The 46,345-nt window shown below is 33.1% G+C and carries 45 protein-coding genes; 17 read left to right on the top strand and 28 right to left on the bottom strand.

The window, feature by feature from the left end:
- The 10 genes from DW269_RS03150 to DW269_RS03200 form a co-directional block, all read right to left on the bottom strand.
- On the bottom strand, window positions 1-632 hold a 632-nt coding region (locus tag DW269_RS03150; RefSeq protein ID WP_147321676.1), incomplete at its 3' end, for an RNA-guided endonuclease TnpB family protein.
- 627 nt (window positions 633-1,259) lie between these two features.
- Window positions 1,260-1,787, bottom strand: coding sequence for a hypothetical protein (locus DW269_RS03160; protein ID WP_117458520.1), 528 nt, complete (start codon window positions 1,785-1,787; stop codon window positions 1,260-1,262).
- Window positions 1,788-1,891: 104 nt separating this feature from the next.
- Window positions 1,892-2,758 (bottom strand): Ltp family lipoprotein, encoded by an 867-nt coding sequence (locus DW269_RS03165; RefSeq protein ID WP_199409887.1) that lies wholly within the window; start codon window positions 2,756-2,758, stop codon window positions 1,892-1,894.
- A gap of 129 nt (window positions 2,759-2,887) precedes the next feature.
- Entirely contained in the window at window positions 2,888-4,570 is a 1,683-nt protein-coding gene (locus DW269_RS03170) for an ATP-binding protein (RefSeq protein WP_117458521.1), read from the bottom strand.
- Complete coding sequence (locus tag DW269_RS03175) at window positions 4,570-5,247, bottom strand: response regulator transcription factor (protein WP_117458522.1); 678 nt, start codon at window positions 5,245-5,247, stop codon at window positions 4,570-4,572. The genes DW269_RS03170 and DW269_RS03175 overlap by 1 nt, the downstream gene beginning before the upstream one ends.
- A 14-nt stretch (window positions 5,248-5,261) precedes the next feature.
- A complete protein-coding gene (gene phoU, locus DW269_RS03180) occupies window positions 5,262-5,918 on the bottom strand; it encodes a phosphate signaling complex protein PhoU (protein ID WP_022425337.1) in 657 nt (218 codons plus the stop codon).
- Between the two features lie 46 nt (window positions 5,919-5,964).
- Window positions 5,965-6,717, bottom strand: a complete 753-nt coding sequence (gene pstB, locus DW269_RS03185) for a phosphate ABC transporter ATP-binding protein PstB (RefSeq protein WP_117458524.1) — start codon at window positions 6,715-6,717, stop codon at window positions 5,965-5,967.
- Between the two features lie 14 nt (window positions 6,718-6,731).
- The gene (pstA, locus tag DW269_RS03190; protein WP_233502411.1) at window positions 6,732-7,655 is read right to left on the bottom strand and encodes a phosphate ABC transporter permease PstA; all 924 of its coding nucleotides are present in this window, start codon (window positions 7,653-7,655) and stop codon (window positions 6,732-6,734) included.
- Window positions 7,648-8,565: a phosphate ABC transporter permease subunit PstC gene (gene pstC, locus DW269_RS03195; protein WP_117458525.1), complete on the bottom strand. Its 918-nt coding sequence runs from the start codon at window positions 8,563-8,565 to the stop codon at window positions 7,648-7,650. Before pstC ends, pstA begins: the two co-directional genes overlap by 8 nt.
- Complete coding sequence (locus tag DW269_RS03200; protein WP_117458526.1) at window positions 8,555-9,391, bottom strand: phosphate ABC transporter substrate-binding protein; 837 nt, start codon at window positions 9,389-9,391, stop codon at window positions 8,555-8,557. Before DW269_RS03200 ends, pstC begins: the two co-directional genes overlap by 11 nt.
- 195 nt (window positions 9,392-9,586) lie before the next feature.
- Here DW269_RS03200 and DW269_RS03205 point away from each other — a divergent pair, with 195 nt between their 5' ends.
- Entirely contained in the window at window positions 9,587-10,468 is an 882-nt protein-coding gene (locus DW269_RS03205; protein WP_117458527.1) for a YitT family protein, read from the top strand.
- A gap of 837 nt (window positions 10,469-11,305) precedes the next feature.
- On the opposite strand, the gene DW269_RS03210 is transcribed toward DW269_RS03205, so the two are convergent.
- The 3 genes from DW269_RS03210 to serC all read right to left on the bottom strand — a co-directional run bounded on the left by DW269_RS03210 (window position 11,306) and on the right by serC (window position 15,042).
- Entirely contained in the window at window positions 11,306-12,706 is a 1,401-nt protein-coding gene (locus tag DW269_RS03210) for a PTS sugar transporter subunit IIC (RefSeq protein ID WP_233502412.1), read from the bottom strand.
- 82 nt (window positions 12,707-12,788) lie between these two features.
- Window positions 12,789-13,955 carry a phosphoglycerate dehydrogenase gene (locus DW269_RS03215; RefSeq protein WP_117458529.1) on the bottom strand — a complete coding sequence of 389 codons (1,167 nt, stop codon included), beginning with the start codon at window positions 13,953-13,955 and terminating at the stop codon, window positions 12,789-12,791.
- 4 nt (window positions 13,956-13,959) lie between these two features.
- Entirely contained in the window at window positions 13,960-15,042 is a 1,083-nt protein-coding gene (gene serC, locus DW269_RS03220) for a 3-phosphoserine/phosphohydroxythreonine transaminase (protein WP_117458530.1), read from the bottom strand.
- A gap of 186 nt (window positions 15,043-15,228) precedes the next feature.
- On the opposite strand from serC, the gene DW269_RS03225 reads away from it, so the two are divergent.
- Window positions 15,229-17,334, top strand: coding sequence for a SulP family inorganic anion transporter (locus DW269_RS03225; RefSeq protein ID WP_117458531.1), 2,106 nt, complete (start codon window positions 15,229-15,231; stop codon window positions 17,332-17,334).
- A gap of 52 nt (window positions 17,335-17,386) precedes the next feature.
- On the opposite strand, the gene DW269_RS03230 is transcribed toward DW269_RS03225, so the two are convergent.
- Both DW269_RS03230 and DW269_RS03235 read right to left on the bottom strand, forming a co-directional pair.
- Entirely contained in the window at window positions 17,387-17,683 is a 297-nt protein-coding gene (locus DW269_RS03230; protein ID WP_022424927.1) for a PTS sugar transporter subunit IIB, read from the bottom strand.
- Between the two features lie 397 nt (window positions 17,684-18,080).
- A complete protein-coding gene (locus DW269_RS03235; RefSeq protein ID WP_117458532.1) occupies window positions 18,081-18,872 on the bottom strand; it encodes a histidinol-phosphatase HisJ family protein in 792 nt (263 codons plus the stop codon).
- Between the two features lie 83 nt (window positions 18,873-18,955).
- Here DW269_RS03235 and DW269_RS03240 point away from each other — a divergent pair, with 83 nt between their 5' ends.
- The 8 genes from DW269_RS03240 to DW269_RS03275 all read left to right on the top strand — a co-directional run bounded on the left by DW269_RS03240 (window position 18,956) and on the right by DW269_RS03275 (window position 25,947).
- The gene (locus DW269_RS03240; RefSeq protein WP_117458533.1) at window positions 18,956-19,804 is read left to right on the top strand and encodes a MurR/RpiR family transcriptional regulator; all 849 of its coding nucleotides are present in this window, start codon (window positions 18,956-18,958) and stop codon (window positions 19,802-19,804) included.
- Window positions 19,805-19,806: 2 nt separating this feature from the next.
- Window positions 19,807-20,610, top strand: coding sequence for an HAD family hydrolase (locus DW269_RS03245; protein ID WP_117458534.1), 804 nt, complete (start codon window positions 19,807-19,809; stop codon window positions 20,608-20,610).
- A gap of 75 nt (window positions 20,611-20,685) precedes the next feature.
- Window positions 20,686-21,813 carry a GTP-binding protein gene (locus DW269_RS03250; protein ID WP_117458535.1) on the top strand — a complete coding sequence of 376 codons (1,128 nt, stop codon included), beginning with the start codon at window positions 20,686-20,688 and terminating at the stop codon, window positions 21,811-21,813.
- Between the two features lie 3 nt (window positions 21,814-21,816).
- Complete coding sequence (locus DW269_RS03255; RefSeq protein WP_117458536.1) at window positions 21,817-22,767, top strand: GTP-binding protein; 951 nt, start codon at window positions 21,817-21,819, stop codon at window positions 22,765-22,767.
- Window positions 22,768-22,869: 102 nt separating this feature from the next.
- A complete protein-coding gene (locus tag DW269_RS03260; protein WP_117548108.1) occupies window positions 22,870-23,067 on the top strand; it encodes a hypothetical protein in 198 nt (65 codons plus the stop codon).
- Between the two features lie 87 nt (window positions 23,068-23,154).
- Window positions 23,155-24,288: a tRNA guanosine(34) transglycosylase Tgt gene (tgt, locus tag DW269_RS03265; RefSeq protein ID WP_117458538.1), complete on the top strand. Its 1,134-nt coding sequence runs from the start codon at window positions 23,155-23,157 to the stop codon at window positions 24,286-24,288.
- A 4-nt stretch (window positions 24,289-24,292) separates the two neighbouring features.
- Window positions 24,293-25,318 carry a tRNA preQ1(34) S-adenosylmethionine ribosyltransferase-isomerase QueA gene (gene queA, locus DW269_RS03270; RefSeq protein ID WP_117458568.1) on the top strand — a complete coding sequence of 342 codons (1,026 nt, stop codon included), beginning with the start codon at window positions 24,293-24,295 and terminating at the stop codon, window positions 25,316-25,318.
- Complete coding sequence (locus tag DW269_RS03275) at window positions 25,318-25,947, top strand: epoxyqueuosine reductase QueH (RefSeq protein ID WP_117458539.1); 630 nt, start codon at window positions 25,318-25,320, stop codon at window positions 25,945-25,947. Before queA ends, DW269_RS03275 begins: the two co-directional genes overlap by 1 nt.
- Here the strand turns inward: DW269_RS03275 and DW269_RS03280 are convergent.
- Window positions 25,944-27,122, bottom strand: a complete 1,179-nt coding sequence (locus DW269_RS03280) for an aminotransferase class I/II-fold pyridoxal phosphate-dependent enzyme (RefSeq protein WP_117458540.1) — start codon at window positions 27,120-27,122, stop codon at window positions 25,944-25,946. The genes DW269_RS03275 and DW269_RS03280 overlap by 4 nt on opposite strands.
- A 1-nt stretch (window position 27,123) precedes the next feature.
- Entirely contained in the window at window positions 27,124-27,615 is a 492-nt protein-coding gene (locus tag DW269_RS03285; RefSeq protein WP_006506908.1) for an Lrp/AsnC family transcriptional regulator, read from the bottom strand.
- A 127-nt stretch (window positions 27,616-27,742) separates the two neighbouring features.
- Between DW269_RS03285 and DW269_RS03290 the strand changes: the two genes are divergently transcribed.
- Both DW269_RS03290 and DW269_RS03295 read left to right on the top strand, forming a co-directional pair.
- Complete coding sequence (locus tag DW269_RS03290) at window positions 27,743-28,777, top strand: lactonase family protein (protein WP_117458541.1); 1,035 nt, start codon at window positions 27,743-27,745, stop codon at window positions 28,775-28,777.
- 76 nt (window positions 28,778-28,853) lie between these two features.
- Complete coding sequence (locus tag DW269_RS03295; RefSeq protein WP_117458542.1) at window positions 28,854-29,036, top strand: hypothetical protein; 183 nt, start codon at window positions 28,854-28,856, stop codon at window positions 29,034-29,036.
- 3 nt (window positions 29,037-29,039) lie between these two features.
- On the opposite strand, the gene noc is transcribed toward DW269_RS03295, so the two are convergent.
- The 3 genes from noc to mnmG are packed head-to-tail and all read right to left on the bottom strand — an operon-like array spanning window position 29,040 to window position 32,386.
- Window positions 29,040-29,849, bottom strand: a complete 810-nt coding sequence (gene noc / locus DW269_RS03300; protein WP_117458543.1) for a nucleoid occlusion protein — start codon at window positions 29,847-29,849, stop codon at window positions 29,040-29,042.
- Complete coding sequence (rsmG, locus tag DW269_RS03305) at window positions 29,821-30,525, bottom strand: 16S rRNA (guanine(527)-N(7))-methyltransferase RsmG (RefSeq protein ID WP_006505089.1); 705 nt, start codon at window positions 30,523-30,525, stop codon at window positions 29,821-29,823. The genes noc and rsmG overlap by 29 nt, the downstream gene beginning before the upstream one ends.
- Before the next feature lies 1 nt (window position 30,526).
- Window positions 30,527-32,386, bottom strand: a complete 1,860-nt coding sequence (mnmG, locus tag DW269_RS03310) for a tRNA uridine-5-carboxymethylaminomethyl(34) synthesis enzyme MnmG (RefSeq protein ID WP_117458544.1) — start codon at window positions 32,384-32,386, stop codon at window positions 30,527-30,529.
- A gap of 145 nt (window positions 32,387-32,531) precedes the next feature.
- Here mnmG and DW269_RS03315 point away from each other — a divergent pair, with 145 nt between their 5' ends.
- The gene (locus tag DW269_RS03315) at window positions 32,532-32,912 is read left to right on the top strand and encodes a CoA-binding protein (protein WP_117458545.1); all 381 of its coding nucleotides are present in this window, start codon (window positions 32,532-32,534) and stop codon (window positions 32,910-32,912) included.
- Here DW269_RS03315 and DW269_RS03320 read toward each other — a convergent pair.
- Entirely contained in the window at window positions 32,892-33,521 is a 630-nt protein-coding gene (locus DW269_RS03320; RefSeq protein WP_117458546.1) for a hypothetical protein, read from the bottom strand. The genes DW269_RS03315 and DW269_RS03320 overlap by 21 nt on opposite strands.
- Before the next feature lie 104 nt (window positions 33,522-33,625).
- On the opposite strand from DW269_RS03320, the gene DW269_RS03325 reads away from it, so the two are divergent.
- From DW269_RS03325 to DW269_RS03340, 4 genes are all read left to right on the top strand, one after another.
- On the top strand, window positions 33,626-34,327 hold the full coding sequence (locus tag DW269_RS03325; protein ID WP_117458547.1) for an ABC transporter ATP-binding protein: 702 nt from the start codon (window positions 33,626-33,628) through the stop codon (window positions 34,325-34,327).
- A 1-nt stretch (window position 34,328) separates the two neighbouring features.
- Window positions 34,329-36,623: an ABC transporter permease gene (locus tag DW269_RS03330; protein WP_117458548.1), complete on the top strand. Its 2,295-nt coding sequence runs from the start codon at window positions 34,329-34,331 to the stop codon at window positions 36,621-36,623.
- A gap of 11 nt (window positions 36,624-36,634) precedes the next feature.
- Window positions 36,635-37,993, top strand: coding sequence for a hypothetical protein (locus DW269_RS03335; protein WP_117458549.1), 1,359 nt, complete (start codon window positions 36,635-36,637; stop codon window positions 37,991-37,993).
- Between the two features lie 136 nt (window positions 37,994-38,129).
- A complete protein-coding gene (locus DW269_RS03340) occupies window positions 38,130-39,530 on the top strand; it encodes an ROK family protein (RefSeq protein ID WP_158546297.1) in 1,401 nt (466 codons plus the stop codon).
- On the opposite strand, the gene DW269_RS03345 is transcribed toward DW269_RS03340, so the two are convergent.
- From DW269_RS03345 to DW269_RS03375, 7 genes are all read right to left on the bottom strand, one after another.
- On the bottom strand, window positions 39,527-40,366 hold the full coding sequence (locus DW269_RS03345) for a MurR/RpiR family transcriptional regulator (protein ID WP_117458551.1): 840 nt from the start codon (window positions 40,364-40,366) through the stop codon (window positions 39,527-39,529). The two genes, DW269_RS03340 and DW269_RS03345, sit on opposite strands and share 4 nt — an antisense overlap.
- Window positions 40,367-40,407: 41 nt before the next feature.
- Window positions 40,408-41,169: a TatD family hydrolase gene (locus tag DW269_RS03350; protein WP_117458552.1), complete on the bottom strand. Its 762-nt coding sequence runs from the start codon at window positions 41,167-41,169 to the stop codon at window positions 40,408-40,410.
- A 148-nt stretch (window positions 41,170-41,317) separates the two neighbouring features.
- A complete protein-coding gene (locus tag DW269_RS03355; protein WP_117458553.1) occupies window positions 41,318-41,848 on the bottom strand; it encodes a YcxB family protein in 531 nt (176 codons plus the stop codon).
- Window positions 41,849-42,073: 225 nt separating this feature from the next.
- Window positions 42,074-42,580, bottom strand: a complete 507-nt coding sequence (locus tag DW269_RS03360) for a hypothetical protein (protein ID WP_117458554.1) — start codon at window positions 42,578-42,580, stop codon at window positions 42,074-42,076.
- 56 nt (window positions 42,581-42,636) lie between these two features.
- Complete coding sequence (locus DW269_RS03365) at window positions 42,637-44,913, bottom strand: glycoside hydrolase domain-containing protein (RefSeq protein ID WP_117458555.1); 2,277 nt, start codon at window positions 44,911-44,913, stop codon at window positions 42,637-42,639.
- A 112-nt stretch (window positions 44,914-45,025) separates the two neighbouring features.
- Window positions 45,026-45,868, bottom strand: coding sequence for a GH25 family lysozyme (locus DW269_RS03370; protein ID WP_117458556.1), 843 nt, complete (start codon window positions 45,866-45,868; stop codon window positions 45,026-45,028).
- Complete coding sequence (locus tag DW269_RS03375) at window positions 45,861-46,313, bottom strand: phage holin family protein (protein WP_117458557.1); 453 nt, start codon at window positions 46,311-46,313, stop codon at window positions 45,861-45,863. The genes DW269_RS03370 and DW269_RS03375 overlap by 8 nt, the downstream gene beginning before the upstream one ends.
- Window positions 46,314-46,345: the final 32 nt, after the last annotated feature.

Here is a 46,345-nt window from a genome sequence, read left to right on the forward strand (position 1 = left end):
TTCTTATAAGTCTTGCCATTAGAAACAATCGCAAAATCCTTTAATCCAAGGTCAATGCCGATTCCTTCACTAGAATTACTGACTATCCTTTTATCTGGGATTTCTATAAGAACTGAAACATAGTATCTATCAGCCTTTATTGAGACATGACCGCTCTTGATTACATATTCATCTTTTGTTGTGGGAATATATCCTTTTTCTTTGATGCGGACCCAGCCAAGTGACGGAATCTTGATTCTGTGTCTTTCACAGAGGCAATCTTTTGGATTATTCCTTACAAAGTACATTTTCACATTAGATTTGCCTTTCTTCTTAAATTTTGGAAAGGCGCTCTTGTGATTAAAGAATTTTTCAAATGCGATCTGTCCGTTATTTACTGCCTGTGTTACCGATTTTGAATAAGCTTCCTTGATCCAGGAATATTCTGGATGGCTCGGAAGAAACTCATTGTTGAGCCATACTCTAAATTGACTGCTGCTCATAAACTTTTTGCCACTTTCATGAAGCTCCTTATTATGAGCAAGATAAAAGTTATAGATAAATCTGCAAGTACCTATTGTTTTACGAATCTTGACTTTCTGCTCCTCTGTCGGATTTATTTCCGTTTTGAAGCTCTTCAGCAATGTCCTCATCCCTTTCTATCTGTTTTTTATACTTACGAAGCCCATACAGCCTGCATGAGAACACATGGAATATTGAAATAATATCCTGCATGAGTACTCCATCTGATTTCTAATCTAATTATAGAATAGATGGAAAATTTATGCATCAAATTCAGCTTCATGAACACCGTTAATTAGGCGTTAAAAAATATTCTTTTTCACTAACCTGTGGTCTGAGGGTATTCAAATTATGGTTTTGATTTTTTGTTCCATTACTTCATCTAATAAATCGTTACGCGGTTTCCATAATCTCCAATACACTGGTCTACAATAGTTCTTTCGCATTACAAAAATATCTTAAAAATGCAACTTGATCTAGTAAATGATGATTATAAGTATAATAATGCCTATTTGTTTGGGTTCGGTTTGCCTTCAAAGTTCCTTCTCTATCTCAACGTTATAATATCTTAACAGATACGCCTAAAAGTCAATAAAATCCGTTGGTTTAAAATTTGTGATATTTAATATATTCATTTTAAAACTCCCTTTATGTGCATATTTAAACACATTCAAACACAATGGTCGATATATTCAGTTACTTATAGTTTCCTCCTTTCGCTCTTATATATATTATACACAAAAAGCCTAGATTTTACTCTAGACTTGTGAGTCAAAACGATATTTAAATTCTTTATAAGTTTTCTCAGTTTTTGTATCCTTCACTACAGCATAACAATAATGATTATCCTGGTTTACATCTATACTTATCGCAACCTTTCGCTTATCTGAAAAAGTAAATGTAGACTTTTCTACACGTGGACTATTTAAATCATTATTAGGAACTGAAATAGTAAGAAAATACTTAAGAGAAGCATTCTCTCCTGTCTTCATATTTCCATGATAACAACGCATAATCTTATTATCCTTCTTCATTGTATAAGCAATATCTAAATTCTTATTTACTACATAAGAATCAATATCCCTAAATTCCTTCTTATGTAGGTTCTTATTCATTTCTTTAAAGAAAGCTGTCTTATAATCTCTATCTTCACATGTAATAGAAATCTCTTCTCCATTCAACATACCTGAATAGAATGTTCTTACTTCCTGTGCTATATAATTTGAATTGGCACGTGTTGAACATCCACTTGTCAACAAAAGTGCGATTAACCAGAGTATCTTCATGCTTTATCACCTGTAAGCATTATACATATTTATTATGGAATAACTGTGTATTTTCAAAAAATGAAGCACTTATTTGTGCTTCATTCATACTTTTATTAAAAGAGTTACTGTGGTAGGTGATCAACTGCATATTGTGCTTCTTCAGCAGTGAATCTTTCTCCATAGCTTGAAGTTAACTGTTCATAGATAGCTGAACGAGACATATTCATACTTGTCTGATAATCCTTAGCTTTTTCTAATGCATTTGCCTTATAATCAGCTACTAAATGATCCACTGCATACTGTGCTGATTCTGCAGGAAAACCTTCCCCATAAGATGAAGTCAACTGATCATAGATAGCCGCCTTAGACATATGCATCATAGATGAGTAAGATTCTGCTTTTGCGAGCGCATTCTTATCTTCCATAGTAGGTTCTTTACCCTTTGAATAATGAACAGTGACAGTACTTCCCTTTTCTAATTGTGTACCTGCCTGAGGTGATTGACTAATGAATCCTCCCTGTGCAATACTATCAGAAAAATCTTCTTCTTTACTTAACTGGAATCCATTTTGATCACACCAAGCCTGTGCATCTGTTTGACTCAAATCAACAACTTCTACTTTCTTTTTCTTCTTAACTTCTTTTGTAGTAGATACTTCAGGTGAAGATTCAATTGGTTCTGGATCACTGATACTACCTGCATATGCAAAAACCAAGAAACCTGCAAGAATCATACATAATGCTTTTTTCTTAGGCTGTTTCTTAAACAAGCAATATACAAGATAACCGATGCCTAATACAAAAGCGATAAAGCCAAGCATCATAAATGCATCCACTGATACACAGCGAATCACAAACAATACAAAGAAAACAAGTGAAGCCAGTAATGTCTTTTTCGCCTTATCATTTGGTTCATTGTTTTTCTTTGATTTAAGGAAATACACAATGCCTAGTACAAGTAAAACTAAGAATAATAGAAATAAAATCATATCAACATCCCCTTCCTTGGATATATATATTGTAGTACTATCCATCAAAAGATGTATTGAGTAAGCGCTGGAGAACGCCTATTAATAGGTGTCTAGAAAAAATAATTAAAAAAGCTGTACGATGACAGCTTATGATTTGTTAGGAAGAGTAATCGTAATACAAGTACCCTCTCCTAATTGACTATGTAATTTCACTGTTCCTTTATTATAAGAAACAATATGCTTAACGATGGCAAGACCTAAACCTGTACCACCTTTGATTCTACTACGTCCCTTATCAACACGGTAGAATCTTTCAAATACACGGCCTTGGTCTGCAAGAGGTATACCAATACCTGTATCCTTGACTTCAATGATCATGTTATCTTTCTTACTATAAATATGAACATATACATGACCATCTTCTTTGTTGTACTTAATAGCGTTACTTACAAGATTAGAAATCAATGTTTCTATTTGAGATCCATTTCCAATATAAGTAATAGGTTCTACATCTGTATGAAGCTCTACATTATATTTCAATAATAAACCTTCATAATCTTCTGATATATCCTTCATTAATGCCTGCATTTTTACAGGAACCTTTTCTACAATGAGATCATCACTATCTAATCTAGATAACATCAAGATATCATTAATCAAAGAAGACATATTAGTCACTTCTGTTTGAATCTTAGAAAGCATCATCTTCTTCTGATTTTCATCATTGATGAATCCTTGTGATAATAATTCACTATAACCTCTAATAGCTGTAATAGGTGTTTTTAATTCATGAGATACACTAGAGAAGAATTCTTCTCTCATCTTCTGTGAGTTCTTCATTGCAGTAATATCCACAAAGAAGAGTGCTGTACCAAATGGAAGGCGGGAGATTGCACATTGGTAATCAAAATCATGAATCTTTAATTCTATACGCTGTTTCTTAGGTGCGCTATTTAACGCATTTATAAGATTAGGATAAGTAATATGATCTATTAAGTTGTCCTTTTCTTTTAAAGGTCCTAGAATCTTTATAGCACTATCATTGACACTTAAGATCATGCCATTCTCATCAAGTAAGATAAAGCCTTCCTCCATCTTTCTTAATATCGCATTGATCTTATCTTGTTCAAATCTTGTTTCTCTCATAGATTTTCTTAATCGATGAGAAAGATTTTCTATTGTATCAATAATAGGTGTGAATTCTTCATAATCTGTTGTTGGAAGTTCAAAACGATAGTCTTCTGTCATGTTATTAAGAGACTCACTGATTTCTGTCAAAGGCTTTGTGACTCTCTTAGAGAGTTTACGTGCAACTATGTATGAAAATAATATACTGATCAGTATAGAAATTGAAAATGCAGGAGCAAGTTCAGGGAAATAACCCCATACCCCTGAATAAGGGATGGACAATCTTATAATGTGGTTATCTTTATAATATGCAGCATAGAGAAGTGGCTGATTGGTTGTCTCAGAACGTCTCATTGCATACCCTTCATGATTTGAAGAATGAAGTGCCTGTTGCACTTCTTCTCTTTTCAAATGATTAGAAGAGATGTCATTCTTATATGTATCTGCAAGAACTTTACCTTTTTCATCTATAACAGATATTCTTGTATCATCAGAGAAAGCAAGTGGATTAAGTGTTTCTATCTGTGTATTGAGATCCTTGGAGTAGTCTAGATTATATTCTATAAGTTTTACAGAATACATCATTTCTCTTTCAGAATCCTCTTTCATTGAACCAGAAATAATAAATATACTCGTTGCACTACAGATACATAGAGATACTAATAAAAGTGAGATAAAATATCTCAATATAGATTGTCTCATTATTGACCATCCTCAATAAAACGATAACCTACACTTCTGATTGTCTTAATATAATGATGTCCATCATCACCTAGTTTAGATCTTAAAGAACGAATATGAACATCTAAGGCTCTTGATTCGCCTACAAAATCATAACCCCAGATATTGTTTAAAAGTTCTTCTCTTTCTACAACACGTTCTTTATTTTCTACTAAATAGAGTAATAACTGATACTCTTTATGAGTTAATTCAAGTTTTTCACCCTGCTTTAAAATAATATGCTTAGATTTATCAATTTCTAAAGATGTTGTCTTAATAACCTTTGAATGATGCTGACTTCTTCTAAGTAATGAGCGAACACGTGCAGCAAGTTCCAGCACTCCAAATGGTTTCGTCATATAATCATCACAGCCTGAATCTAAACCTCTTACTTTATCTATTTCACGATCCTTTGCAGAAAGAATTAAGATAGGTAAAGTAGTATTAGTCTTTCTAATCTGTTTAATGGCTGAAATACCGTCTAATTCAGGTAACATGACATCAAATATTGCAAGATCAGGTGTATCTTCATGAATTGCGACAATTGCATCTATCGCATTATTAAAGAGGGTAATTTGATACCCACTTGATTCTAGAGACAACTTGATAATCTCCTGAATATTCTCATCATCTTCTATTACATATATACGTTCGCTCATTGGTTATATCCCCCTTAAATAATACGCTGCTGGTTGATAGATCCTGTTTCCATGAAGTCTAACCATTCACAGATATTAGATGCATGATCACCAATTCTTTCAAGATATTTAGCAATCATGAAGTAATCTAAACAATCATCTGCATTTTCACTATTTTCTTTCATAATCTGGATGATTTCATTCTTAATATCTAAGAATAATGCATCAATATCATCATCCATTCTAGAAATGTTATGGGCTTTATCTACATCACCTTCTACAAAGGCTTCAATAGACTTATGCACCATTTCTTTTGCAGTCTTTAACATTTCTGGAATATGTTCTACTGTTCTATAAATATGATCACCAGATAAATCCAAGATAATTTCACAAATATCAGAACACTGATCACCAATTCTTTCTAGATCAGTCACAATCTTTAATGCAGTAGTTACAATACGTAAATCTCTTGCCACTGGCTGCTGTCTTAACATTAACTTAAAACAAATAGATTCAATAGAACGTTCCATATCATTGATCATACGATCATTTTCCATAACTTCTTTCGCAAGCTTAGTGTTCTTGTTTTTAAATGCAGCAATAGTATTTTCTAACGCATTTTCTACAAGACCACTCATCTTTTGAAGATCTACATTAAGCGTATCTAGTTCTCTATCAAAACGACTTCTCATAATATTTACCCCTTCATTATAATATATTGATTGTGATTATGAAATATTAACCGAATCTACCAGTGATATAATCTTCTGTTCTCTTATCTTGAGGGAATGAGAAGATCTTTTCTGTATCACCAGTTTCGATAATTTCACCCTGTAAGAAGAATGCTGTATTGTCTGCAATACGTGAAGCCTGCTGCATGTTATGAGTTACAATCACAATCGTATAATCTTTTTTAAGATCCATTAATAAGTCTTCAATCTTAGATGTAGAGATTGGGTCTAAGGCACTTGTAGGTTCATCTAATAAGATAACATCTGGGTTAACAGCTAAGCATCTCGCAATACATAATCTCTGCTGCTGACCACCAGATAAACCTAATGCACTCGTATCTAGACGATCTGCAATTTCATCATATAAAGCAGCCTGCTTTAATGATCTAATCACAATCTTTTCTAATTCAGCATGATTCTTAATACCATGAATTCTAGGTCCATAGGCAATGTTATCAAAGATACTCATTGGGAATGGATTTGGCTGCTGGAATACCATACCTACTTTCTTTCTCAATAAAGTTGTATCTACTCTAGGATCAAAGATGTCTTCACCATCCAGTGTCACCTGACCAGTAATCTTTACCCCTTTTACATAATCCTGCATACGGTTTAATGTTTTAAGGAATGTAGATTTACCACATCCAGAAGGACCGATGAACGCTGTGATCTTATGTTCTGGGATATCTAGACTTGTATCCTTTAAGGCATGCTTTTCACCATACCATAAGTTTAAATTCTTAATTTCCATTTTATTCATATATATTTACCTCATTATTTTGCTTTTTCTACATTAAACTTACTTGATAGCCATTTAGCGATAAAGTTCATAATTAATACAAGAATAATCAAAATCATCGCAATCACAAAGGCTTGTCCATATTCTGCGTTACTCATTGCCATATAAAGCTGGATAGTAAGTGTTCCACCACTTTCCATTAAGTGAGTGAAGAATCCTCTTGGCATAAAGTAACCACTACCTGCTGTAAATAATAAGGCAGCTGATTCAGCCACAATACGACCCATACCAAGAATCACACCTGTTAAGATACCAGGCATAGCACTTGGAAGGATTACAGTACGAATCATATACCACTTAGTTGAACCAATACCTAATGCTGCTTCACGATATGAAGAAGAAACTGATTCTAAGGCAACCTGAGTGTTTCTAATAATAATTGGCAAGATAAGAATAGTTAATGTAAAGCAGCCATTTAAGACTGAATAACCAAGTCCTAACATTTCACCAAAGAAGATCATACCAAATAGTCCAAAGATAATAGATGGAATACCTGATAATACTTCTGTTGTAAATGAGACAGCTGCAACGAACTTCTTATTCTTTGCATATTCATTTAAGTAAATAGCAGCACCAATACCAATTGGGCAGGCAAATAATAATGTACCTACGACAATATAAAGAGTATTGATGATGTTACCTAATAAACCTTCAGGGTTCATTAACTGACTCATTGGTTCAATTAAATTCTTGAAATGGAAATGTGGGATGGCTTTAGAGAATACATAACCAATAATGACAAGAATTAAGATACTAGAGAAACCAGCACATAGGTAAATAAGTCCACGTAGTATAGTGTCTCCAATTCTTTTCTTTTTATGATATAACGTTCTATCCACAGCGTTCACTTCCTTTAACGGGGACGTAGCTGATACTTCTTTAGAATCTGCTTTATCCATTTTCTTCACCCTTCTTTAGAATCTTCATTAAAACAATATTGATTACCATAATGAAGATGAATAATACTAAACCGATTGTAAATAATACTTGTCTATGTACACCACTTGAGTAGGACATTTCAGATACGATTGCTGTTGTTAAGAAACGTACTGAATTGAATGGTGCTGGTAAATTAACTGCATTTCCAGCAACAAGTAAGATAGCCATTGCTTCACCAATAGCACGTCCAACACCTAATACAATGGCACTCATGATTCCATTCTTAGCAGCTGGAATAACTACTTTAAAGATTGTCTGAATCTTAGTTGAACCAAGTGCATAAGAACTTAATCTCAAATGATTTGGAACAGTTTCTAGAGCTGTTTCTGATACATTGATTAATGTTGGTAAAATCATGATCACTAATACAATAATTGCGGCAATGAGGTTTGCCCCACCAGTAAACTGATGTGAATGAGACGTATGATAGAAAAACTTTTCTAACTTATACATCTGTGGGTTGATGATCAAGATACCAAGTAACCCATAAACAACGGATGGAATACCAGCTAATAATTCAATAGCTGCTTTCATAATCTTCTTTGGAGTACCAGTAACCATTTCACTTAATGCGGCTGCGGTAAATAAACCAACAGGGATTGCAATTAAGACTGCAAGTAAAGTACCAACAATAGAAGTTAAGATAATGTAAAGAATACCGAACTTTCCTTGAGAAGGAACCCATTCTGTTTTAAATAAGATATTTCCGATACCAACCTTAGCAAGTGCAGGTGTGCCGCTATAGATCATGTAGGCAGTAATAGCGACGACTGCAACTATTGAAAAAGCAGCACATACACTAACGATTAATGCGGCTGCCTTTTCTGATGCTTGTCTACTTTTATTGGTACCGACAATGCTATTTAGCACTGATTAAACCTACTTTTTTAATGATAGCCTGCCCTTCATCACTATCAATGTAATCGAATAATGCCTGAACTAATTTAGACTGCTTTTCAATTTTACCTTTAGTAGCCATTACGAATGGTCTCTGTAAACCATATTTACCAGCTTTGATGTTCTTAACTGTACAATCAACACCGTCTAACTGTAATGTGTTGATTGATTTATCAACAGCGTCTAGTGATACATAACCAATAGCACCTTCAATAGAAGCACATTTCGCAACAACTGCACCAGTATTATCTAATTCCTGTGCATACTGACATTTATCTTTTACTTCTAATAATTCTTCAAATGCACCTCTCGTACCAGAAGCAGCTTCTCTACCAATAACAACGATCTTTTCGTCTTTACCACCAAGTTCTTTCCAGTTAGTGATTTCACCAGTATAGATCTTAGTTAACTGTTCTTTAGTTACATTCTTAACAGTATTATTTTTGTTAACTGCAACTGCGATACCATCAATAGCAACGATGTTTTCTTCAAGACCCTGGCTCTTTTCTTCATCAGTTAATGCTCTTGAAGAATCACCGATATCAGCCTTACCACTTAATACTGAAGCAATACCAGCAGATGAACCTGTGAACTGAGATTCAACTGTAACATTAGGATTCTTTTCTTTGAAAGATTCGCCTAAGGCAGTTACAAATTTTTCCATTGATGTAGAACCATCAAGTGAGATCTTTCCTGATAGATCTCCTGAACCAGCAGTTGAAGAATCTTTAGATCCTCCACAACCAGCAAGTGAGAATGCAAGTACACATGTAAGTACAAGCGTTAATATTTTTTTCATATTTACTTTTTTCCTCCCGTCTTCTTAAGACACCTACATCATAAATTTTTCTCCTTAACAAAAAAATCATATTTGTGTATGTATTATCTTAAGATTATGTAAATGTGTTTTTTCACTTTTTACATAATTACGGTTGTTTTGTTGTATAAACAATAGTACAATTTGGTCGAAATTTCGGAGGTGAATGTTAAATTTATGTTATATGAAAAGGAAATACAACAAAAAAGATCAATAAAAGCCCTCAAATCATTCGCATGCGTTATTCTTGCATCATGTTTAATGGCCTTTAATATTAAGACATTTGTACGTGCTGGTGAATTAGTCCCTGGTGGTATTACTGGTATGACTCTATTAATACAGAGAATAATGTTAAAGTATGCTAACATTACTGTTCCTTATTCTGTGCTTAATATTTCATTAAATGCGATACCAGCTGTTATTGGTTTTAAACTTATTTCAAAACGTTTTACTGGTTATAGTGTATTAATGATTGTTTTAAACTCATTCTTAGTTGATTTGATTCCTTCTTATAAGGTGACAACTGATCCATTACTCATTGCTTTATTTGGTGGTTTATTAAATGGTTTGGCTATTTCTATTGCTTTATATGGTAAAGCAAGTTCTGGTGGAACAGACTTTATTGCAGTCTATATTCATCGTAAGTGGAATATTTCTTCTTGGAATATCATTCTAGGTTTTAATATTATTCTATTATTAATTTCTGGAATGTTATTTGGATTTGAAGCATCTCTTTATTCTATTGTCTTCCAGTTCGTATCTACTCAGGCAATAGACACTTTCCATAAATCTGATCAGCAGATGACATTATTCATCATATCTAATAAAGCAGATGAATTAGAAAGAGAATTATTAGTTAAGACACATCATGGTATGACTCGTTTTACTGGTGAAGGATCTCATACACACGAAGATCGTGTTATGCTTTATACAGTTGTCAGTGCTGCAGAAGTAAATGATGTTTATGAAATTATTAAAAGTATTGATAACCAGGCTTTCGTTAATATAGTCAAGACAAGTGCTGTTAAAGGAAGGTTCTATCAGGAACCTATTGATTAACCTGGATTTTAATTCCAGGTTTTTTAATGCAAAAAAATAAGTAGGTCTCCCTACTTATTAATACATTGAGATATCAGATCGTGAACAATGTTTTCTTTGCCTGCAACTAAATTTGTGATTAGATGTCCACGATAATCACATAGTATACCGCCAGCTGCTTCTAATATAACTTCCTCTCTGTGCACAAATATAGCACCTTATATAATAAGTATGGTTATCATCGAGTGAAGAGTATATTAATAATTGGTAAAAAAAAGAATCCTCCATAAGGAGGATCATGCACTACATAAATATTCTTTTGGCTTGATATGGATGAAATATGAATGCAGTGGCTGTTTTTCAATCAATGCCCTAATGATTAAAAGGATCAGCGTTCCTAGGAAAATCAAAGTTATAATGAGTTAAAAGTATGAGGGTTTCATTAATTACTCACTTTATATCCATGTTCAATAAGGGATTTAATTATTAGCATATTCTTACGAGCAGTGATCATTCTTATCCTCGCACCCGAATAAGAATGTACAGGAGATGCAGATATATCTGCACAAGATCATGAGGTCCCTACACCCCACGATATGTATAACTAGATTTTCCTATCTTAAGACCTTAATCTTAAGATGATAATATATTATCATCTTATCGGTATTTTATCAATGATAATAATAAAAAAATGTCATGAGCTGGACGTCTCATGACGATTTAGGAAGCAAAAATTTATTTTCTTTTTGCATCTTTATAATAATCTAACAAAATGATTAAACAAGTATTCTTAAGGATATTGTATAGTTGTTACAAAAAAAGCGAATTTATATGCATAAATCCACTCTTTTTGTAACTTTAATAGATATATTCTTCTTTCCTCTGTTTCTTCTCATATATGAATATAAAAGGTGCATATACGAGAAATGAAAGACCGGTACATAATAATTGAGATAATGCACCATAGATATTCCCTCCCGTAACTAAGAAGCCATGTAATACAGGTGGCATAACCCAAGGTACCTCCATAATCACACGTGGGCAGAATCCTATTTGAATAAGGAAATATCCGACTGTAAGAGAGATAAGTGGTGCAAGAATAAATGGAATGTCTAATAGTGGATTAAGTACTATAGGCATACCAAAGATCACTGTTTCGTTGATATTCACTAAACTTGGGAATAAAGAAATATTTGCTACTAGACGATTATCATGTCTTTGAGAAAAAACAAGTATATATATCACAAGCCCTAATGTACATCCTGAACCGCCAATATCTCCAAACATCTGAAACATCGATGAATTGAATACATATGGTATATCTTTTCCTCTTAACCCCGCATTAAATGCTCCCATATTAATATAGAGTAATGGTCTATAAAACGATTCAATGACAGACGACATAAGGTTCTTCCCATGGAAGCCAACAATCCAGAACAATGAGATAATAAGATACAAAACAAGAACCGCAATTAAATTATCCCCTGCCATCAGCTGTAACGGAAGCTGTATAAGATTATATATATTTGTATTAAGTGTATGACCTGTGCTTAGGATACAAAGATAAGAGATAGAACTCATAATTAAGCATGTCAAGAACGTAGGAACGATATTCATGAATGATAATACTTGATTTGTAGAAACCTGACTAGGAAGCTTTATTAAGAGACAATCGCAGTTTCTTAATAAATGATAGAGTTCTGTCGCAAGTATAGCGACAAACATTGCAGTAAAGAGTCCTGATGAATATGTATAAGTGACACTTATTCCCTCTGTCGCAAAGTTTTTAAGCGTGATTCCTATATAATTCGGAATATGGACAAAAGCAGATAGTTTTGTATGTACAATAGCACCACTATCTGTGTGTAATAGCAGATTGATATGTAAACCATCTATTGTATGTGGTGTGACAATCAGCCAGCTTAAAAAACTGACAATCACGGGATAAATATCATGATCCCCATTTGCCTGGGCAATTTCACTAGATAATAATAATACAATTACAATAGAGATACATGAAATAGCTGCATAATTCAATGCTTCAAAGATTGGATTAAAAATTTTTAAATCCATAATAAGTGGAAAAATAGTACCTAATCCCCCATGATCATTAACTAATACATTTGTCCAAAGCATTCCAACAGCACCTGTAAGAGATATTGGCATATAATTCTGGAATGCATTTTTAATCGCATTTAAGTATTTATTCTGAGTACATCTCATAGCCACCCAGGATAAAGCATCAACTAATTTATTCATCCCATCACCCCTTCGCACTCCCATCTTACATTTTTCAATAGAAAAAGTCCATCACTAAGATGGACTATTCAAAAAGAAGGATTTAGAAAACAATCTGCGCAATAATTCTAGCTTTAATAACACCTTCATGATTTTCAATCACTTTAGTGATATCTTCTGATAAATCATTTGTATCAATGACAGTATATGCATATTCACCACGTGCTTTATTAACCATGTTTTCAATGTTCATGCTCTTTTTCGCAAATGCGTTCGCAAAGACCGCTAACATGTTAGGAATATTCTTATGAATAATACATACACGATATGTTGTAGTACGTGGTTCTACAACTGTAGGTAAGTTAACAGAGTTCTGGATATTACCATTTTCTAAGTAATCAATCATTTCTTTTACAGCCATAGTTGCACAGTTATCTTCTGATTCTGGAGTAGAAGCACCTAAGTGTGGCATTACAACTGTATTTTCAGTTTCTACAAGTTCTTTAGAACCAAAGTCTGTAATATAACGTGCCACTTTACCTGACTTTAATGCTTTAATGATATCTTCAGTATTTACTAATGTATCACGTGCAAAGTTCAAGATACGTACACCGTCTTTCATCATTGCAAGTGACTTCTTATTGATCATGTTCTTTGTATCAGGAGTTGCTGGTACATGGATAGTAATATAGTCACATTCCTTGAATAATTCTTCTACAGTAGCTGCTTTATGAACCCATTTAGATAGTTTCCATGCTGCATTGACACTGATAAATGGATCATAACCATAAACTTCCATACCTAATTTAACAGCTGCATTGGCTACATTCACACCAATTGCCCCTAAACCAATAACACCAAGCTTCTTACCATCAATTTCAGGACCAACAAACTGGCTCTTACCTTTTTCTACAGCCTTTCCAAAATCATCAGCTGGTAATGTCTTTACCCATTCAATACCAGGAATCACCTGTCTTGAACTTAAGATTAAAGCGCATAATACTAATTCTTTAACCGCATTCGCATTAGCTCCTGGTGTATTAAATACGCAGATTCCTTTTTCAGTACATGTATCTACAGGAATATTGTTGACACCTGCACCTGCTCTTGCGATAGCCTTTAATTCAGCTGGGAAATCATAGTCATGTAATTTAGCTGATCTGACTAAGATCCCATCTTCATGTTCTAAGTCGTCACCGACTTCATAATTATCATCAAAGATTTCTAAGCCCTGTTCAGAAATCTTATTTAAAGTTTTAATCTTATACATATTACTAATGTTTCTCCTCGAATTCTTTCATGAAATTAACTAAGTATTCTACACCTTCATATGGCATTGCATTGTAGATAGATGCTCTAATACCACCTACACTACGATGTCCTTTTAAGTTTGTCATACCTGCTGCAATAGATTCCTTTACAAATTCAGCATCTAATTCTTTAGATGGTGTTGTGAAAGTCACATTCATATTAGAACGTGCATCTTTCTTTGCATGTGGTTTATAGAAGTCAGACTGATCTAAGTAGTCATAAAGAAGTTTAGCTTTCTTTTCATTCTTTTCCTTCATTACTTCTAGTCCACCCTGTTCATCAATCCATTTCACTACGAGACCTAACATATAAATAGCCCAACATGGTGGTGTGTTATACATAGAATCCTTTTCTAACATAGTATCTAATTCTGAAAGAACTGGAATATTAGCTGGATGTGGTTTTACTAGATCTTCTCTAATAATAACTACACCAAGTCCGGCAATACCCATATTCTTTTGTGCACCGGCATAAATAACACCATATTTAGAAACATCTACAGGTCTTGATAAGATATCTGAAGACATATCTACTACAAGTGGTGCGCCCTTTGTATCTGGCACATAGTTCCACTCTGTACCATAGATAGTGTTGTTGTTACAAAGATGTACATAATCAACACCTTCACGAATATCTAGCTGATCCTGTGTAGGAATTTCTGTAAAATCGTTTTCCTTACCGTTATAGGCAATATGAACATCCCCAAACTTAGCCGCTTCTTTTGCAGCTTTGCCAGAGAAGCTTCCTGTAACGATATAATCTGATTTACCATTTACCATAAGGTTTAAGGCAATGTTTGTGAATTCCTGTGTTGCCCCACCTTGTAATAATAAAATCTTATAGTTATCTGGAATATTTAAAACTTTCTTTAAAGTTGCTTTTGTATCATCAAAAATCTTTTGGTATGTTGAGGAACGATGACTCATCTCCATTACGCTCATGCCTGAGCCTTTATAATTCAGCATCTGATCTGCTGCTTCCTTTAATACCTCTACAGGTAACTGAGATGGTCCTGCAGAAAAATTATAAACCCTCTTATCTGTCATTTTCGATTTCCTCCTTGTTAATTTATATGCATTATATTAGATAAATACAAATTTGTCCACTGATATTATCAAAATATACAAATAATTTGATAATTATTCTAGATTGTATACAATATAGGCGTATTTTGATAGAGATAGACTCATCTTAATAAATCATTATAATTAGAATTAAGAAAGAGGTGGCTTATGAAGAAATTTAAGAATGCGACAATGAATGATATTTTTGCAGGTATTATTGTTGCTTTTATATCTATTCCTATATCCATGGGTTATGCCCAGGTAGCAGGTCTACCAATGGTCTATGGTTTATATGGTTCTTTAGTTCCTATTCTCGTATTTAGTTTATTTACTACGAGTCATGATTTTGTATTTGGTGTAGATGCAGCTCCTGCAGCTCTTACTGGAAGTGCATTGGCTACTCTTGGTATTACTGCGGGAACTAAAGAAGCAATGCAGGCGGTCCCTGTTATTGCACTCATGGTTGCTTTATGGTTGATCTTCTTTTCAATCATTAAAGCAGGACGTGCAGTTAAGTATATTTCTACACCTGTCATGGGTGGATTCGTAACAGGTATCTGTTTATCTATTATTATGATGCTTGTTCCTAAACTCTTTGGTGGGACAACAGGAACAGGTGAAATATTCGAATTAGTCAATCATATTATTAAAGAATTACCACTCTTTAATGGTTTATCTTTTGTATTAGGTATGAGTACCCTTGTCATTATTCTTGTTGTAAAGAGAATAAATAAGAAGATTCCTATGCCTATTCTTATGATGTTTATAGGGGCTTTATTGACTGCCATATTCCCTTTAGAAAAATATGGAGTAAAACTATTGCCTCATGTTGATCCAGGTTTACCAAAGCTTGTGATTCCTTCTATTGCCCATGTAGATATTTCTGCTTTATTCTTTACTACATTATCTATTGCGATAGTTGTACTTGCACAGACTTTATTATCTGCACAGGGTAATGCAATGAAAGATGGCTACAAATTAGATGGAAATAAAGAAATATTTGCCTATGGTATGGCTGAACTGGCTACTTCACTTGTAGGATGCTGTCCAACGAATGGTTCTGTTTCTAGAACTGGACTTGCAAGACAGTATGGATGTAAAACTCAGGTGATGAGCTTATCAGCTGCTGCAACTATGGCACTTCTTCTATTATTTGGTACAGGATTTATTGAATATCTTCCTGTTCCTATTTTAACTGCTATCGTTATTACCGCCTTACTTGGTGCCTGTCACTTTGCGTTAGGTAAACGTTTATTTAAAGAAAGTAGAAATGAATTTTATATCTTTATGGCAGCATGTTGTGGAGTACTCATCTTTGGAACTATTTATGGTGTAGTGATCGGTATTGTCTTATCATTCCTCGCTGTAGTTATTAAAGCAGTCACTCCCCCAGCCCATTTCTTAGGTGTTATTCCCGGACAGACAGGTTTCTTTAACCTAGAGAAGAATGCGAATGCAAGACCAATTAGACATACTATTATTTATCGTTTCCCAGGAAATCTATTTTTTGCGAATATTGATAAGTTCCAGGAAGATATAGAAAAAGCGATTAAAGAAGATACTGAGCAAGTTATTGTAGATGCTTCTGGTATTAGTAATATTGATTTTACTGCTATTGATCGTTTGATTATCTTCTATAATGATCTACAGAAAAGAAATATAGATTTCTATCTAACACGTCATATGGATCATCTTAATCAAGCATTAAGAGAAAATGGTGGTATAGATATAATTACAAGTGGTCATGTAAGACGTACAATGCAGCAGGCATTATTAGATTGTGGGCTTGTCCCTCCTTATCCATTAGAAGATTTAAAAACATCTCATATCTCATTTATACAGCCTGAATTAGAATGGGCCTTTGGAAATGAGGCTGAAAAGTATAAACAGAAGATGACTCAGGAAATGTTGGATAAGATTCATTCTAAAACTGACTTATCTCCTGAACTATTAAAAGATATTGAAAATCATACAGGCTTTGGTGAACTAGGTTTAATTGAAGCGGATGAATTCTTATCAAGACTAGAAATGCATATTCCAGAAATCATGGAAAAGATTCATGAAAATGAACAGTATGTAGAAGAACGACTCGAACAATATCGTGATCGTATTGAAGAAAAGTTACATGACATGAATCCTGAAACATTACGTGTATTAAAACAGTACCGTAGTAAATATGAAAAGAAGCTACAGGAATTAAATCCTCATGCTTTTAATCATTATAAAGAGCTCCATCAGAAACATTTAGAAAAACTGGAGAAAAACAAAAAGTGAAGATGAACCCATCTTCACTTTTTACATTAAGGAGTAATACAATTATCAAATATTATCCGAGGATTTTCAAAGCAGCATCTAATACCTTTTCACCGTTCATCATACCATAATCACGCATATTGATGACTTCAATTGGTGTAGATGTTAATTCTCTTAATCTCTTTTCCATATGACGAACTTGTGGACCTAACATAATGACATCCCAGTCATTGAGTTCTTTTTCTGCATCTGTTACTGGGAGAGCCTTCACTTCCATTTCAATGCCTTTATCTTGTGCTGCCTTTTCCATCTTCAATACAAGCATACTTGTTGACATACCAGCATTACATACAAGCAAGATCTTCTTCATAAGTTTCTCTCCTTCCTTTAAATTTATTATATATTTATTAAATTCTGTTGAGCTATTCAATACAAATTAAGGTATAAAATTATCAATATTTATATTTTATTGAAGTACTTTTATGATAGAAATATATCAAAAAAGTGAAGATGACCCAGTCTTCACTTTCGTTGTTAAGGAGTTTGACAATTGTATATTTTTCAATGATTTTCAAAGTAGCATCAAGTACTTTTTCATCATTCATCAAACCTGATGACTTTAATTGGTTAAGCTATTCTCCTTTCCTATGTGTTTCATTATAAATTTCTCTCCATTTATTTCTACAAAATCACGTGAACTAGAAGAATACTTATCAAACTCAATCATCATATTTCCGTTTGTATGAAAAAAATTTGTCAATCTTCTCTTACTTCATTGTTTTTTCCCAGACATCCGCTATATTACGACCTACATCTTCTGGATGATGCGCATCACTTGCAGTAATCATCTGAACATGATGTTTTTTCAAAGTCTGTAATAACTGGTCTGATAAGCCAATATCAGGTGTATGATAACGATAGTAACATCCTACATTGTTTTCTGCTTTCATATGATGTTCATTTAATAATTCAGCCAATTCATCATATGTAGGCTGTAAGTCATAAGTAGGATAATGGCCAAACATCTTAATCGTATCTGGATGTGCAAGCTGTGTAAATAAATCAGATTTTACAAGTGAGAAGACACATTCATAGTATCTTTTATAGATATCATTAATAGGATACTTGTTCCATAAGATTTCTTCTGACCATTTCATATCATAGAGTTTACCGTCGATAGAATGAATGGCTCCTACTAAGAAATCAAAATGATAAGGTTTTAATATTTCTCGAATTGTTTCTTCATATTCAGGTACATAACATACCTCTAAACCAAAAGACACCTTAATAGGTAAATCCATTGCCTTGATTTCTTTAATTAAAGCACAATATTCATCTAAAGTACTATGAAACTTCATTTCTTTATTGTTTAACCATTCTTCTTGATAAGGAGATGCTTTTCTTACACCTTCATAAACAGGTCTGAATTCTTTAAAACGATGTGTATGATCAAGAATCTGTATTTCATCCATACCATTCTTTACTGCACTTTCCACAAATTGTAGTACATATTCTTTTGAGAGATTCCCATATTCTAGATGCATATGTCCATCTATCATAAATATCACCTTCTTTTTTTTGGATTATAACACATGCATATACATAGTTATAGAAATATAATAAATATTTTAGGAGGTTTTCTATGAACATCTATACATTACTACAAACAAAGACAGACTTTACAACAAGCGAAAAGATGATTGCGAAATACATTTTAGAGAATCCTGAGAAAGTAATTCATATGTCTGCTCAGGAAATAAGTGAATCATGTTTTGTTTCTGTGACTTCTATTTATCGCTTAGCGACTAAATGTGGCACATCAGGATTATCTGATTTAAAAGTAAAACTATCATCTTCATTATCTGAATACAAAAAGATGGATGAGACATTTGATTTTGATTATCCAATCAAGAAATATCAGACACATCATGAAATGATTGAATTATTAAAAGAAGACTATAATCAAACAGTATTAGAAACAAGTCACCTTTTTGATTTAGATACATTACAGGGTATTGTACAGTTAATGGATTCTTCTCAACAGATTGATATTTATACTTCAGCAGGTCATTTATTCTTTGCGAAGAATTTTAGTTTTCAAATGTTGGAGATTGGAAAACAGGTTAATGTTCCTTCAGAAGAATATCAATCACAATTACTTGCTGCATCAAGTGATTCTTCTCACCTTGCAATAGTCATTACCTTTAATGGACGTGGGATATTATCAGAAAAGATTCCTTCTATTTTGCATAAGAATCATGTCCCTACTGTACTGATTTCTTCTACTGAATATCATCCTGAAATCAAGTATTATGATTATCAGTTATTCTTGAGTTCAAAGGAAAATCACTATAAGAAAATGTCTTCCTATAGTACCAGATTAAGTCTATTATTTGTATTAGATACTCTTTATACAGCATATTTCAAAAGACATTACGAAGAGAATATTGAAAAGAAAACAGAGTACTACAAAAGAATGACGGAAGAATAAATATGGATATACGAGCTATTGTATGTGATGTTGATGGAACATTACTGACTAGTAAACAGGTTGTAGATGAAAGAACTGTTTCATCTATTAAGAAAGCAAGAAGTAAAGGAATATTATTTGGAATATGTACAGGTAGAGATGCAGATAGTGTAAGAAATCACATGAAATCATGGGGTATTGAAGGATGTATTGATTTTGTAGTGGGTTCTGGAGGTTCTGAGATTGATGATTATATTCTTGATATATATCAGGAGAATCATACTTTGAGTCCTGAATTGATTAAAGAAATCATGAATCATTATAAAGATATGGATTGTAACTTCACTATATGTCATGAAGGTATTCTATATGCACCTAAGGATGATGATTATATTAGAGATATGGCTGAGGGTGATGGTATTGAATATAGGGTTGTTGATTTTGATACGTTCTTAACACGTCCTTATCGTAAGTTGATGATTATTTGTGATCCAAACTATATGCCTCAGATTGTGGAACGTTCTAAATCATTTAAGAATAAAGACTATAAAGCGTCTGCCTTAGTAACTACCAGTTTCTTATATGAATATATGGATCCTCATGTGTCTAAGTCTAATGGTTTAAAAGAGGCTTTAGCTCTTCATGATATTTCTATATCTCAATGTATGGCTTTTGGTGATGAAGATAATGATATAGATATGTTGGAAGAAGCAGGTATTGGTGTTGTGATGGAAAATGGTTCTATTCGTGCATTGGCTGCAGCTGACTATGTCACAAAGGATAAAGATTCTAATGGAATTGGTGTATTTATTGAAAAGTTTGTATAAGCTTTTTTATCATTTTATGAGCGTTTTTTAAGAAAAATGATATAATGTGAAATGGTTAAGAAAGGAGTCAATAAAATGGCAAAAGTTGATATTATTTCTGGATTTTTAGGTGCTGGTAAAACAACACTTATTAAAAAATTATTAAATGAATCTTTAAAAGATGAAAAGTTAGTACTCATTGAAAATGAGTTTGGTGAAATTGGAATTGATGGTGGTTTTATGCGTGATGCAGGTATTACTGTCAATGAATTAAGTCAGGGTTGTATTTGTTGCAGTCTTGCAGGTGATTTTGAAACAGCTTTAAAGGAAGTTGTAGATACATATCATCCTGATCGTATTATTATTGAACCAACAGGTGTTGGTAAGTTATCTGATATTATTGCGGCTGTGCAGAAGGTACATGGTGCTGATTTAACACTTGATCGTTTCTTTACTGTAGTAGATGCAAAGAAATGTAAGATGTATCATAAGAACTTTGGTGAGTTCTTTAATAACCAGATTGGTGCAGCAAGCTGTGTAATCTTAAGCCGTTCACAGGATGTGTCTGAAGAAAAGATTGCGGAATGTTTAGATATTATTAGAGAATTAAATCCTCATGCACCAGTCGTTACTACTCCATGGGATCAGATTACAGGTGATATGATTCTTGAAGCAAGTAATCATAAGGATGCTTTAGAAAAGGCATTGATTGCGGCTGAAAAGGAACATCAGGAAAGTGTTCATGGACATCATCATGAACATCATCACCACCATGATCATGACCATGAATGTGAATGTGGTCACCATCATGATCATGACCACGAATGTGAACATCACCATGACCATGATCATGAATGTGAATGTGGTCATCATCACGATCATGAACAACATCATCACCATGATGGAGAAAGTACATTATACTTTGATGAAGAAGATATGCATGATGCTGATGAAGTATTCAATAGTATTGGTATTGAAACAGCACATCCATTTACTAAAGAAGAACTTGATGATAAGTTAAAGACTTTAGGTACTGATGAATCTTTAGGTCATATTCTTCGTTCTAAAGGTATTGTGAAGGGTACTGATGGTAAGTGGTTTGAGTTTGACTTTGTAAGTGGTGATTATGAAATCCGTGAATGTACACCAGATGTTGGTGGAAGAATGTGTGTGATTGGTGAAAAGCTTGATGCACATAAAATCTATAATTTAATGAAAGGTTAATGTATGGATAATTTAGAAACAAGAATTTATCTATTTACTGGCTTTTTAGAAAGTGGTAAAACAACATTTATCAACGATACTATTATTAATACTGACTTCTGTGATTATGAGACATCTGTGCTTATTGTGACAGAAGAAGGTGAAGTAGAATATAATGAAGCTGCTATTAAGGAACATAACTGTGAAATCGTTTATGTAGAGAATGAAGAAGACTTGACTGCCGATTTCTTTAAGGATTTAAAGGAGAAATATCATCCTACACAGGTTCTTGTAGAATTTAATGGTATGTGGAATGTAGATCAGTTTGTAGAATCACCATTCCCTGAAAACTGGGATGTTGTACAGATTCTAACTACTATCAATGCCTCTACTTTCCAGCTTTATGTGAATAACATGCGTGCACTTTTATTCCAACATTGTGCTAAGAGTGATTTAGTCATCTTTAACCGTATTGAAGATGGTATGAAGAAGTCTACTTTAAGAAACAACATCAAGGCAATGAATCCTGTATGTCAGATCATCTATGAAAATAAAGATGGTTCTGTAAATACTATGCAGGATGATGAATTACCATACGATTATACACAAGATCATTTAGAAGTTGCTGATCATGATTTTGGTATCTTCTGTTATGATGCGATGGAACATCCAGAACGTTATGATCAAAAGACAATTAAAATAAAAGGTAAATTCATAGGTCGTGATAAAGTGATTCCTAATGGTTTTATTCTTGGTCGTTATGCAATGGTATGCTGTGAACAGGATACTTCATTAATTGGTATGCTTTGCGTAAGTGAATATGCGTCTAAATTCATACCTAATGAATGGCTTCTATTAGAAGGTCATACACATATTGAATATGATCCATCTATGAATGCGAATATCTGTGTTCTTGATGTAGATCATGTTGAAGGGGCTAAACCTTTAGATAACGAATATGTCACATTTGATTAATCCAGGATTATTTTCCTGGATTTTTTTATTATGCTTCTTTTAGGGGGGGATAATGGTAAAATATATATGAAAGAAATAACACTTCAGTTTGGAGGAACATATATGAAGAACAATACTGTAGTAAAATTTTTTATTTGGTTTATTGCATCACTTTTCGCTTTAGTTTGTGTTAAACAAATAGTCTATATTATATCACCTTATGATACAGATATTAGAGCCTATGGCTTAATGATCATTGGACTGATTATTATCTTTGGTCTTCTAATCCTTAAAAAACTGGATGACTTAAAACACAAATAATATTCTTAAGAAAGGGGAGCTTTCCCCTTTTTTATTGATTTAATGCGTATTTTTTCGTATAATATCCAAGGTTATCGAGGTGATATAATGAAAGATTTTTGGTATGAATGTAAACACGTATGTAAACAGACAGGCGCAAGATATGGGATTCTTCATACACCACATGGTGATGTAGAAACACCTATGTTCATGCCTGTAGGAACACTGGCAACAGTAAAAGGTATTTCTCCTGAACAGCTTAAAGAAATGGGCTCTCAGGTTGTACTTGCGAATACTTATCATTTATGGTTAAGACCAGGAAGTGATATTGTAAGAGATGCAGGCGGGCTTCATCAGTTCATGAACTATGATGGACCTATTCTAACAGACTCTGGAGGATTCCAGGTATTCTCATTAGGTAAGACACGTAAGATTGAAGAAGAAGGTGTTACCTTCAAGAGTATTGTGGATGGTTCTAAGCTATTCTTATCTCCTGAAAAGTCTATCGCAATTCAGGAAGATTTAGGTGCTGATATTATTATGAGTTTTGATGAATGTGCACCTTATCCATGTACTCATGATTATATGAAGAACTCTGTAGAAAGAACATTAAGATGGGCTAAGAGAGGTCAGGAAGCACATAAGAGAGAAGACCAGGCTTTATTTGGTATTGTCCAGGGTGGTGAGTTTGCGGATTTACGTGAACTAAGTGCTAAGACTTTAGTTGATATGGATTTCCCTGGTTATTCTATTGGTGGTACTTCTGTAGGTGAACCTAAACCAATCATGTATAAAATGATTGAAGATAGTGTTAAGTGGTTACCTGAAAATAAGCCTAGATATTTAATGGGTGTAGGTAATCCTATTGATTTAATTGAAGGTGCTATTAGAGGTATTGATATGTTTGACTGTGTACTTCCTACACGTGTCGCAAGACATGGTGCACTTATGACACATCATGGACGTATGAATATCAATAATGAAAAGTATAAACGTGACTTTACTCCTATTGATGATAAGTGTCATTGTTATGCATGTAGAAATTATACAAGAGCTTATTTAAGACATCTTCACAAGTGTGATGAAATCTTTGGTAAGTCTTTATTATCTATTCACAATGTTGCATTCTTATTAGATCTTGCAGCAGATATTAGAAAAGCAATTCAAGAAGACCGTTTAGCTGATTTTAAGGAAGAATTCTTAGAACAGTACGGTCGTGATGTTTATGAAAGGGCGTTTTAGTTTTATGGATATTGAATTATTTGATTATGATCTTCCAGAAGAATTAATTGCACAGACACCATTAAAGAAACGTGATACTTCACGTTTAATGGTTCTAGATAAAGAAACAGGAGATGTTGAACATAAACATTTCTATGATATTCTCGATTATCTAAAGCCTGGTGATGTGCTTGTAAGAAATAATACAAAGGTTATTCCAGCACGTCTTTATGGTCTTAAGGAAGAAACGGGTGGACATGTAGAAGTTCTTTTATTAGAGGATCTTCATGATGATTTATGGGAATGTTTAGTAGGTAATGCGAAGATTGTAAAGCTCGGTACTGTGATTACTTTTGGTGATGGTCGTTTAAAGGCTCAGTGTACTGAAATCAGAGAAGAAGGTATTCGTATCTTCAAGATGATTTATGATGGAATCTTCTATGAAATTCTAGATCAGTTAGGTATTATGCCTTTACCACCATATATTAAAGAAAAGTTAAATGATCCTGATCGTTATCAGACAGTCTATGCAAAGGTAGAAGGTAGTGCTGCTGCCCCTACTGCAGGCTTACATTTTACTGAAGAATTACTTCAGAAAGTAAGAGAAAAAGGGGTTGAAATCCTAGATGTAACCTTACATGTTGGTTTAGGTACATTTAGACCTGTTAAGGTAGAAAATGTATTAGAACATCATATGCATAGTGAATATTATGAAATTAGTGAAGAAGTAGCTGAAAAATTAAATCAGGCTCAAAAAGAAGGTAGACGTATTATTGCGGTGGGTACTACTTCTTGTCGTACATTAGAAGCCAACCATTCTAAATATGGATGCTTCAAAGCAGCTCATGAAAATACAAATATCTTTATTTATCCTGGTTATACATTTACTGGTATTGATGCATTGATCACAAACTTCCATCTTCCTAAGTCTACATTAGTGATGCTTGTAAGTGCTCTTGCAGGTAGAGAACATATCTTAAATGCCTATAAGATTGCAGTAAATGAGAAGTATCGTTTCTTCTCATTTGGTGATGCAATGTTCATCCACTAATGAAACAGAATTATCGTTTAGTGATGTTGGAGACTCTTAAACATTTAGAAGGACGTCCAAAGTTATTGCTTCATGCATGCTGTGGTCCTTGTTCTTCTAATGTGATTAAAGAGTTATGTCAGTACTTTGATATTACTATTTATTATACAAATAGTAATATCTACCCTGCTGATGAGTATCATCGTCGTGAATCTGAGTTAGAAAGATTTGTGAAAGAGTTCAATGATAAAGAGAACCAGAATGTACAAGTGGTAGAAGATACCTATGATCCTGAAGAATATTTAACGCATATTGCGCCATATAAGGATACAGGAGAAAAGGGCTACCGCTGTTATGTGTGTTATAAAGTAAGAATGGAGAAGGCAAGAGATTATGCTAGAATGCATGGTTTTGATTATTGGACAACTGTGTTGTCTGTTTCTCCTCATAAGAATAGCCAATGGATCAATGAGATTGGTGATGATTTAGATCTAGAAACACCAAAATTCCTTCATAGTGATTTTAAGAAAGATAATGGTTATTTAAAATCAACACGTATGAGTGATGAATATCATATGTATAGACAGAACTACTGTGGCTGTGTTTATAGCTATCAGGAGATGCTAGAAAGAGAAAAAACAGACCTCTAATGAGATCTGTTTTTTAAGTTATCTAAGAATAGTTTAATCTTCTCAGTCGCAATTTTTAATTCTTCTAGTGAGTATGCATAAGAGACACGAATAAATCCTTCTCCAGCATCACCAAAGGCTGTACCTGGTACACAGGCTACCTTCTGATCATTTAATAGTTCTTCACAGAATTCTTCAGATGTAAGACCTGTAGAACGAATACATGGGAATACATAGAAAGCACCCATTGGGTTAAATGTATGAAGTCCCATATCATTAAATGTTTTTACAAGGAAGTTTCTACGTGAGAGATAAGAGGCTCTCATTTCTTCTACTTCTTTATCACAATGTCTCAGTCCATCTATTGCACCATATTGTGCACCAGTAGGTGCTGACATGATAATATACTGATGAATCTTACACATTGCCTTAGAGAATACTGGGTTTGCAAGAACATAACCAAGTCTCCATCCTGTCATGGCATAGGCCTTAGAGAAACCATTGATGACAATAATCTGATCTCTGATTTCTGGGAATGAAGCCAATGTACAGAATGGTTCTTCATAGCTTAATTCTGCATAGATTTCATCCGATATAACAATAATACCTGATTCCTTAATAATCGGTACAAGTTTCTCATAGTCTTCTCTTGTCATTGCCCCACCTGTTGGGTTTGAAGGGAAGTTGATCAACATGACCTTTGTCTTTGGTGTAATAGCTGCTTTAAGTTTTTCAGGTGTTAATTTGAATTCATCTTTTTCTTCTAGGTGAATTCTTACAGGTACTCCTCCTGAAAGAATAACACTTGGTTCATAAGCAACATATCCTGGGTCTAAGATAATCATTTCATCACCTGGATTCATTAAGGCTCTTACTGCGATATCGATACCTTCTGAACCACCTACAGTCACAATAATTTCATTTTCAGGATCATAATGTACACCAAAACGACGATAATAATAATTACTAATTTCCTGACGTAATTCTAATAAACCTCTGTTTGCGGTATAGAAAGTACGTCCTTTTTCAATTGAATAGATTGCAGCTTCTCTAATCTTCCAAGGTGTCGCAAAATCAGGTTCCCCTACACCTAATGAAATAACACCTTCCATCTGGTTTGCAAGATCAAAGAACTTACGAATACCACTTGGTTTAATAGTTTGTGCTGCAGTACTTAATTTCTTCTCATAATCCATTTTATGGAGTCACCACCAGTCGCGTATTTTTACCATCTTCATCATCTACTAGGACATGTCCATCTGTCTTATATGGCTTTAACACAAATGTTGTTTTTGTTCCTGTAACACCAGGAATACATGCCAATTTAGATGCAACAAAGTGCGCGACTTCCTGCATAGTACGACCCTTTACAATGCACATAAAATCATAATCACCAGATAATAAATACATTGTTTCAATTTCTTCGTACTTATAAATGTGTGATGCAATACGATCATAACCATATTCTCTTTCAGGAATAGCATTAATCTCAATCATCGCAGTCACAAGTTCAGTATTTGTCTTGTCCCAGTTGACAATAGTATGGTAACCACAAATAATCTTCTCTTTTTCTAGTCTATTTAATCTTTCTACAATGCTGTCTTTAGATTCTGCTAGCGCGGCGGCTAGGTCAGAAACCTTATATCTCGCATTTTTCTGTAATAATTGAATTAAAAGACCATCACTCATAGATAAAAGTTCCTTATTATCCAACCTCTTGTCCTCCTTTGACTATTGTACAATCATTTTATAATAATGAAACTCATTAGTAAATAGAGAATAATTGTGATAAAATATTTTCATATGGAGGTGTCCTATGAAAACGTTTTATGTTGCAAGCTACGGTAAAGGTGACGATAAAGGAATCTATATTGTTTCTTTTAATGAAGAAACATTGGAATTAAAGAAAATACAACAGATATTAACTCAAGATTTTCCATCATATCTGATTGCAAGAAATAAAGAACTTTATGTATCTTATAAGAATGCGAGATCTAATAATGAAGGTGGAGGATTAGGAAGTTTTAGTATTCATAAGAATGAATTGATTCTTAATAATAACTATTCTTCTTCTGGTAGAAGTTATACACATTTATGTATCTCTGATGATAATAAGTATATCTTTGCGGCAAACTATCATGTTGGTGCAACAGCTGCTTATAAACTAGAAAATTATCGTATTGATCATAAAATTGGTGCTGTGAGACATACTGGTATGGGTCCTGATTTATTAAAGAGACAAACTGCACCTCATGTACATAATGTTGGTTTTACACCTGACAGACGTTTCTTATATGCTGTAGATTTGGGTGCTGATAAGATCGTGATGTACAATTATAAAGATGGTGTTCTTAAAGAGAATACAGATTATGCAGTAAATGTTGTACCTGGTTCTGGTCCTAGACATTTGATTTTCTCACAGGATGGGCGTTATGGTTATCTCATTAATGAGATTGCGAATAAGATTATGGTCTTTAAGTATAATGAGGGTCGTATGAGTTTAGTTCAGGCCATTCATTGTGTTCCACGTCATTTCAAGGGATTTAATGCAGCTGCCGCAATTCATCTCACAAAGAGTGGAGAACATCTACTTATTTCTAATAGAGGTCATAATTCTATTGCCTTATATAGAGTCAATAAAGAGAATGGTAAGATTTCTTTACTTTATATGGTACATACTGGTAAAGAACCTAGAGACTTCAATATTATTGATGATAAGTATGTTATTGTAGGTGCACAGGAAGATAATAAGCTTCAGGTACTTACTTTTGATGAAGAGAATGAAAAGCTATTGATGACAGATTCTGAATTAGAGATTCCTGCACCTGTATGCGTATGTGTTGAAGATTGAGCTTAGCTCAATCTTTTTTATTATATCATTAAGTAATTTAAAGATTCTTTAAGAATAAATATATAGGAGGTTACCTATGGAAGAATTGATGAAAAATTTATATTTATTCTTAACAGAAGCAGAGAGAGGTGATGTATTAAGAATACATGTGACTGAAACAAATGAATGTTATGAATTTAGTTATGATGAAGTTATGGATATTGTATTCCATAATAGAATTCCAGAAAGATTTAAAAAAGAAGTAGGTCCTAGTAATTAGGATCTACTTCTTTACTTTTAGAGTAATGATGACTTCGTCATCTGTTTCATTGATGTTTTCTTCTACATCAGTTCCTGCATCAGTAACCATCTTTACTGCCTGATTAATTGTGTTGATTGCGATTTTAACACTTCTAGAGAATTTACGTACACGTGGTTTTTCTTTTTTAGGTGCTAATAGTTTCGCAATTCTTTTTTCTGTTTCATCGACAGTTAAGTTATGTTCAAGAATCTCCTTCAACATATTATTTTGTTGTGCTGTATCTTCTAGTTTTAATAAAGCACGGGCATGTCTTTCAGAGATTTCTTTTTTCTTAACTGATTCCTGTACTGTCATAGGAAGCTTTAAGAGTCTAAGTTTATTGGCCACTGTAGACTGTTTCTTACCTACCTTTTCAGCTAACTGGGCTTGTGTTAAACCCTGTGTATCTAGAATCTGCTGGTAAGCTAAGGCTTCTTCTATTGCTGAAAGATTTTCTCTTTGAATATTTTCTACTAATGCGGCATTGGCTGTCTGATTGTCATCAAGTTCCTGAATGATACATGGTACTTCTGTAATACCTGCTAGTTTGCAGGCACGGTATCTTCTTTCCCCTACAACAATCTGATATTTACCTTCATATTCTCTGACTACAATAGGCTGTAAGAGACCATTCTGCATAATAGATTCAGCGAGTTCCTGGATCTTCTCATCTTCAAAATGAGTTCTTGGCTGTTCCTTATTTGCAACAATATCATTGATATCTAAGAAACAATAAGCATCTTTAATAACGTTCCTTTTCTTTCTATAAAGGCTTCTTCTTAATTTGTCCATAGTTTCTTGGGTACTTTGCAGGTGTTGATTTCACTTTCTTGATCACGATGTTATGACGATGATCATTCTGATCACTTAAAGTAAAAGTAAAATCATCCATCACTTCTCCTCCAAGTACCTTTATGCCTCCCTTCGCATCTTTTAATTCTTCAGGGGCTTTGAGTCCTTTTAATGAAAGGAAGTAACCATCTTTCTTCACTAATGGGAGACAAAGTTCATCTAAGATATTTAATCTTGCAACTGCACGTGCCATGACAATATCAAATGATTCACGATGATCTTTACAGAAATCTTCAGCACGTGATGCAACTGCTTGAATATGATCTAATTCTAATTCTTTAAATAAATGATTCAAGAATGTAATTCTCTTATTCAAAGAATCTACAATAGTGACATTTAATTCTGGATAAACGATTTTAAGTGGAACTGAAGGGAATCCAGCACCTGCACCTACATCACAGATTGTTTGATTAGAGAATGGAAAATCAAACGCAATTGTAAGAGAATCATAGAAGTGTTTTAAATAAACACCTTCACGATCTGTAATAGCGGTTAAGTTCATCTTCTCATTCCATTCTACTAGTATTTCATAATACTTTTCAAACTGTTCAATCTGTTTCTCTGAAAGCACAATGCCTTTTTCTTCTAAGCTCACAATAAATTCTTGTTGTGTCATATTAATCTCCGTATTGTGTTTTTAAGTGAATAAGTAAAACAGAAATATCTGCAGGATTAATACCAGAAATACGTGTTGCCTGACCAATAGTCACTGGTCTGACCTTCTTTAGTTTCTGTCTTGCTTCTAATGATAAGTTTAATACATCATCATAGTCTAAGTCAGCAGGAATCTGTTTTTCTTCCATATTCTTTACTTTTTCTACTTGTCTTAATGTTTTTTCAATATATCCCTTATATTTAATAAGAATAGTGACTCTTCTCATTTCTTCTTCAGTTAAGTCAACATGTTCAATATAAGGTAATAAGTCTTCATAAACTAATTCTGGTCTTTGAAGAATAGCACGGGCAGTTACACCTTCTTTTAAACGTGTTGAGCCCTTTTCTTCTAAGAGGTCATTGATTTCACTCTTAGGTGAGAAATGAATGGTATCTAGACGTTCTATTTCAGCATGGATACGATTCATTTTATCTAGATAAAGTGAATAGACTTCATCATTTACAAGACCTGCATCATGGCCATATTTTCTTAATCTTTCATCCGCATTATCATGTCTTAATAATAATCTATATTCAGCACGACTTGTTAACATACGATATGGTTCTTTAGTACCTTTAGTCACTAAGTCATCAATCAATACACCAATATAAGCTTCATCACGTTTCAAGATTAAAGGTTTGTTACCCTTTACCTTCTTAGACGCATTAATACCGGCAATAAGTCCCTGACCTGCTGCTTCTTCATAACCTGAAGTACCGTTGATCTGACCTGCAGTAAAGAGATTCTTTAATACCTTTGTTTCTAGACTAGGCCATAACTGTAATGGATCAATCGCATCATATTCAATCGCATATGCGTATTTTAAAATAGTGCAGTTTTCAAGTCCTGGTAATGAATGCACCATCTTTTCCTGAATATCATGAGGCATAGATGTAGAGAATCCCTGTACATAGATTGTATTCATTTCCTTAGATTCTGGTTCAAGGAAGATCTGATGTCTTTCCTTATCCGCAAACTTAACAACCTTATCTTCAATAGATGGACAATAACGTGGTCCAATACCTTTAATAAGCCCTGAGAACATCGCACATTTATCTAAATTATCTCTAATGAGTTTATGTGTCTGGGCTGTTGTATATGTTAAGTAACATACAGTCTGATCTTCTACTGGTGTGAAATGTGTTGTTTCATATGAGAATGAAAGTTTCGCATCTGTACCAGGCTGTACTGTTGTTTTTGAATAATCAATAGAATTGATTTCCACACGAGGTGGTGTACCTGTCTTTAATCTTTGGATTCTAAATCCATAATCCTTTAACTTGCTTGATAAATATAAGCTTTCCTTCTGTTTATCTGGTCCACTAGGAGTCTTAGAATGACCTACAAGGACTTCAGCCTTTAAATAAGTTCCTGTAGTAAGAATTGTAGTACGAGATTCATAACGTGTACCATCCGCAAGGATAACACCCTTACACTCATCACCTTCTACAATCAAATCCTCGACCATTGCTTCTACAATATCAAGATTTTCTTGTTCCTTTAATACTTTCTGCATATAGCGTGGATAAGCTTTCTTATCTGCCTGTGCACGAAGAGACTGAACACCTGGTCCTTTCGCAGTATTCAACATCTTCATCTGAAGGTAAGTCGCATCTGTAGTTTTACCCATCTGTCCCCCAAGTGCATCTATTTCTCTTACAATAATGCCCTTTGCAGGTCCTCCGATGGATGTATTACAAGGCATGCTTCCTGCATTAGAGAAGTTGCTTGTAATAAGTAATGTTTTATTTCCTGTTCTTGCACCAGCAAGACATGCTTCAATACCTGCATGGCCAGCACCTACAACTATAATATCGTACACTATAAACGACCTTCCTTTCTTATTTAATACGTGTCTATATTAACACATCAATTCGCGTTTGTCATTATATCACAAATGCATTATTATAGTGTAAAATTCAATCAAAAATGTTGGTGGTATGATATAATAGAAACGGTGATGAACGATGAAAGAAAGAGATATTTTAAAGATCTATAATAATTATTGTGTTATTGGGATGAGTCCTGATCCTGATAAGTACAGTTATCAAATATATCAGTGCTTAAAGAATGCAGGCAAGCATGTGTATGGCATATCTCCTAAATATGACACAATAGACAATGACAAGATGTATACATCTCTGATGGATATAGAGTATCCTGTAGATGTTGTTGTTTTTGTCGTTAATAAAACAATTGGTATGACTTATATCAGAGAGATGAGAGAGCTTGGTATTAAGTATGCCTGGATGCAGCCGGGGACTTATGATGAAGATTTACTTCATGCTTTTCATGACCAGGGAATAGAAACAATAGAAAATTGTGTATTACAGGTCATGAAGGGTTAAATCAAATATTGATTCATGTAATGGAAAGGTGATATCTATCTTGATATCATCTTTTTTAGCATCTTTCAAATCTACTGTACCTAATGTTTCTTTTCTATCTGAAATAACTTGATAGCCAAGATCATATTGTTGTGATAAAGAGAAACCAATAGAACTCATAATCACAGGATCACCATGTAATTGAATCATCTGCTCTGTCTGTAATCTAAAGAAGTTCTGATAAGGAATCTGGTCAATGCCAGTTTCTAATGCCTGTTCAACAGCCATAAAGAAATAAGAAGAGAACTTACCATATGGGAATCCTACGACATAAGGTGTGCCATACTTCTCTTTTAATAATTCAGCAATCTTTAATCCTTTCACTGATACTACAATATTTACATCTGCATAACCGGCCATATCAAGTGATGTATCATGATATAAGAATGTTGTAAGGACATTGTATTTCTGTTCAGTAAAGTAATCCTTTAATATTTCATAGACTTCTTCATCAAATAAATCAGGTGTTAAGCCTAATAGATTAATAGAAGTGACAGGTATCTGTAAGTTATATCGAATATCTGGTAATTGATCTACTAATGTGCATAATTCTTCTTCTGTATAATTCATATATGTACCTCATTTTTTCTTCATTATATCATAGTTTTTAGTTTGCACGAACTAACTCTTAGAGTATAATGTGGTTAGATAAAACTAACATAGGAGGAGATGTTATGAACTTTTTAGAGATTAAAAATTTAAAGAAATCTTTTGGACAGGGAGAGAGTCATATAGATGTATTAAAGGGGATTGATATGACTATTAATAAAGGGGAATTCTGTGTATTGCTTGGTCCTTCAGGTTCTGGTAAATCTACACTACTTAATATTATTGGGGGTATTGATAGTTTAGATGAGGGAGAACTTATTATTAATAAACATCGTTTAAAGACAATGAAAGAGAAGGAATTAAGTCAATATAGACGTGATCATTTAGGTTATATATTCCAGATGTATAATTTAATTCCTAACTTAACAGTGAGAGAGAATATCGAAGTAGGTGCTTATTTAAGCAAGAAGCCTTTGAATATTGATGATTTATTACATACACTTGGTTTATATGAACATCAGAATAAACTACCTAATCAATTATCAGGTGGACAACAGCAGCGTACTGCGATTGGACGTGCAGTCGTAAAGAATCCAGATATACTTCTTTGTGATGAACCGACTGGTGCACTCGATTATCGTACATCACAGGATATATTACAGTTAATCTGTGATATTAATGAGAGATTCGGGAATACAATCATCATGGTCACACATAATGAAGCTATTAAGTATATTGCGAATCATATCTTTGTATTGCATGATGGAAGAATTAAAGAAGACTATATGAATACAGATCGTAAACGAGTAAATGAGGTGGATTGGTAATATGAAGAATCCATTAAATAAGCGTTTTATACGAGAATTAAGAGAAGACTGGAGTAAGTATCTTGTCATCTTCTTATTGATGACAGGTATGATTGGTCTTGTATCTGGTTTTATTGTGGCAGATGAGAGTATGATTAAAGCTTATAATGAAAGTTTTGAGAAGTATACTATTGAAGATGGTCATTTTAATGTAGATAAAAAGTTGAATAATCAATCCTTGATCAATATTTCTAAAGCTGGTGTGCATCTCTATGATCATTCCTATGTAGAAGAAACATTGATCAACGGAAATAAATTACGTATCTTTGCGACACCACAAAGTGTCAATAAAGTATGTGTCATGGAAGGAAGACTTCCTCAAAACAATAAAGAAATTGCGATAGACCGTATGTATGCCACAAATAATAAAATATCTATTGGAGATACTATTAAGAGTAAGAATCATTCATTAAAAATCTGTGGTTTAGTGGCTTTACCAGATTACTCAGCATTATTTGAGGATAATAGCGATACGATGTTTGATGCAATCAAGTTTGGAGTTGCGGTTGTACAACCTTCTTTATTTAATCAATGGGATACAGCACATATGACCTATAGCTATTCATGGCTTTATACAAATAAACCAGAGAATGAAGAAAAGAAATCTGAATCATTCTTAAAGGTATTAAATAAAGAAGTGCATCTAGAGGAGTATATTCCTCAATATGAGAACCAGGCCATTCATTTTACTGGTGATGATATGGGTAGTGATGGCGTGATGGTCAGACTTCTCTTATATATCATGATTGTGATTATCGCATTTGTATTTGCGGTGACTATGACTAATACAATCCAGAAAGAATCCAATGTGATTGGGACATTACTTGCTTCTGGTTATACAAAGAAAGAATTGATCAGTCACTATATGACACTTCCTATTATTGTGACACTTATTAGTGCCTTAATAGGTAATATCCTAGGTTATACCTACTTTAGAATAACTATGGCAAATCTATATTATGCCAGCTATAGTTTAACGACTTATCAAACAGTATGGAGTGCAAGTGCTTTTATTCAAACAACGGTTGTCCCTGTAATACTCATGTTTATTATTAATCTCTTTATATTAAATAGACAGTTATCTTTATCTCCTCTTAAGTTCTTAAGAAGAGATTTAAAGAGACATAAACAGTCCCATGTCATGCCTTTGTCTGCACATATTCCTTTTATTACACGTTTTAGAACACGTATTATTCTTCAAAACAAAGCTCATTATATTGTGATGTTTATTGGTTTAATGTTTGCGAATATGATCTTGTTGTTTGGACTTGCGATGCCAGATATTATTAATTCATATGGAACCAATATTAAACAGAATATGTTTGCGGATTATCAATATATTCTTAAAGTACCAGCAAGCTTGCAATCTAGTGAAAAGAGCTTTTCTAATATGATAGAAGCTTATACTTTCACAAAAGGAATAGAAACAGAAGAAAAGACAGCAGAGAAATTTAGTGCTTATAGCTTAAAGATGGAAGACAATACATTAGATACTGTAACTGTATATGGTGTAAAGAAGAATAGTCGTTATATTTCTATTAATGATGGTGTTTATGTATCAAGTGCTTATGCAGATAAATATAAGATCCATAAAGGTGATATCATTCACTTAAAGACAGAATATACAGATAAGAAGTATACATTAAAGGTCAGTGGTGAATATAACTATCCAGGTGCGATTGCGATATTCATGAATCAGAAAAAAATGAATCAGTTATTTGATTTAGATGATGATTATTTTTCTGGATATTTCTCTAAGAATCCTATTACTGATATGAATGAAAAGTATATAGGTACAACTATTGATTATGATTCATTAAGCAAAGTATCTCGACAATTGAATGTATCAATGGGAGGTATGGCTTATTTACTTTGTGGAATGGCTGTTATCATGTTTATTGTGCTTATTTATATTCTTACAAAAACAATCATTGAAAAGAATGCGCAGTCTATTTCTATGACAAAGATTCTTGGGTATACCAATCATGAAGTAAGTTCTATTTATATAGTGTCGACATCTATTATTGTATCTCTTTTTATTCTTATCACTGTGCCACTAGATTATGCGATATTAAAGCCAATATTTGAAGCAATGATGAAGGAAGAGATGGCTGGATGGATGCCTTTAAATGTAAGTCACATTACTTTCTTAAAGACAATTATTATTGGTTTTATCAGCTATTTCATAGTGATGTTGATTGAATTTAGAAAGATTAAAAAGATTCCTATGCAGGATGCTTTGAAGAATGTAGAATAGGAGGCACTTTTATGAACAAGACATTAATTGCGATTATATGTTGTATCATGCTTACAGGATGTACAACACAAACAAAGAAAAAAGAAACAAAGAGAATTGTAGATGAAACACCTGTTGTATTAAGGGAAGAAGGTCACAGTGTCAAGGAAGCAGTGAATAAGAGTGAAACAATTACTGTAAAGACAAATACATCAGGAGAAATAAAAAGCACAAAAGCAGAAGTCACTATCCCTTCTATCAGTGAAGGTGATCTTATTAAGGATAAAACTGTGTTAAAGGATGTCAGTAATAAGGGTGATGAGAATATCACTTTAAATAATCATCAATTATTGATAGAGAATAATAAGAATAGTATTCAATATACTGGTACTTTGGATACATCTCTTCCTGTTGGTGTAGATGTCACTTATTATCTAGATGGAGTGAAGGTTACAAATATTAAAGGTAAAACAGGTACCTTAAAAGCTGTATTTAAGTATAAGAATAATACTGAAACACCTTTTGTGGCTACTACTATTATGCTTCTTCCTCAAGAGACAGTCAGTGATATTGAAGTAAAGAATGGAAAAAGCATGTTGATGGATGATTATCAGGCTATTGTTGGATTAGGATGTCCTGGGTATGAACCATTTAAGGATTCTATGGAAGTGACTATGAAGATCAAGAACTTCCAATGTGACTATATGAGTACGGTATTTACTGATGGTATCTTTAAAGATTTAGATTTAAATGATCTCACAAAGACAACGGATCAATTAAATCAATCATCACAGAAACTTGTAGAGGGTTCAGCACAATTATTGGCAGGATGTACAACGTATGGACAATATCTTAATACATATATGTCAAATGTGTCTCAAGTGAGCGATGGAGCCAATGCATTATTAAAAGGCTCTAAACAATATGATGCCTCTACACAGGCACTTATTAAAAACTTAATATCTTCCATGAATAATCCTACAGAATTCATTCAATCTAAAATAAATAATATTGATCTCACAGATGAACAGCGTATAGCAGTCAATAAAGCAATCAGTGAAGGTGTTCAGGAAAGTTTAGCACAGAATAAGAAGAGTCTAGAACAATTATCACAATTACTCTCTCAAAGTCCTGTATCAAAACAATTAGAGACATTATCTTCTAGCTTGTCAGAGTTGAGTCAGGCAGGAAATAAACTTTCTCAACAATACCAGACACTTGTAACTGGTGCAAAAAGCTTATCTGAAGGAATGAGTCTATTTGATCAGAAAGGTATTCAAAAGATCACTGATTTATCTCAAATTAATAAGTTAAAAGAAAAAGACCATTATAGTGGTCTATCAGGAAACAATATCACAAATACTAAATTCATCTTTGAGATGGATATCTAGAACCTTGCATTCGCAAGGTTCTTTTCATTTCTGTCACCTTTAATTTAGTTTATATGATATATATTTTTCATCTTTGAAGAGTTACTGTATTTAAAGATTAGGAGTATGTTAAAATATGAACATGGAGGTGATATTCATGGATGATTTCTTAAGTGATATTTATACAATACTCTTTGCGAAATGGATATTATTACAAGAAGTGCCTGATTATAAGATAAAAGTGAACGATGAATATACAGAGATTCATTTCTATAATAAGCATGCAGATATTGAAATTGTCTTTAATCCAATGAATATCATAGAGTTTAAAGCAACTAATACACAATCTGGTGAGACTGAATATTATCTACATTTCCAGATGAAAACATTGAATCATGCAATGAAGCTATTTAGAGAACTGACTCATTACATGAAGCATATTGGTGAATCACCTACTATCAAGATTCTATTATGTTGTAGTGGTGGTTTAACAACCAGCTATTTTGCGATGAAGATGAATGAAGCCTCTCAATTAATGAGTCTTCCTTATATCACAGAAGCAAGTGGTTATAATAATTTATACTATGTAGCACAGGATTATGATGTAGTTCTCTTAGCACCACAGATTTCTTATTTACACGCCAAAGCATGTGATATTCTTAAAGATAAAATTGTCTTAAATGTACCACCTGAAGTATTTGCGAAATATGATGTAAAAGCCATCTTTACACTTGTGAAAGAATCATTGGAGATTAAAAAGAACCAATCTGATCATAAGATTCCCTTACCTGTCATGTTAAATGTAGAGATTAAGCATAAGACATTGGCTCTTTCTTTATTCCGTAATAAACAGGCCGTACATATTGCGTATCGTGTCTATGATAAGAACCTGGAAATATTATTGGATAACGAAATTATTAAGCCTACTATCAATATCCAGGATGTCTATGATGTTATTGATATTGCGCGTCTTCATTATCCTCGTATACGTTATATTGGTATCGCAACACCAGGTATTATTGATGATGGTTATGTTTCTTCTACAAGTTTAGTCGGATGGGAAACACCAGAGAGATTAGAAGATGTTTTAACTGAACGTTATCATTTGCCTGTATGTATATGTAATGATGTCAATGCAGCGGCTGTAGGTTATTATTCTTCACAAGATCAAGTAAGTTCACTGGCTTTCTTATTCCAGCCTATTCATGCATTAAGTGGTGCAGGTATTATTGTGGATAACTGCCTACTACATGGTATGCATAACTTAGTAGGAGAAGTACAATTTCTTCCTTTAGATTTAACAGAAGATAAAATGACACTCAGTATGTCTCCTGAAGGATGTATTGAGGTTGTATCACGTACTCTTGTTTCTATTATCAGTTTATTAAGTCCTGAAGAATTAGTTCTCTATTGTGACTTTATTCCCCATATACTTCCTTTATATGAAGAAATGGCCACTCTTATACCAAAAAAATATATTCCGCCTATTACCAAAGTAGATAACATGCAGGAATATATTCTTCTTGGGACTATGATATTAAGTACAACACAGAACTAAGAGAGTTCTATATAGTGTTCAATACGATAGTCTATATTCTTTTCATAATCTTTATTAAAATAGCATGCATACAAACAGTCTAATAAGAACTGTAATGAAGCTCTTGAAGAAAAAGATGCAATCTTTTCTTCTGAATCTTCATAGGATGCAAAATAGAGATGATAATCAACAAGTTTAGATAATTCACTCTCTTTAGTAGAAGAAATAAGAACAGTTGTCACCTGGTTCTTATTCATCACACGGATGAAGTCTTCTACATGAGGTGTTCTATTAGCATAGGAGATCACGATTGCGAGATCTCCTTTTTTTAATGTTTCAGCAACCTTTGTTTGATAGAAGATCTGTTTTTCTACTATGACATCCTTACCTATTTCTAACATGTTCTGTCTAAAACATTCGGCCATAAAATAATTCCCTATAGAAGGAAATAACGCGATAACATTCGCATCATACATCTTCTGGACAATTTTACCAAATTCATCTAGATTCACTAGGTTTAAAGTAGAATGAAGTGTCTGGTCATAGAGATTCAACATTTTAGTCATGATTTCATGGTTTGTGTTATTGATCCTGAAAGGATAGTTATAGTCTACTGAAACAAGTTCTTTCTGGTATCTTTCACGATCAAAATGAATATGGGATTTAAATGCCTGTAAACCTGAAAGTTCTAGTTTGTCAATAATACGATAAATAGTAGATACAGATACATAGCTCTTTTTAGAAATATCTGCAGCAGACATATTCATAATATCTTCTGAATGTTCTATAACATAATCTATAAGTGTTTTTTCACTTTCTGTAAGTGATACTTGTTCAAGCTTATCATAAATGTTCATAATAGCCTCCTGATAGACTATATTATACTCTATTTTAATTACTATTTCTTTAACTGGAAGACTTTAAGTGCATTCTCTGTTGTCTGTTTTGCGACTTCTTCGTAGCTTAATCCTTTTAGTTCAGCAATCTTTTGGGCAACAAAATAGACATTACCTGGTTCATTCTGTTTTCCTCTATAAGGTGCTGGTGTGAGATAAGGATCATCTGTTTCTACAAGTAGATAGTTTAAATCTACGCCTTCAGCGACTCTTTTAGGAACCTTCGCATTCTTAAAAGTAACAGGACCTGCCAAAGAAATACAATAACCAATCTTAATGAATCTTAAAGCCATCTCATAACTTCCACTATAACAATGCATAATACCCTTTACACCTGACTTAGAAAGTATATCAAATGTATCTTCATAAGCATCTCTGGCATGAATAGTAACAGGTAAAGATAATCTCTTGGCTATTTCTAACTGTTTCTTAAAACAATCAATCTGTTTTTCTTTAGATGCTTCATCCCAATAGTAATCTAATCCTATTTCACCTACAGCAACAACCTTAGGATCTTTTGCAAGTGCTTCTATTACCTCTAAATCCTCATCTGTTGTCTCTTTACAATCATTAGGACTAATACCTACTGCAGCATAAATAAAATCATACTCATGCGCTATCTGTACTGCAAGACGTGAAGACTCTAAATCATAACCTACAACAGTAAAGTACTTCACACCTCTATCTATTGCATTCTGAATATATAAATCACGATTTTCAAATAATTGTTCACTATTTAAATGTGTATGTGTATTAAATAACATTTTTCTTATTACCTCGCTTTTAAACAAGTATACATAAAAAAAACAGGGGAATAAACCCCCTATTAGTAAAGGGCTGTCGTAATGAACAGCCCATCTTGCATCATTTACTGTCCTACTTATAGTTATTTCAGAAGTTAACTTATCAAGCTTAAAATATATTACATATTGATTTTTCCCATAAAATATTCTGTTTATCAAAGAATTGTTTTAATTTTTCGAGATCATTTGATTCCACATTTTTTCTTTCAAAAAATGTTGTATATCCTGCCTTAGTTATAAATAATATAATTTCTTTTGTTTCTATAACTTGTTTAATATCCTTATACATGATTTTACTCTTATTTTGAGTAGATTGCTCAACTGAAATAATTCCATCATTATCAAATATTAAATCGATACTTACCTGATCTGATCCATATTTTTCTTTTTGAAGTTTTATGAATCTTTTCAACATAACTTCTGATTGAACAAAAGGTAATATACACAAAATAACTAATACTAGAGAAGATTTAATAAAATCAAACATATCACCATTAGATACGCTAATCAATGCGGCTAATAATGCTAAGACTGCTCCGCATAGAACAAAGAATTTGTATATAAAATGAAAAAAGAAGAATCTTATTTTTTTTAAGTTTGAATAATTTATTATGTTATTTTTGACAGTTAATAGTTCCATTCTGTCTAACCTCACAAACCAAGAATATTTACAACTATAGATATTCTAACATAATAAATAATAATTATATACTATCAATTAAATCTTGTTGCTTTGTTCAACAAAAAAGCTACCAGTTTATTATATTCTTTGGTAGCTTCCTATGTACTCTTATTCTATTTATGAAAAGAAAAAGTATTACTATCTTCTAAGTCACTCGCTATCAAATAAAAATAGATTGATCATTTAGAGTTCTTTCATATTACAAAGTATATTATTCTTTTCGAAGATATTCCTTATTTCCTCATATTGATCTTTTGTAGCGTTCTTCTTTTCAAAATAAATAGGTGCATCTTCTTTAACTTGAATCACAATAAGTGTTCCTGAATCTATTACTTCTTTTATACTTTTATATTCCGTTAAATGATGTTGTGTTTCTTCTACTACATCTATGCCGTTATCTAAAAACACTAAATCAAAAGAGGTTTCTTCTTTATTAAATAATTCCTTGTGAATATCTATTAATTTTCTAGCAAAATAATTGATCAGTATTTTAACAATGATAATTGCTAACGGTACAATAAATATTGTCCATAGCTTAAATCTATTCCTAAAAATGCTTATTAATATCAATACAATATAATATAATGAAACCAGTTTAAAAATTAATACAAAACTCGATGGGAAAAAATATTGGCCATTCTTCTTTAATATCTCATAATTTAGCTTATTATTTTTTATTGTAATCTCCATACTTATCCCCCTCATATGTATTACATTATAGCATATCATATTTTAATACAGAAATATTAATTGCTTGCAGAAACGAAAATTTTTCTTTTTAACAAATAGGCAATTATAGCAAGCAAGCATACAGTAGTTCCATTTGCTAATGATAACATTAAAGTAGCAGTTTCACCTGGATCTACTTCTAATGCTCTTTCCCAATTGATTTCGTATTTTGGCTGCTTCCCACCATCTGAAATACTAGGCATAATTTTAAAATTAATTTCAGTTGTCATTTCATAATCTACTGTATCTATATCAGGAAGAATATCTTTTGTTGTGAAGATAATTGTATATACAGGCAAATTATCTTTTACTCCAATCTTCATACCTATTTTCCCAGCCTTCATAGAGATTGCCACTTCCCCTAGGCCATCTACTGTTCCATTTAGTATTCTTACGATGTCTTTTTCCTGAATCTCCAAGCCAGCAGTTAAATTCTTAATTTGATTATCGCATGTTGTAGTTAACAATCCTGTATTATCCATTTCAATATAAATAGGTTTTTTACCAAGCTCATTATCAGGTGTAAAAGTATGGGAACTTTTATAAGATACAAAAATTGTACATCCATCTGTAGGAATTGCAGCAACTGTGGACTCTTTCTCGTATACAATGTTTGACTTCACAACTTTATTTAAATATCCTAATTTTTCTAGAATATTACAAACGAATTGATCTTTTTGTTCTTCTATCATCTGATCTGAGTTTTTCTCTGCCAGTTCATCCGGTGACATATAATCCACTTTATCAAATGTTGTAATACCCTTATCACTACCCGAATAGCCTACCTTATCTAAATCAAATGAAGGACTTGAAGGGAATTGCCCACCTGTTCTCTCATTAAATTCAAAGAACTGATCAAATGCCCAGTTCTTCGGAATACGATAACCTAAATTGCAACTGTATCCGCTTGACATATCAGCTACAAATGAATATTCCGCTAAGCCTTCTTTACTGATATAAGAACAGATATATCTTGGTGCATAAATTCCTACCTTATACTTTTTATTATTTGTTTCACTCTTAAATACATAATTCAGTTTCTCGAAGTATGGGACAATAAATGATTTCATCTGATAATCATAGCAGTCAAAGTCTACTGCAAAATAGATGGTTGTTCCTTTAGGAACACCGATTCTCTTAGCTGCTGTAATTGCTGTATGTGCATCTTCAATGCCCTGTTTCACATTCTGAAAATACTGTACTTTATATCCTCCATCCTGATAGATAGGGAATACTCTTAATCCAGCACTTTCAAGGTTTTTGATTTCTTCAAATGTGATGAACTTTCTCTTTCTATTTGCTGTTCCTGTCAGATATCTACCTACCACCTGATATCCCGCATTCTTAATATCTAGTGCCTGCTGCTTATTTAATACTGTTGAGCAGTCACATGCCTTTGCTTTTCTTCCTGTATCACCTTTACTTGTTAAAAGTGATTTCATTGTTGCACAGTTTACTTCTCCAGATGTCACTAGTCCAATTCCCGTTAATGCATAGAACTCCTGGAATGCTTCAACCTTGGACTTAGTGCTACTGTCAAAGTTACCATCAAATCTTCCAGCATCATATCCATTCAAGTACAAGCCGTATTGAACAAGCTTATTATACTTTACATAACTTCCATTCTTTCCCTGTTTTAATACACCAGGAAATTTTGCCACTGTCTGATCACCAAAATTTCTTTTGTCAATACTGCCAATAAAGCTTGTATAAATACCTTCAGCAGCCTGTAGTGCTGCAATTAATGCATAAGAAGTAAATCTTGAGACAATACCATCACATGGACCTACACCAATGATATCAGACCAGTCTGCATTCAACTGCTGCTGGATTTTTACAATCATCTTGTCTCCATCATTTGTCTTTTTAAACCAGTTGATTGATACTAGTCCCATCCAAACTTTCCAGTCAATGATGCCTGTTACTGGAAGTCCTGCATCACTCTGGTACTGCTTTACAGCATTCACTCCAGTCGTATAATAAACTCCTGTAATTCCTCCAGCATTATACCCCTTTACAAACAATGCGCACTGCAGAATGCATACATTTGGATTTCCTGGATCATTAGCATTCATTTTTGAAATATCACTTAAAGATCTCATTTTATTTAAAGTGATATTTCCTACTGTTCCTGTTACTGGAGAGATTCCATTTTCAATCTGAAAGGCTCTGATAATCCCCTTACATGTACCTGTACCAGTCATACCGTCCTCATCCAGCTTTACCCATTCTGAACGATGACCATACATACTGTTTAAATATTTCTGTGCCTTTCTAACATTTTCATCTGCCATTATTACTATCCTCCTATTTTGATAACTACTTTACGTAGAATTCATACCGGTATTCTTTCTACATTTTTATCATACATTCATTCAGAAGCACCATTGTGCCTTTCGCATCTCATTAATATAAACTATCTAATGAAATTGCTCCTGTTACTTTACCGTTTACCCCAATTACTACTCTATCACCTTTGATTTGAATTACTTCATATTGATTTTTAAATACACAATTTGCGATTGACTGACCATCATACCACTTTGAACCAGCCTTAACACGCACACTATCTCCAACGTTTAAATTACTAGCTTTGTTTTTTACCTTATAAAAAGTATTAATCAGACCATGATCATAACTACAGTCCAAAAACTTTGAATCTATTCCTTTTATATCTTTTAAAACACCTTTTCTGGCATTAGAAGTGAACTGATGCAATAATACATTTCCAAAAGGATTGTATTGAATCTTCTTGTCCCAATTATTATACCCATTATTAAGCCCATAATTAGCAATCCATAACGTCCATGCAGAAAAGCCATTATTTGTAAGCTTATTTTTAAACCAGTCCTGGTTGGCATATATTCCAGCAGAATAACCTGCTCCTTCAATAACATCACAAAATGCTTTAGCAATCTTATAATACATGTCATTACTCAAACTGCCCTGATAATCAGAATACTCAATATCATAATAAATAACACATACCTGATATTTACTGCATGCCTGCAAAGCTAAATATGCTTCTCTTTTAGCTTCATATTCGTTTCTAGCATAGCAAAAATGATAAGCAAATAATGGAATGCCTAACTCATTTGCTTGTTTCGCATTATTGTTCCACTGCTTGTCAATATTTCTAGAACTCCATCCATAAGAGCATCTAGCTACAACACCAGAAATAGATTCCTTTGCTTTGCTTAAATCTACTTTCCCGTTATGATATGAAATATCTATAATATAATTACTCATTGTTTTCTACCATGCTTTCTATGTTTTGAGAAGCTACTTCTAAACCTTTAACAAGAATCTGTGGCACATCAAATCCAGCTTCTACAAGATTTTCTAAAATACTACGATACTCATTAATGATTAACGAAATTAAAACATACCAGCCTAAAAACGTTAATATTGCCAAATCGATGTGAATTATCTTTCCTAATTCTTCAAAACATACTGGAATTATAAAAGACAATAAAACCAATATCCATTGAGCTACTTTCTTTGCGATTCCTTTCAATCCTGCCATTGAATTTTCTTTATTATTTATTCTTGATTTTATCCATCCTGTTAATGTATCAAGAATATTTAACAGTAATAGCACCATAAATAAAATCCAATGTTTATCCATAGCAATTGTAAGAATAGATAATACAATAGAACAAACTTCATCTATATTCTTAACAAAATTGTTCATTATTCAGTTTTCTCACTTTGTTAATAATACTC

This window comes from Catenibacterium sp. AM22-6LB (assembly GCF_003435615.1).
In the GTDB taxonomy this organism is placed as follows: domain Bacteria; phylum Bacillota_I; class Bacilli_A; order Erysipelotrichales; family Coprobacillaceae; genus Catenibacterium; species Catenibacterium mitsuoka_A.

What these genes read in the sequence shown, in the direction of transcription:
- DW269_RS03360 (WP_117458554.1), bottom strand. Translation starts at nt 42,580, where the DNA reads ATGGAGATTACAATAAAAAATAATAAGCTAAATTATGAGATATTAAAG.
- tgt (WP_117458538.1), top strand. Translation starts at nt 23,155, where the DNA reads ATGAAAGATTTTTGGTATGAATGTAAACACGTATGTAAACAGACAGGC.
- DW269_RS03315 (WP_117458545.1), top strand. Translation starts at nt 32,532, where the DNA reads ATGAAAGAAAGAGATATTTTAAAGATCTATAATAATTATTGTGTTATT.
- pstA (WP_233502411.1), bottom strand. Translation starts at nt 7,655, where the DNA reads ATGGATAAAGCAGATTCTAAAGAAGTATCAGCTACGTCCCCGTTAAAG.
- DW269_RS03230 (WP_022424927.1), bottom strand. Translation starts at nt 17,683, where the DNA reads ATGAAGAAGATCTTGCTTGTATGTAATGCTGGTATGTCAACAAGTATG.
- DW269_RS03260 (WP_117548108.1), top strand. Translation starts at nt 22,870, where the DNA reads ATGAAGAACAATACTGTAGTAAAATTTTTTATTTGGTTTATTGCATCA.
- DW269_RS03225 (WP_117458531.1), top strand. Translation starts at nt 15,229, where the DNA reads ATGAAGAAATTTAAGAATGCGACAATGAATGATATTTTTGCAGGTATT.
- DW269_RS03295 (WP_117458542.1), top strand. Translation starts at nt 28,854, where the DNA reads ATGGAAGAATTGATGAAAAATTTATATTTATTCTTAACAGAAGCAGAG.
- DW269_RS03320 (WP_117458546.1), bottom strand. Translation starts at nt 33,521, where the DNA reads ATGAATTATACAGAAGAAGAATTATGCACATTAGTAGATCAATTACCA.
- DW269_RS03200 (WP_117458526.1), bottom strand. Translation starts at nt 9,391, where the DNA reads ATGAAAAAAATATTAACGCTTGTACTTACATGTGTACTTGCATTCTCA.
- DW269_RS03285 (WP_006506908.1), bottom strand. Translation starts at nt 27,615, where the DNA reads ATGAGTGATGGTCTTTTAATTCAATTATTACAGAAAAATGCGAGATAT.
- DW269_RS03170 (WP_117458521.1), bottom strand. Translation starts at nt 4,570, where the DNA reads ATGAGACAATCTATATTGAGATATTTTATCTCACTTTTATTAGTATCT.
- DW269_RS03250 (WP_117458535.1), top strand. Translation starts at nt 20,686, where the DNA reads ATGGCAAAAGTTGATATTATTTCTGGATTTTTAGGTGCTGGTAAAACA.
- DW269_RS03175 (WP_117458522.1), bottom strand. Translation starts at nt 5,247, where the DNA reads ATGAGCGAACGTATATATGTAATAGAAGATGATGAGAATATTCAGGAG.
- DW269_RS03245 (WP_117458534.1), top strand. Translation starts at nt 19,807, where the DNA reads ATGGATATACGAGCTATTGTATGTGATGTTGATGGAACATTACTGACT.
- DW269_RS03290 (WP_117458541.1), top strand. Translation starts at nt 27,743, where the DNA reads ATGAAAACGTTTTATGTTGCAAGCTACGGTAAAGGTGACGATAAAGGA.
- DW269_RS03280 (WP_117458540.1), bottom strand. Translation starts at nt 27,122, where the DNA reads ATGGATTATGAGAAGAAATTAAGTACTGCAGCACAAACTATTAAACCA.
- DW269_RS03165 (WP_199409887.1), bottom strand. Translation starts at nt 2,758, where the DNA reads ATGATTTTATTTCTATTATTCTTAGTTTTACTTGTACTAGGCATTGTG.
- serC (WP_117458530.1), bottom strand. Translation starts at nt 15,042, where the DNA reads ATGACAGATAAGAGGGTTTATAATTTTTCTGCAGGACCATCTCAGTTA.
- phoU (WP_022425337.1), bottom strand. Translation starts at nt 5,918, where the DNA reads ATGAGAAGTCGTTTTGATAGAGAACTAGATACGCTTAATGTAGATCTT.
- DW269_RS03335 (WP_117458549.1), top strand. Translation starts at nt 36,635, where the DNA reads ATGAACAAGACATTAATTGCGATTATATGTTGTATCATGCTTACAGGA.
- rsmG (WP_006505089.1), bottom strand. Translation starts at nt 30,525, where the DNA reads ATGACACAACAAGAATTTATTGTGAGCTTAGAAGAAAAAGGCATTGTG.
- DW269_RS03210 (WP_233502412.1), bottom strand. Translation starts at nt 12,706, where the DNA reads ATGAATAAATTAGTTGATGCTTTATCCTGGGTGGCTATGAGATGTACT.
- DW269_RS03255 (WP_117458536.1), top strand. Translation starts at nt 21,817, where the DNA reads ATGGATAATTTAGAAACAAGAATTTATCTATTTACTGGCTTTTTAGAA.
- DW269_RS03160 (WP_117458520.1), bottom strand. Translation starts at nt 1,787, where the DNA reads ATGAAGATACTCTGGTTAATCGCACTTTTGTTGACAAGTGGATGTTCA.
- noc (WP_117458543.1), bottom strand. Translation starts at nt 29,849, where the DNA reads ATGGACAAATTAAGAAGAAGCCTTTATAGAAAGAAAAGGAACGTTATT.
- DW269_RS03240 (WP_117458533.1), top strand. Translation starts at nt 18,956, where the DNA reads ATGAACATCTATACATTACTACAAACAAAGACAGACTTTACAACAAGC.
- DW269_RS03350 (WP_117458552.1), bottom strand. Translation starts at nt 41,169, where the DNA reads ATGTTATTTAATACACATACACATTTAAATAGTGAACAATTATTTGAA.
- DW269_RS03365 (WP_117458555.1), bottom strand. Translation starts at nt 44,913, where the DNA reads ATGGCAGATGAAAATGTTAGAAAGGCACAGAAATATTTAAACAGTATG.
- DW269_RS03330 (WP_117458548.1), top strand. Translation starts at nt 34,329, where the DNA reads ATGAAGAATCCATTAAATAAGCGTTTTATACGAGAATTAAGAGAAGAC.
- DW269_RS03325 (WP_117458547.1), top strand. Translation starts at nt 33,626, where the DNA reads ATGAACTTTTTAGAGATTAAAAATTTAAAGAAATCTTTTGGACAGGGA.
- DW269_RS03345 (WP_117458551.1), bottom strand. Translation starts at nt 40,366, where the DNA reads ATGAACATTTATGATAAGCTTGAACAAGTATCACTTACAGAAAGTGAA.
- DW269_RS03275 (WP_117458539.1), top strand. Translation starts at nt 25,318, where the DNA reads ATGAAACAGAATTATCGTTTAGTGATGTTGGAGACTCTTAAACATTTA.
- DW269_RS03235 (WP_117458532.1), bottom strand. Translation starts at nt 18,872, where the DNA reads ATGATAGATGGACATATGCATCTAGAATATGGGAATCTCTCAAAAGAA.
- DW269_RS03375 (WP_117458557.1), bottom strand. Translation starts at nt 46,313, where the DNA reads ATGAACAATTTTGTTAAGAATATAGATGAAGTTTGTTCTATTGTATTA.
- DW269_RS03215 (WP_117458529.1), bottom strand. Translation starts at nt 13,955, where the DNA reads ATGTATAAGATTAAAACTTTAAATAAGATTTCTGAACAGGGCTTAGAA.
- pstB (WP_117458524.1), bottom strand. Translation starts at nt 6,717, where the DNA reads ATGAATAAAATGGAAATTAAGAATTTAAACTTATGGTATGGTGAAAAG.
- DW269_RS03340 (WP_158546297.1), top strand. Translation starts at nt 38,130, where the DNA reads ATGGATGATTTCTTAAGTGATATTTATACAATACTCTTTGCGAAATGG.
- queA (WP_117458568.1), top strand. Translation starts at nt 24,293, where the DNA reads ATGGATATTGAATTATTTGATTATGATCTTCCAGAAGAATTAATTGCA.
- DW269_RS03355 (WP_117458553.1), bottom strand. Translation starts at nt 41,848, where the DNA reads ATGGAACTATTAACTGTCAAAAATAACATAATAAATTATTCAAACTTA.
- DW269_RS03205 (WP_117458527.1), top strand. Translation starts at nt 9,587, where the DNA reads ATGTTATATGAAAAGGAAATACAACAAAAAAGATCAATAAAAGCCCTC.
- DW269_RS03370 (WP_117458556.1), bottom strand. Translation starts at nt 45,868, where the DNA reads ATGAGTAATTATATTATAGATATTTCATATCATAACGGGAAAGTAGAT.